Below are 43508 nucleotides of genomic sequence, written 5' to 3'. Positions count from 1 at the left end.
TACGTATCGGCACCCGGGGGCCGCGCACATTTCTCTGCGGGGAGCACTTCCTCCCCACCCCCTCCCGCTGATCCACCGTGCGGCGGGGGACATGGACACAGCCAACGTCCTCCCGCAGACGGGGGCCGGCCGGAAGGGGACGATCCGGGTGTGTCCCCGCAGAGCTTTGCAAGGCCCCGGGCACCCTGACGGAAAAAGCCGCCATGCAAAGCTCGAGGAGACACTCCCGGAGTGGCCCCTGACCCCACCCACGAACCTGCACCGCCAGGGGCGCGAGGTCCCCCAGCCTTCGGCCGGGAGGTGCCCCCAGCGCGAGGGACCACGGCGAACCGTGGGACGGCGACGCACCGCGAGGGGCGCGGGGGGAGCGCCGGGCAGGGCCGGAGGCCGGAGGTAGGGCCCGGTGGGCAGCGGGGAGTGCGGCCCGCCCGGGGGCACCCCGAACGTCGTGGTCGGTCACCCTTTGACCGGCGCGTTGCCCCCGTCGCGGATCACTTGGCGCGTGCGGGACAATGGGGGGCGTGACTCGGATCGTGATCATCGGTGGCGGACCCGGCGGCTACGAAGCGGCGCTCGTTGCGGCGCAGCTCGGCGCGGAGGTGACCGTCGTGGACCGCGACGGCCTGGGCGGGGCGTCGGTGCTGACCGACTGCGTGCCGTCCAAGACCCTCATCGCCACCGCGGAGGTGATGACGACCTTCGACTCGTCGTACGAGGAACTCGGCATCATCGTCGCCGACGACACCCCGGCCCTGGAGAAGTCCGCCCGGGTCGTCGGGGTGGACCTGGGCAAGGTGAACCGGCGGGTGAAGCGCCTGGCCCTCGCGCAGTCGCACGACATCACCGCGTCGGTGACCCGCGCCGGCGGCCGCGTGGTGCGCGGCCGCGGCCGGCTGGAGGGCTGCCAGACCGCGGAGGGCACCCGCACCGTGGTCGTCGAGTGCCCGGACGGCACCGAGGAGCGGATCGCCGCGGACGCGGTGCTGATCGCCACCGGCGGCCGCCCGCGCGAGCTGGAGGACGCGCTGCCCGACGGCGAGCGCATCCTGAACTGGACGCAGGTGTACGACCTGGAGGAGCTGCCCGAGGAGCTCATCGTCGTCGGCTCCGGCGTCACCGGCGCCGAGTTCGCCGGCGCCTACCAGGCGCTGGGCTCCACCGTCACGCTGGTCTCCTCGCGCGACCGGGTGCTGCCCGGCGAGGACCCCGACGCGGCGGCCGTGCTGGAGGACGTCTTCCGGCGCCGCGGCATGAACGTCATGGCCCGCTCCCGCGCCCAGTCCGTCAAGCGCGTCGGCGACCGGGTCGAGGTCACCCTCGCCGACGGCCGGGTGATCACCGGCTCGCACTGCCTGATGGCGGTCGGCGCGATCCCCAACACCGCGGGGATGGGTCTGGAGGGGGCGGGCGTCCGGCTCACCGAGTCCGGCCACATCAAGACCGACAAGGTGTCGCGCACCAGCGCCCCCGGCGTCTACGCGGCGGGCGACGTCACCGGCGTCTTCGCGCTGGCGTCGGTCGCGGCCATGCAGGGCCGCATCGCGATGTACCACTTCCTGGGCGACGCGGTGGCGCCGCTGAACCTCAAGACGGTCTCCTCGAACGTCTTCACCGACCCCGAGATCGCCACGGTCGGCTACACGCAGGCCGACGTCGACGCGAACCGGATGGCGGCGAACGTGGTGAAGCTGCCGCTGCTGCGGAACCCGCGGGCGAAGATGCAGGGCATCAGGGACGGCTTCGTCAAGTTGTTCTGCCGACCCGGCACCGGCATCGTGGTCGGCGGCGTCGTCGTCGCGCCCAAGGCGAGCGAGCTGATCCACCCGATCTCGATCGCGGTCGACAACAGCCTGACGGTGGAGCAGATCGCCAACGCGTTCACCGTGTACCCGTCGCTGTCCGGTTCGGTCGCCGAGGCCGCCCGCCAGCTGCACGCGCGCAAGTCCGGCGACGGCAGCTGACGTTCCCGCGACGGGAGTTGGTGACGCGGCGCCCCGCCGTGGGCCAGAGGTGCGAACGTACCTTCGGCCTATAGCACTTGGCGGGGTGTTTTGAGCGAAGGTTGCCATATCCGGTGCATAAGGCAGAACTTCCACGGCTGTTGGGGTTACTGTCGGTTTCGTGTTCGCTGCAGAACGTCGTCAATTGATCCTCGAAATGGTGCGCGCGAACGGGGCGGTGTCGCTCCGTGAGCTCGCCCGTGTCGTCCAGACCTCCGAAGTGACCGTCCGCCGGGACGTGCGCGCGCTGGAGGCCGAAGGACTGCTGGACCGCCGGCACGGCGGCGCCGTGCTGCCCGGCGGTTTCACCCGGGAATCCGGCTTCCCGCAGAAGTCGCACCTGGCGACCGCGGAGAAGACGGCCATCGCCGATCTCGCGGCCGGTCTGGTCGACGAGGGTGAGGCCGTCGTCGTCGGCGCGGGCACCACCACGCAGGAGCTGGCCAGGCGGCTGGCCCGGGTGCCGGGACTGACGGTCGTCACCAACTCCCTACTCGTCGCGCAGGCGCTCGCCCACGCCAACCGGGTCGAGGTCGTCATGACCGGTGGCACGCTGCGCGGCTCCAACTACGGCCTGGTGGGCAGCGGCGCGGAGCAGTCCCTGCAGGGGCTGCGGGTGTCGCGGGCGTTCCTGTCCGGTGCGGGCCTGACCGCGGAGCGCGGCCTGTCCACCTCGAACATGCTCTCCGCGAGCGTGGACCGGGCGCTGGTGCAGGCGGCCGCCGAGGTCGTGGTGCTCGCCGACCACACCAAGCTCGGCTCCGACACGATGTTCCAGACGGTGCCGACCGATCTGATCACCCATCTGGTGACCGACGAGCCCCCCGTGGGGGACGAGCGGGCCGCCACCGAACTCCAGGCCCTGGCCGACCACGGCGTGCAGGTCGCCGTCGCGCAGACGCCGGTCGGCGCGGAGGTGCTGGCCGCGGGCCGGCAGCGCCGCGACGTCCGCGAGGGGCGGGACGGCCGCGAGAGCCGCGACGCCCGCGATGCCCGCGACGGGCGGGACGGCAGGGACGCGCGCGAGTCGGCGCTGCCCGGCCCGCGCCGCCCGCAGCGGCTGGCCCAGGCCTCCGACCCGTCGGCGCCCCCGCCGCGCCTCGCGGACGTCCGCCGCCGCTGACCCGGCGGACACGTCCGGCAGCCGTCACCCCGGCCCCCCGGGGTTGGCCGCCGTCGGCGCGAGCCCGATGGCGCCCGCGCCGACGGCGGCCGGGGCCGGCCGCCCGAGGGCTCGGGTGCCGGCGGGGCGACCGGTGCGGGGCGGCTGATGGCGTGGGCGCAGGCTGCCCCGCTCGCACCGGTGGCCTCACGCGCTCCGCCGTGCCCTGCGCCGGAGCGGCCGCGTCCGCCGCGCCCGTGCCGGTGGCCCTTACGCCGCAGCGCGCCGCGGCGGTCCCGCGGTGCGGGGTCAGCGCGCGCCGGCGCTCTTCGCGGCGGCCTGCGCCGTGCCGTGCTCGGCCGAGGTCGCCGGACCGGGGCCGTGCGGCGTGCCGTCGGCGTCCGGGCGGGTGCGGATGCCGTCGATCACCAGCGCCATGAGGCGGCCGAACAGCCCGCGGTCCTCCTGGTTCTTCTCCGCGGCCACGACCAGCGCGGACGTCAGCTTGAGCAGGTCGGCGATCGCCAGGTCGGGCTTGACCTCGCCCGCCTGCTGGGCGCGCCACAGCAGGCTGCCGCCCGCGTCCCGCAGCCGCGTCTTGCACGCCGGCATCCGCTGGTCGGACGCCTCCATGATCGCCGCGGACAGCCCGCGGTACATCGCCGAGTGCAGGGCCACCGCGCGCAGCCACGACGCGAGCGCCTGGGTCGGGTCCTCGGCGTTCAGCAGCCGCAGGGCCTCCTCGGTGATCTGCTCGACCTCCTGCTCGAAGACCGCGTTCATCAGCGCGTAGCGGTCGGGGAAGTGCCGGTAGAGGGTGCCGACGCCGACTCCGGCATGGCGGGCGATGTCCTCCAGCGGCACCTCCGTGCCGTGGACGATGAAGGCCTGCTTGGCCTCCTCCAGCAGGCGGTCGTAGTTGCGCTGCGCGTCTGCCCGCATGTCGTCATGCCTCCCAAGTGGTCTTCCCGAAAGCGATTGTAGAACCGGAGGTTGTCTCCGTATAGTTAACGGAGGCAACCTCCGCTTCCCCTCTCCGCTGGAGGGTTCACTCAGCATGTCCTCGCCCACCGTGCGCGATCTGACCACCGCTTCTCCCACCGGCACCGGCCGGCCGTCCCCGGCCCGCCGGCACCCGTACCTCGCCCTCGGCGCGATCGTCGGCACCCAGCTGATGCTGCTGCTCGACGCGACCGTCGTGAACGTCGCACTGCCCGGCATCGGCACCCACCTCGGCTTCTCGCCGACGAGCATGTCCTGGGTGCTCAACGTCTACACCCTGGCCTTCGGCGGCCTGCTGCTGCTCGGCAGCCGGATCGGCGACCTGATCGGCCGTCGGACGGCCCTGGTGTGGGGCGTGGCCGCGTTCACCCTGGCGTCCGTCGCCGGCGGTGTCGCCAACGACGCCACCACCCTGCTCATCGCCCGCGGCGCCCAGGGCGCCGCCGCGGCCCTGGCCGCGCCCAGCACGCTCGCGCTGATCGCCACCTCCTTCGGCGAGGGCACCGAGCGCAACCGCGCGCTCAGTGTCTTCTCCGCGATCTCCGGCGCCGGTTCGGCCATCGGCCTCACCGTCGGCGGCATGCTCACCGACTGGGGCTCCTGGCGCTGGGTGTTCTTCGTCAACATCCCCGTCGGCATCGCCATCGTGCTGCTGGCCCCCCGCTTCATCAAGGAGACCGAACGCCACCGCGGCGGCCGGTTCGACATCGCCGGCGCCGTCACCGGCACCCTCGGCATGGCCGGTCTCGTCTACGCGTTCATCCGGGTCGGCGAGAGCAGCTGGAGCGACCGGCGGGCCCTGTCCTTCTTCGCGATCGCCGCCGCGCTGCTGGTGTCGTTCTTCCTCAACGAGGTCCGGGTCGAGCGCCCGCTGGTCGTGCTGCGGCTGTTCCGCGACCGCAACCGGGCCCTGGCCTACGGCGTGATGCTGCTCGTGCCGGCCGGCATGTTCGGCGTGTTCTTCTTCAGCACCCAGTACATGCAGACCTACCTGCACTTCAGCCCGCTCAGGACCGGGTTCGCGTTCCTGCCGCTGGCCGGGCCGCTGTTCGTCGCGGCCCGCCTCGCCCCCCGCGCGCTGGCCCGGTTCGGCGCCAAGCGGGTGGCCGCGGTCGGCGGCCTGCTGAACGTCGCCGGGACGTTGTGGATCAGCCGGCTCAGCGCGTCCGACGGCTACGCCCAGGGCATCCTCGCCTCACTGATCCTCATCGGCGTCGGCGTCGGCTTCACGATGATGCCGCTCAACACCTTCATCCTGGCCGGTGTGCAGCCCAAGGACGCCGGCTCCGCCTCGGGACTGCTGCAGACCATGCAGCAGGTCGGCGGCAGCCTCGGACTGTCCGTGCTGGTCACGGTGTTCGGCACCGCCTCGCGGCACGCCCACGGCCAGCCGTTCATCCACGGCGCGACCGCCGCGTTCGGCATGGCCGCCTGCTTCACCGCGGCGGCGACACTGCTCGTCCTCGCCCTCAGGCAGCCGGCCAGGGCGGCGCTGCGCTGAGCCGAGCAGGACCCCGCGCCGGGCGGCTTCGCCCGGACGCGCGAACGCCGGTGGCGCTGGTGCCCGCACCAGCGCCACCGGCGTTGTGGCCGGGCCGGGGTGTCCCGGCCCGGTTCAGTCCTTGATCTCGCAGATGACCGCGCCGGAGGAGACCGACGAGCCGACCTCCGCCTTCAGCCCGATGACGGTGCCGGAGCGGTGCGCGTTGATCGGCTGCTCCATCTTCATCGCCTCCAGGACCACGATCAGGTCGCCCTCGGTGACCTGCTGGTTCTCGTCGACCGCGACCTTGACGATGGTGCCCTGCATCGGCGACGCCAGCGCGTCCCCGGACGCCGCGGCCGCCGCCTTGGTGGCCTTGCGCCGCTTGGGCTTGGCGCCCGCGGCCAGGCCGGTGCGGGCCAGCGTCATGCCCAGCGACGCCGGCAGCGACACCTCCAGGCGCTTGCCGCCGACCTCGACCACGACGGTCTCACGGCCCAGCGACTCCTCCTCGTCCACCGCACCGCCCGTGAACGGCGGGACGGTGTTGACGAACTCGGTCTCGATCCACCGGGTGTGGATGGTGAACGGACCGGAGCCCTTCGGCGGGGCGAACGCCGGGTCCACCACGACCGCGCGGTGGAACGGGATGGCGGTCGCCATGCCCTCCACCTCGAACTCCGCCAGCGCGCGGGCCGCGCGCTGCAGCGCCTGCTCGCGGGTGGCGCCGGTGACGACCAGCTTGGCCAGCAGCGAGTCCCAGGCGGGGCCGATGACGCTGCCCGACTCGACGCCCGCGTCCAGCCGCACGCCCGGGCCGGACGGCGCGTCGAACCGCGTCACGGTGCCGGGGGCGGGCAGGAAGTTGCGGCCCGGGTCCTCGCCGTTGATCCGGAACTCGAACGAGTGGCCGCGCAGCGGCGGGTCGTCGTAGCCGAGCTCCTCGCCGTCGGCGATCCGGAACATCTCGCGGACCAGGTCGATGCCGGAGACCTCCTCGGTGACCGGGTGCTCGACCTGCAGGCGGGTGTTGACCTCGAGGAACGAGATCGTGCCGTCCTGGCCGACGAGGAACTCGCAGGTGCCGGCGCCCTCGTAACGGGCTTCCTTGAGGATGGCCTTGGACGCCGTGTACAGCTGCTTGTTCTGCTCCTCGCTCAGGTACGGCGCGGGAGCCTCCTCCACCAGCTTCTGGTGGCGGCGCTGCAGCGAGCAGTCACGGGTGGAGACGACCACCACGTTGCCGTGCTTGTCGGCCAGGCACTGGGTCTCCACGTGCCGCGGGCGGTCGAGGTAGCGCTCGACGAAGCACTCGCCGCGGCCGAAGGCGGCGACCGCCTCGCGGACCGCCGACTCGTACAGCTCGGGGACCTCCTCCAGGGTGCGGGCGACCTTCAGGCCGCGCCCGCCACCACCGAAGGCGGCCTTGATGGCGATCGGCAGGCCGTGCTCCTCGGCGAAGGCCACGACCTCCTCGGCCCCGGAGACCGGGTCGGGGGTGCCGGCGACGAGCGGGGCGCCCGCGCGCTGCGCGATGTGACGCGCCGCCACCTTGTCGCCCAGGTCGCGGATCGCCTGCGGCGGCGGGCCGATCCACGTCAGGCCGGCGTCCAGCACGGCCTGGGCGAACTCGGCGTTCTCCGACAGGAAGCCGTAGCCGGGGTGGACCGCGTCGGCCCCTGACTCGGCGGCCGCTGCCAGGACTTTGGCGATGTCCAGATAACTGGTGGCCGGTGTGTCACCGCCCAGCGCGTATGCCTCGTCGGCCGCGCGCACGTGCAGCGCGTCCCGATCGGGATCCGCGTAGACGGCTACGCTGGCGATCCCGGCATCCCGGCAGGCACGGGCGACGCGTACTGCGATTTCACCGCGGTTGGCGATGAGCACCTTGCGCACGATGGCTCCCTCCTTGAAACAAGCCGAGTTTAGGTACTGGCCACACTTCATGCCGAGGCACCCCGGCACGTGAGGTTGCCCACACGGAGGGTGATCCATGGGCCTAAAGAACCGGCGAATCCCTGCTCAATCCACGGTACGGCCAGGCTTGGACGGTTGTCTGCGACTCCGCGGTGTGGCCGGGATCTCGCCTCTCATCCGGGGTCTGACCTGACGCCCATTTGTGGGAACCCCACGAAGACACGGCGGAAACTTTGCGCCTGGGAGTTCCCGAACGAGTGGTTCCGCAGGACCTCTTGCCGCCCTGAGTACCGGTGAGTAGCCTGCCGAGACAGGAGTACCGAGGGTAACGGCCCAGACGGCCGCACCGGGATCGGCCGAAGGGGGCAGGCGTGAGCAGTGGGATATCCGTCCGCAGGGGGATGGCCGCCGCCACCGCGGTCGTGCTCGTCGTCGAGGGGCTCGCGATCGCCTTCCTCAACTGGCTTCTCGGGCTGATCGTCCAGAAGCAGGAGATGTCCATGGGCGGCATCTCGCACACCTCCATGGCGGTCGGCTCCTGGGTGGCCGGCGGGCTGTTCGGCCTGTTCCTCGTGGTGTGCGCCGCCCTCGCCCTGCGGATCGCGCTGCGCGACCGGATGGCCGGGCGCCTGGGCCGCATCGTGCTCATCGTCTGCGCGGTGGTGCACGGCGTCGTCGGCGCGGTCGTCATCGGCCTCGTCGGCTGGGCCGCCTTCGTCGGCATGATGGTCATCCTCGGACTGCTGGTCGGCACCCTGCTGATCTACGCGCCCGAGGACGCCGTTCCGGCCGCCGTCCCGAGCGGGGCGGTCATCCCCACAGTTCCGTGATCCGCACGCCCAGCTCCGCCAGCAGCGAGCGCAGCAGCGGCAGGGACAGGCCGATGACGTTGCCCGCGTCGCCGTCGATGCCGTCCACGAACGGCGCGGAGCGGCCGTCGAGGGTGAACGCGCCCGCCACGTGCAGCGGTTCACCGGTCGCCACGTAGGCGGCGATCTCCTCGTCGTCGGGCGACCCGAAGCGCACGGTGGTGGACGCGGTCGCGGACACCCGGCGCCCTGAGGCCGTGTCGATCACGCAGTGGCCGGTCTGCAGCACGCCGCTGCGGCCGCGCATCTGCCGCCAGCGGGCCGTCGCGTCGGTCGCGTCCACCGGCTTGCCCAGCGCCCGGCCGTCGAGTTCGAGCACCGAGTCGCAGCCGACCACCAGTTCGCCGCCGTCCAGCAGCCCGCCGCCGGCCACCGCCTGGGCTTTCGCCTCGGCGAGCACGCGGGCGAGTTCGGCCGGTGCCGGCGCGCTGATCGCGTGCTCGTCGACCCCGGAGACGATCACCCGGGGGTCGAACCCGGCCTGCTTGAGCAGCCCGAGGCGGGCGGGGGAGGCGGAGGCGAGGACGAGCGTGCGGCGCGGGGTGTCGGTCATGCGGCCATCGTAGGGATCGCACGGCACGGTCCGCGGCGGGCCCTCGCGACCACCACCGGGCCCGCACCGTGGCGCGACCGCGGGCGCGCCGTCCCGCGACGGCGCGCCCAAGGGTCCACGACCTCGCGTGCATCGCCCCAGGACGGCCCGTGCACCGCCGCGCGAGCGCGCGTGCATCGCCTCGCGGCGGCGCGCTCACGCCTCACGACCGCCAGGCGCTCACCGCCATCACCACGGCCGCCGCCAGCGCCACCAGCAGCATCGCGCGGCGCAGCATCGCCTGTGCCCGGCGCATCTCCTCGGGGGGCTCGTCGCGTTGATCGTCCGACCACAGCATGAACCCAGCGTCGCGCGCCCTGGAGGCCGGCGCCTGAGTACGCGTACTCAGAAGCCGAACCCCGTCCCTCCCGTCACAGCTGACCCGCGGCGGCACACCGGAGGGACCCCAACCCGGCTCATGTCCGCGGTCGTTGGTACCGGGGCGCGTGGGGCCGGTGTTCCAGGTGCCGGTGTGCGTGAGGTCCGCGCCCGTGAGGTCCGCGCCCGTGGGGGACGGCCGCGCGGGGGACGGCCTCGTGCGGGACGGTCTCGCAGGGGGCGGCGGTCAGGCCGGCCAGGCCGACGTCCGCCAGGCGCCCGCTCCGGGCGCCGGCACCGGCCGCGGCACGTTGCGCGCCGGATCGGCCCACACCCGCCTGCGCACCGGGCCGTCGGCGGGCGGCTGCGCCGCCGCGGCCCGGGCCTGGACGAGGGCCACGACGGCCGCGAGCTCCTCCGGGGTCGGCCTGCCCCGCTCCACCTTGATCATCACGGGAACGCTCCTCTCCGGCCGGGCGCGCCCGGTCGCCTGCCTGTCGTGTGCTGCCGGCGGCCGTGGCCCCGCCCGGCCGGGCGGGGCCACGGCCGCCGGCCCTACAGCGGGATGTTGCCGTGCTTCTTCGGCGGCAGGCTCTCCCGCTTGTTGCGCAGCGTCCGCAGCGCCTTCACCAGCTGCGCGCGGGTCTGCGACGGCGCGATGACCGCGTCCACGTACCCGCGTTCGGCCGCGACGTACGGGTTGAGCAGCGCGTCCTCGTAGTCGGTGATCAGCTGCTGGCGCAGCTCGTCGGCCTGCTCGGGGCCGTCCGCCGCGGCGATCGTGCGGCGGTGCAGGATGTTGACCGCGCCCTGCGCGCCCATCACCGCGATCTGGGCCGTCGGCCAGGCCAGGTTGAGGTCCGCGCCCAGGTGCTTGGACCCCATCACGTCGTACGCGCCGCCGTACGCCTTGCGGGTGATGATCGTGATCAGCGGGACGGTCGCCTCGGCGTAGGCGTAGATCAGCTTCGCGCCGCGCCGGATGATGCCGTCCCACTCCTGGCTCGTGCCGGGCAGGAACCCGGGCACGTCGACGAACGTGACCACCGGGATGTTGAAGCTGTCGCAGGTGCGCACGAAGCGCGCCGCCTTCTCCGAGGCGTTGATGTCCAGGCACCCCGCGAACTGCAGCGGCTGGTTGGCGACCACGCCCACCGGCCGGCCCTCGATCCGGCCGAAGCCGGTCAGGATGTTCGGCGCGAACAGCGACTGCGTCTCCAGGAACTCCCCGTCGTCCAGCACGTGTTCGACGACCCGGTGCATGTCGTACGGCTGGTTCGCCGAGTCCGGGATCAGCGTGTCGAGTTCGAGATCCTCGGGGGACACCGCCAGGTCCGCCTCGGCGGCGTACGACGGCGCCTCCTCCAGGTTGTTGCTCGGCAGGTAGGACAGCAGCGCCTTGACGAACTCGAACGCGTCCTTCTCGTCGCCCGACAGGTGATGGGCGTTGCCGGACGTGGTGTTGTGGGTCCGGGCGCCGCCCAGCTCCTCCATGCCGACGTCCTCGCCGGTCACCGTCTTGATGACGTCGGGACCGGTGATGAACATGTGCGAGGTGCGGTCGACCATCACCACGAAGTCGGTGATCGCCGGCGAGTACACCGCACCGCCCGCGCACGGGCCCATGATCAGGCTGATCTGCGGAATCACTCCCGAGGCATGGGTGTTGCGGCGGAAGATCTCGCCGTACATGCCCAGCGAGGTGACGCCCTCCTGGATACGGGCGCCGCCGGAGTCGTTGATGCCGATGACCGGGCAGCCGGTCTTCAGCGCGAAGTCCATCACCTTGACGATCTTCTCGCCGAACACCTCGCCCAGCGCCCCGCCGAAGACCGTGAAGTCCTGCGAGAACACGGCGACCGGCCGGCCGTCGACGGTGCCGTACCCGGTCACCACGCCGTCCCCGTAGGGGCGGTTGGCCTCCAGGCCGAAGTTCGTGGAACGGTGCCGGGCGAGTTCGTCCAGCTCGGTGAACGACCCTTCGTCCAGCAGCAGTTCGATGCGCTCACGCGCGGTCAGCTTGCCCTTGGCATGCTGCTTCTCCACCGCGCGGACCGAACCCGCGTGGGTCGCCTCGTCGATACGACGGCGCAGGTCGGCGAGCTTCCCCGCGGTCGTGTGGATGTCGTACTCAGGGTCGGCCATGGGGGACGGCTCTCCTGCTCTCGGCGCTGTATCCGGCTCGGTCGTCAGACTCGTCAATCGGACTCGTTAACTGGCGAGTAACGCTGTGTTCCGTAGCGTAGTGGCGACGCTGGGCAGCCGGCACTGCGTCGTACACCACACTCCGGCGCCCGCTCGTAGGGTGGGGCCATGACGTCAAGCCGCTGGTCCGACCTCGACCGCCCGCCGCTCAACGCCGCCGCGCTCCGCCGGGCGGTGGTCGAGCGGGACGGGGTGTGGACGGTGCTCGACGTGGTCCAGGACACCGGCTCCACCAACGCCGACCTGACCGCGAAAGCCCAGCAGGGGGCCCCCGAGGGCACCGTGCTGGTCGCCGAGGAGCAGACCGCGGGACGGGGCCGGCTGGACCGCGTCTGGACCGCCCCGGCCCGCTCCGGGCTGTTCTTCTCCGTGCTGCTCCGACCGGGTGAACCCCGCGGCGGGCAGGCCCCCGTGCCGGTCCACCGATGGGGCTGGCTGCCGCTGCTCGCCGGAGTCGCCACCGCGACCGCGCTCTCGCGCACCGCGGGCGTCGACACGGCACTCAAGTGGCCGAACGACCTGCTGGTCACCGTCGACGGCGAGGAGCGCAAGACCGGCGGCATCCTCGCCGAGCGCGCCGGGGACACCGCCGTCGTCGTCGGCATCGGCGTCAACGTCTCGCTGCGCGCCGACGAACTGCCCGTCCCCACCGCCTCCTCGCTGGCCCTGGCCGGCGCCCAGGGCACCGACCGCGACCCGCTGCTGCGCGCCGTGCTGCGCTCCCTGTCGGACTGGTACTCCGCCTGGCGCGCCGCCGACGGCGACGCGACCGCCTCCCGGCTCGACCAGACCTACGCCGCCGGCTGCGCGACCCTCGGCCGCCAGGTGCGGGCCGAACTGCCCGGCGGCCGGGAGCTCGCCGGCACCGCGGTCGGCGTCGACGCCGACGGGCGGCTGGTGATCGCCGGACCCGACGGCGAGCAGCCGGTCGGCGCGGGCGACGTGGTCCACCTCCGGCCGTCCCGGTGAGCCGCCGCGGCCGGACGAGAGTGAGCTAGGGCACACCTGCCGTATCGTTGAGGGGCTGCGTCGTCTCGATGATCGGAAGGGCTGTGCGCAGGGACTCTTCAGGGGCTGGACGGTAAACGTGGACCAGGCCCAGCCGGACGAGCCGTTCCTCCCGGATCCGGGCACCGCCCCGGAACCGCACGGCGACGATCCCGCGGACGACGATGCCGACGCGGGTGCGGAGTACGGCTCCGACGCGGCGGGTGAGGGCGGCGAGCACCCCCTCGCCCTGCGGCTCGAACAGCTCATCCTCGGCGCGCCCCGCCGCTACACGCCCTTCCAGGCCGCCCGCACGGCCGGCGTGTCGATGGACCTCGCGTCGCGCTTCTGGCGCGCCATGGGCTTCGCCGACATCGGCCAGGCCAAGGCGCTCACCGAGGCGGACGTGCTGGCGCTGCGGCGGCTCGCCGGACTCGTCGAGGCGGGCCTGCTGAGCGAGTCCATGGCGATCCAGGTGGCCCGCTCCACCGGGCAGACCACCGCCCGGCTGGCCGACTGGCAGACGGACTCCTTCCTGGAGGGCCTGACCGAGCCGCCCGAGCCCGGGATGACGCGCGCCGAGGTGGCCTACCCGCTGGTCGAGCTGCTGCTGCCGGAGCTGGAGGAGTTCCTCATCTACGTGTGGCGCCGCCAGGTCGCCGCCGCCACCAGCAGGGTCGTCCAGTCCGACGACGAAGAGGCCGTGGACCGGCGGCTCGCCGTCGGCTTCGCCGATCTGGTGGGCTTCACGCGGCTCACCCGCCGCCTGGAGGAGGAGGAACTCGGCGAGCTCGTCGAGGCGTTCGAGACCACGGCCGCGGACCAGGTCGCCGCGTACGGCGGGCGGCTGATCAAGACCCTCGGCGACGAGGTGCTGTTCGTCGCGGACGACCCCGGCACGGCCGCGGAGATCGGCATGCGGCTGATCGAGACGATGATCGGCGACGAGACGATGCCGGCGCTGCGCGTCGGGATGGCGTTCGGCACGGTCACCACCCGGATGGGCGACGTGTTCGGTACGACGGTGAACCTGGCGTCCCGCCTCACGTCCATAGCGCCACGCGACGCCGTCCTCGTCGACGGCGACTTCGCGGAGGCGCTCGGTGAGGCCGGCGAGGCGCCGATCTCCGAGGCGGAGGTGGACGCCGGGGCCGCGGAGAAGTACCGCTTCGCGCTGCAGCCGATGTGGCGGCGGCCGGTCCGCGGCCTCGGTGTCGTCGAACCCTGGCTCCTCTCCCGCCGCCCCACCTGAGGGCCCCGCCCCCGCGCGGGGCTGGTTCGCCCTGCCCGGCACGGGGGTTCGCCCCGTGCCGGCGGCGGTTCGCCTTGCTCCGGCGCGGGGTTCGCCGGGTTGTCCACAGGCCCGCCCCGGCGTGGTCGAGGGCCGTGCGAGGATGGCGGCACGCGATAACGCGCGTTAACCGAGGAGGCCCGCATGGCTGACGAAGAGCGGTTCGGCGAGTTCGTGGTGGTGCGCCGCCACGCCCCCCGCGTGGCCGAACTCGTCCTGGACCGGCCGAAGGCCATGAACGCCGTGTCCAGCGCGATGGCCGAGGCCCTCTCCCAGGCGTGCGCGGCCCTGGCGGACGACGCCACGGTCAGCGTGACCGTCCTGACCTCCACGCACGACCGTGCGTTCTGCGTCGGTGCCGACCTCAAGGAACGCAACTCGCTGACGGACGCCGAACTCGTGCGTCAGCGCCCGCACGCGCGGGCCGCCTACACCGGCGTCCTCGACCTGCCCATGCCCACCGTCGCCGCCGTGCACGGCTTCGCCCTCGGCGGCGGCTTCGAACTCGCCCTCGCCTGCGACCTGATCGTGGCCGACGAGACCGCCGTCGTCGGCCTGCCCGAGGTCTCCGTCGGCGTCATCCCGGGCGGCGGCGGCACGCAGCTGCTGCCGCGCCGCGTCGGCGCCGCCCGCGCCGCGGAGCTGATCTTCACCGCGCGCCGCCTGCCCGGCGAGGAGGCGGCCCGGCTCGGCCTGGTCGACCAGCTGGTGCCGGCCGGCGAGGCGCGCACCGAGGCCCTCGCGCTGGCCGGCCGCATCGCGGCCAACTCCCCGGTCGGCCTGCGCGCCGCCAAACGCGCGCTGCGGCTGGGGCACGGCCTCGACCTGCGGGCCGGCCTGGAGGTCGAGGACGCGGCCTGGCGCAGCGTCGCCTTCTCCGGCGACCGCGCGGAAGGCGTGGCCGCCTTCAACGAGAAGCGCTCGCCCGACTGGCCCGGGGAGTAGCCCGCGCCGGCTCCGGCCGGTCTTCGGACAGGTCCGTTCGGCCCAGCCACCGTGACGTCACCTGCCCATACCGGGGCGGACGTCCCTAGCCTGGACAGATGGTTGACGATTCAGCCGATCTGCGGCTCCGGGCCGTCGTCGAGTTCGCGCAGGTCCTGGCGACGGCGCAGAGTCCCCGTGCCGCGGTGCGCGCCGCCGCGCGCCGCGCCCGGCTGGCACTGGACGCCTCGTTCACCGCGATCTCCGCGTGGGAGCGGGAGACCGGGCGGCTGCGGGTGCTCGTCAACGACGGCGACCTGGCGCCCGGCGAGGAGCCGGAGCCGGCCGACGAGTCCTACTCCGTGCACGACTTCCCGGAGATCGCCGAGATCCTGCACGGCACGTGGGCCGCGGGCGGCGAACCGCACGCCTGGGTGGAGACCGCGGACGGCACCGGCACCGGCACCAGTACCGGCACCGCGCCGGGCAGCAGCTGGGGCCGCACCGCGGCGCTGCGCCGGCGCGGCCGCGGCAGCTGCGTGGTGGCGCCGATCGTGGTGCACGGCCGCGCGTGGGGCGAGCTGTACGTGGCCCGCGGCATCGGCGAGCCCGCGTTCGGCCGCAAGGACGCGGACTTCGCGACGGTGCTGGCCGCGCTCATCGCGTCCGGCATCGCACAGACCGAGCGGCTCGCCGAGGTGCAGCGGCTGGCGTTCACGGACCCGCTGACCGGGCTCGGCAACCGCCGCGCGGTCGACGCGCGGCTGGACGAGGCGCTGGAACGGCACCGGGCCGACGGCACGGTCGTCAGCCTCGTCGTGTGCGACCTCAACGGGCTCAAGACCGTCAACGACCGCCTGGGGCACGCCGTCGGGGACCGTCTGCTGGAACGATTCGGCTCGCTGCTGTCGCTGTGCGGGGCGATGCTGCCGGGAAGTCTGGCCGCGCGGCTCGGCGGCGACGAGTTCTGCATCGTCGCGGTGGGGGTGGACCCGGCGGACGTGGTCGCCGCGGCGGACGAGTTGTGCCTGCGGGCGGCGGAGCTGGAGGTCGGGGAGGGCGTCGCGTGCGGTGTCGCCTCGACCGGCGGGACGATCGGGGCGGTGCGGTCGGCCCGGCGGTTGTTCCGGCTGGCGGACGCGGCGCAGTACCGGGCGAAGGCCCTCCGCGCGGAGCATCCCGTGGTGGCGGGTCAGGAGGGGCCCGACGACCCGGTCGTGCGGCTGGCGGACTCGCCCCCCGCCCACCCCGCGTCCGAGCGCCGCAGCCTCCGCGGCCACCACCCCTGACGGTCCCCTCCGGGGAGGGGCCTCACCCGGCGTGGGCGGGGGGTTCGCCTTCCCGGCGGGTTCCGCCGCGCGCGGGCTGCGGTTCGGCCTTCCTGGCGAGGGGTTCGCCTGCCCGGTGGGGTTCCGCCGCGCGCAGGTTGCGGTTCGGCCTTCCCGGCGAGGGGTTCGGCTGCCCGGTGGGGTTCCGCCCCGCGCAGGCTGCGGTCCGGCCTTCCTGGCGAGGGGTTCGTCCCGCGTGGGACGGGGGTCGGCTTCCCGACGGGGGGTTCGCCTTCCCGGCGGGGTTCCGCCCCGCGCAGGCTGCGGTTCGGCCTTCCCGGCGAGGGGTTCGTCCGGCGTGGGCCCGGGTTCGCCTTCCCGGCGGGCCGCCCTGCCCGGACCGCGGTTTCGCCTTTCGGCGGGGGCCGGCCGGCTGCGGCCGCGGGGCCGCACCCGCGGGGCCGCACCTGCGGGGCTCGTTCCTGGTCCGGGATTCGCCCTGTGCGGGCGGAGCTGGGCCGGCAGGGGGCGAGCCCGCCGGGCTTCGGCCGTAAGCGTGCCCGGCGCGAGCACCCCGCCACCGACCGGTTGTGTCCGACGGACCGAACGGCCCCTCCGGGCGGCAGGCGCCCGAGGCGTCGCCGCACTTGCCGCGCAGGGTGCACCTCCCGGACGACGTCCGGAGACCCGCGCCCCCGGAAGCCGCCCCCCCCGCGCGCACGGGGCGACGGCCAGGAGCGCGGCGAGGAGGACGTCGGACAACCCGCACCCCCCCGCGCGCACGGGGCGACGCTTCGCCCGCGCAGGGCAGGCCAGGCCAGCTCGTCGGCGGGCGCTGCCGGGGGTGGGGTGACAGGGAGGGATTCAGTGCTTAGGGTGCGTGAATATGGATATGCAGAACGTGGTGGTCGGCGCCGATGGCGCCACCGCGGAGGACGTCCTCGCCGTGGCCCGGCACAACGCCCGAGTCGAGCTGGGCGAGTCCGCCCTCGCCGGCATCGCCGAGTCCCGCGCCGTCATCGACGCCCTCGCGGCCAAGCCCGAGCCGGTGTACGGCGTCTCCACCGGTTTCGGCGCGCTCGCCGTGCGCCACATCAGCCCGGAGCTGCGTGCCCAGCTCCAGCGCAGCCTGGTCCGCTCGCACGCCGCCGGCATGGGCCCGCGAGTGGAGCGGGAGGTCGTCCGCGGCCTGATGTTCCTGCGGATGAAGACCCTGGCCTCGGGGCGGACCGGTGTCCGCCCCGTCGTCGCGGAGACGATGGCCGCGCTGCTCAACGCCGGCATCACGCCCGTCGTCCACGAGTACGGCTCGCTGGGCTGCTCCGGCGACCTCGCGCCGCTCGCCCACTGCGCCCTGGTGCTGATGGGCGAGGGCGAGGCGGAGGGCCCGGACGGCACCGTCCGCCCGGTCGCCGAGCTCCTCGCCGAGCACGGCATCGCGCCCGTCGAGCTGCGGGAGAAGGAGGGCCTGGCCCTCATCAACGGCACCGACGGCATGCTCGGCATGCTGGTGATGGCCTGCGCGGACCTCGCCGCGCTGTTCACCTCCGCCGACATCACCGCCGCCCTGTCGCTGGAGGCGCTGCTCGGCACCGAGAAGGTGCTCGCGCCCGAGCTGCACGCGATCCGCCCGCACCCGGGCCAGGCCGCGAGCGCCGACAACATGCTCCGCGTGCTGGCCGGCTCCGGCCTGACGGGCCATCACCAGGACGACGCGCCGCGCGTGCAGGACGCCTACTCGGTGCGCTGCGCGCCGCAGGTGGCCGGTGCCGGGCGCGACACCCTCGCACACGCCCGCCTCGTCGCCGAGCGGGAGCTCGCCGCCGCGATCGACAACCCCGTCGTGCTGATCGACGGCGCCGGCGGCGGCCGGGTGGAGTCCAACGGCAACTTCCACGGCGCGCCCGTCGGCTACGTGCTGGACTTCCTGGCGATCGCCGCGGCGGACCTGGCGTCCATCGCCGAGCGCCGCACCGACCGCCTGCTCGACAAGAACCGCTCGCACGGCCTGCCGCCGTTCCTGGCCGACGACCCGGGCGTGGACTCCGGGCTGATGATCGCCCAGTACACACAGGCCGCCCTGGTCAGCGAGATGAAGCGGCTCGCGGTGCCGGCGTCCGTCGACTCGATCCCGTCGTCGGCGATGCAGGAGGACCACGTCTCGATGGGCTGGTCGGCCGCCCGCAAGCTGCGGGCCGCGGTGGACGCCCTCGCGCGCGTCATCGCCGTCGAGCTGTTCGCGGCCACCCGCGCGCTGGAGATCAGGACGACCGGCACCGAGCTGCGGCTCGCGCCCGCGTCCGCGGCCGTCGTGGCCGCCGTCCGGGAAGCGGGCGTGCACGGGCCCGGCCGCGACCGGTTCCTGTCGCCCGACCTGGAGGCGGCCTGCGCCTTCGTCCGTGACGGCGGGCTCGTGCGCGCCGCCGAGACGGTCACCGGCCCACTGGCCTAGGGCCACCGCCGCGCGCCCTGACGCCACGCTCTGACGCCACGTCCTGACGTGGCGTCAGGGCGTCGCGCCGGCGTGTGGCGTCAGAGCGCGGCGCGCGAGCGGCGTCCGGCGTTCAGGACCAGCCCGGCGCCGACGACCAGGAAGGCCGACCCGCCGATCAGGTACGGCTTGGTGTCGACCGCGCCGGTGTCGGCGAGATCGAGCCGGGGGGTCGCGTGCGAGGCGGGGGCGCCGGCGTGCGCGCTGGTGCCGACGGCCGTCGACGCCGCGGCATGGTGCGGCGTGGCCGACGCGGACGGCACGAAGTACAGCGCGGCGAGCACGGATGCGGCGGCCGCGGCGACATAAGGGCGAGGCGAGGTCAAAGGTTCTCCCTGGGGACACCTCCCGGGCGCCAACCCGGGGGGAGGGTGCGGTGACTTGACCGTGGGCCGATCGTAGTGACTGGGTGTGGCTCGTGGGAAGCCGCGCTCCGTCCGCTTACCCTCCGTGTCATGAGCGCTACTGAGATTCCCCGCGGCGAGAGCGGTCCCCGCTACGTACGCCTGCAGGCAGAACTCGTGCTGGAGGTGACGGCCGCCGAGGAACTGCGCGCGTCCGCGCTGTCCCGGATCGAGGCCGACACGTTCATGCCGCAGCAGGAACGCGACCACGCACGGTCGGCGGTCGGTCACGACGAGTCCGAGGCGCTGGCCTACCTCGTCGACCCCTCCGAGCTGGTCGCCGACCTCCCCGGTATCGAGCTGGTCCAGGCGTCGTGGTCGTGCGCGCACACCGAGTACGACCCGGACGAGGACGACGACTGGGGGATGGACGAGGACGACGAGCGTGCCGGGGACGACGAGGACGACGACGAGGCCGACGACGAAGGTGCCGAGGGTGCCGGGGGTGCCGGGGGCGCCTAGGGCGGGCTCGCCGGGGAGGAGGCCGCGGGCAGCGCCACGCGTCGGCGTCGGCGGGCCGCAGCACCCTCTCTGACCTGCGCGAACGTCGTGGGGGAGGGGGCGGTGAGGGCGGCCGGCACCGACGTGTTAAAGGCCACAATAACCGGCAGATCGGTACGTATCCGGACCGTTACCTGTTTCCATGCATAAGGACGAAGCAGTCGAAGCCGCCCTATGGGCCGGCCGAAAGCCCAGTCGAACCCCCTTGGAGACACGAGTGACGCACGACTCCGGAAACGCACCCGATCAGCGCCCCGCCCGTAAGTCCGCCGTCCGCCGCCGCGCTCTGGTGGCTGCCGCGGTGCTCGCCGGGGGTGGTATCGCGCTGACCGCGTGCGGCGGGCACGGGGGCTCGGCGAAGGCTGCCGCGACGCCCGCGCCCAGCTCCGCGTCCGCGACCGCGTCCCCCTCGGCGTCGGCCTCCGCCTCGGCGAACACCCAGATCCGCGAGGACGCGAACGCCGCGAAGAACGTCTCCGCCGCGAAGATCACCATCACGCCGAAGAACGGCAGCACCGGCAACAACCTGCACAGCGCCAAGGTGACCGTGACCGGTGGCACGCTGACGCACGTCACCATGACCGCCAAGGACACCGGCGCCACCGTGGCGGGCGCGATATCCGCCGACGGCCACACCTGGACGCCGTCCGGCTCGCTGTCGCGCGCCACGCAGTACCACATATCGGCGCAGGCCACGGACGCGCAGGGGCGTGCCGCCGCCGCGGACACGACCTTCGCGACCACCACCGCGACGAGCACCTTCGTCGGCTACTTCACGCCCGAGGACGGCTCGACCGTCGGCGTGGGCATGCCGGTCTCGATCAACTTCGACAAGCCCGTGGACAGCGCCTACCGGGCCTCGGTGGAGCGCGGCATATCCGTGCAGTCCACCAGCGGCCAGCAGGTCGTCGGCCACTGGTTCAACTCCAAGCGGCTGGACCTGCGCCCGCAGACCTACTGGCAGCCCGGGTCGCACGTCTCGCTGACCCTGAACCTGTCCGGCGTGAAGGCCGAGCCGGGCGTCTACGGCGTCCAGCACAAGACGGTCGGCTTCGACGTCGGCCGCTCGCAGGTCTCCACGGTCGACACCAAGACCCACATGATGACGGTCGTCCGCGACGGCCAGGTCGTCAACACCCTCCCCATCTCCGCGGGCGCCGACGGCCACACCACGTACGACGGCCAGATGGTCATCTCCGAGAAGGACCAGACGACCCGGATGAACGGCGCGACCGTCGGCTTCACCGACAGCGACGGCAAGGGCGAGTACGACATCCCCGACGTCCCCCACGCCATGCGGCTGAGCAACTCCGGCACGTTCATCCACGGCAACTACTGGGGCGACAAGTCCATCTTCGGCAAGGTCAACACCAGCCACGGCTGCATCGGCCTGAGCGACACCAAGGGCGGCAAGGACCCGAACACCGACGCCGCGTGGTTCTACAACAACTCGCTCGTCGGCGACGTCGTGATCGTCAAGAACTCCCCGGACAAGACGATCCAGCCGTCCAACGGCCTCAACGGCTGGAACATGAGCTGGGCGAAGTGGGTGGCGGGTTCCGCGGTGTACGGAGCCTGAGCGGCCTCTCCCGCCCCTGAGTGAGGGGTACCGCGCGGCGGACCGGGCCTCAGGCCCGGTCCGCCGCGCTCATGATCCAGGCGGCCGGGTCGTCCAGGACGGCCCGCACCGCGCTGTAGGCGGCGCCGCGCAGCACACCGTCGCGGCCGAGGCTGGACGTCACGACGTCCTGCGGGCGCCAGCGGCGGTCGGTGACGCGGTCCGCCAGCTCCCGGCGGACGCCCGGCAGCAGCCACGGCGCGAGGTCCGCGAGCGGCCCGCCGACCACCACGGCCTGCGGGTCCAGCAGGTTCACCGCGCCGCTGAGCGCGATGCCGAGCGCGGCGCCGGCCTCCTCCAGGGCGTGCAGCGCCGCGGGGTCGCCCGCGGCGGCCGCGGCCCGCAGCTCCGGGACACGGCCCGTCGACACCTTGGCCGCGCGCAGCAGCGCCTCCTCGCCCGCGTACGTCTCCAGGCAGCCGTGCGCCCCGCACGAGCACCGCGGCCCGTCCGGGCGCACCGGCACGTGGCCCAGCTCGCCGGCGAAGCCGCGGGCGCCGCGGAACAGCCGGCCCTCCACCACGACGGCGGCGCCGATGCCGATCTCGGCGGAGACGTGCACGAAGTCCGCGAGGCGGTCGTGGCCGCCGAGCCACAGCTCGGCCAGCGCGCCGAGATTCGCCTCGTTGTCCACGACGGTGCCGGGGCCGAGGGCCTCGGCGACCTCCGCCTGCTCCCAGCCGAGGTTCGGCGCGCGCAGCACCGTGCGGCGGTCGCGGCCCACCAGGCCGGGGACGGCCACGGTCGTGCCGGCGGGGCGCAGGCCCAGTGCGGCGGCCTGTCCGGTGACGTCCGCGGCGAGCGCCGCGAGCTCGCCGAGGACCTCGGGCGCGGGGCGGCCGCGGTTCGCGGCGGGGGCCTCGACGCGGCACCGGACGGTGCCGCGCAGGTCCACCACGCACGCGGCGAGATGGTCCACACCGATCTCGGCGCCGAGGCCGGCGGCGCCGGTGTCCGACAGGGCCAGCGCGGTGCCGGGGCGGCCGACGGTCCCCGGGCGCTGCGCGCCGCGCTCCTCCAGGAGGCCGGCCGCGAGCAGTTCGTCGACGAGCGTCGAGACGGTCGCCCTGGTCAGGCCGACGGCCGCGGCGACGGTGGCGCGGGTGGTCTGCTCGCCCGCGGCGAGGGCCTGCATGACGAGGGCCATGTTCCGGCGTCGCAGTCCGGCCTGCGGCCCGCTTCCCTTGCCGTTCCCCACGGCACCTCCTTCTCTCAGGCTTCCCTATCATTCCGCCCCCCCGGGCCGGAGGGTTCGCCCTGTGCGGGCGGTGCTCAGCCATCGAGGGGCGCGGGGTTCCCCAGCCACCGGCCGGGGGTGGCCCCGACGCGAGTCTCCGGACCACCGGCCGGTGGTCCGGAGCGGACCGGACTGCCCCTTCGGGACGGTGGCGACCCGCGGGCCCGCGGTGGCTGGTCGCGCTGGGGGCACCTCCCGGCCGAAGGCTCGGGGACCCCGCGCCCCTGGAGGGGCGCACCCTTCGTGCCGGGGTTCGCCCGGTGCAGGCGAGGTGCCGAAGGGTGCGGCTAGTGGGGCGGGCTGCCCGCGGGGCGGGTGGCGGCGGCGAGGGGGAGGGCCGTCGAGAGACGGGCGAGCGCAGCGTCGTCGCGGGGGAGGGGCGGGTGGACGGGGCCGTCCGCCGTGCCCCAGCGCGCCGCGATCGCCGCCGCGGACTCCCCGGTGAGCAGCACCGCGGCCTGCACGGCCGCACCCAGCGCCACGAGCTCCGCGGCCCGCGGCACCTGCACCGCCCGCCCCGACAGGCGCCGCACCGTCTCCAGCCAGGCCGCCCCGCGCGCCCCGCCGCCGATGAGCAGCAGCGCCTCCTCGGCCTCCTCGCCGTCGACGGCGAGCACCTGGTCGAGCGCGGCCAGCAGTGCGTACACCGCGCCGTCGTACGCGCCCTGCAGGACCTGGCCGGCCGTCGTCTCGTGGCGCAGGCCCGTCAGGAGGCCGGACGCGTAGGGGAGGTTCGGGGTGCGCTCGCCGTCGAGGAACGGCAGGAACGCCACCGAGCCGCCCGGCTCGACCTGCTCGCGGTCGCGGCCGAGCAGCGACGCCACCTTGTCCACGGCCAGCGTGCAGTTGAGCGTGCACGCCAGCGGCAGCCAGCCGCCGTCCGCCGCGGCGAACCCGGCGACGATGCCGGTCGGGTCCGCGGGCCGGCGCCGCGACACCGAGTAGACGGTGCCGGACGTGCCCAGGCTCAGCGCGGCCCGCCCGGGCGTCAGCCCGAGCCCGAGCGCGGCCGCCGCGTTGTCGCCGGTGCCCGCGCCGACCAGCGCGCCCGCCCGGACCGGCAGCCCGCCGCGGACCTCGCCGGCCTGCTGCCCGGGGCCGAGCACGGCCGGCAGCAGCGCCGGGTCGAGGCCCACCTCGGCGAGCAGCGCCGCGTCGTACTCCTCGCGGTCCGAGGCCCACCAGCCGGTGCCCGACACGTCGCCGCGATCGGTGACGGCCGCACCGGACAGGCGCTCGGTGAGGAAGTCGTGCGGGAGCCGCACCGCCGCGGCCCGGGCGGCGGCCGCCGGCTCGTTCTCCCGCAGCCACGCCCACTTGGCGACGGTGAAGCTCGCGCCGGGCACCGAGCCGAACCGCTCGGCCCACCAGGCGGCGCCGTGCTTCTCGACCAGCGCCGCGGCCTGCGGCGCGGACCTGGTGTCGTTCCACAGCAGGGCCGGCCGCACCGGCCGGCCCGCGTCGTCGAGCACGACGAGCCCGTGCTGCTGCCCGCCGACCGCGATCGCCTCGGCGCGCCCGGCGTACGCGCCGATCTGGTCGAGGGCGCTGAGCAGCGCCTGCCACCACACCTCGGGGTCGGTCTCGCGCGCCGTGCCGGTGCTCACGGTGTGCGAGGCCTGGCCGCGGGCCAGGACCTCGCCGGTGCCGGCGTCGACCGCCAGCACCTTCGTGGACTGCGTGGAGCTGTCCACGCCCAGGACGACCCGTCCGCCCGGGCCGCCGGAAGCCTGTACCGCCATGTGACCGATCCCTTCGCCACGCCCAGTCAGGGGAAGCGGGCGCCGTGCCCACTTCCCATCCTCGGCCTCGCATACTAATTTGTTCAACAGTCTGACGAATAGGAGCCGACCATCATGACTTCCACCACGCCCTCCGCGCCCGAGCACCTCACCCCGGGCCCCGAGCACAAGTTCACCTTCGGTCTGTGGACGGTCGGCTGGCAGGGCCGCGACCCGTTCGGCGACGCCACGCGCCCCGCGCTGGACCCGGTCGAGTCGGTCACCCGCCTCGCCGAGCTGGGCGCCTACGGCGTCACGTTCCACGACGACGACCTGATCCCGTTCGGCTCGTCCGACGCCGAGCGCGAGGGCCACATCAAGCGCTTCCGGCAGGCGCTGGACGCCACCGGGCTGACCGTCCCGATGGCCACCACCAACCTGTTCACGCACCCGGTCTTCAAGGACGGCGCGTTCACCGCCAACGACCGCGACGTGCGCCGCTACGCGCTGCGCAAGACCATCCGCAACATCGACCTGGCCGTCGAGCTGGGCGCCAAGACCTACGTCGCCTGGGGCGGCCGCGAGGGCGCCGAGTCCGGCGCCGCCAAGGACGTGCGGGCCGCGCTCGACCGGATGAAGGAGGCGTTCGACCTCCTCGGCGACTACGTCGTCTCCCAGGGCTACGACCTGCGGTTCGCCGTCGAGCCCAAGCCGAACGAGCCGCGCGGCGACATCCTGCTGCCGACCGTCGGCCACGCGCTGGCGTTCATCAACTCCCTCGAGCGCCCCGACATGGTCGGCGTGAACCCGGAGGTCGGCCACGAGCAGATGGCCGGGCTGAACTTCACGCACGGCATCGCCCAGGCGCTGTGGCACGGCAAGCTGTTCCACATCGACCTCAACGGCCAGACCGGCATCAAGTACGACCAGGACCTGCGCTTCGGCGCCGGTGACCTGCGCTCGGCGTTCTGGCTGGTGGACCTGCTGGAGTCGGCCGGCTACGAGGGCCCGCGGCACTTCGACTTCAAGCCGCCGCGCACCGAGGACATCGGCGGCGTGTGGGCGTCCGCGGCCGGCTGCATGCGCAACTACCTGCTGCTCAAGGAGCGTTCCGCGGCGTTCCGGTCCGACCCCGAGGTGCAGGAGGCGCTGCGCGCCTCGCGCCTGGACGAGCTGGCCCGGCCGACCCTCGGCGACGGCGAGACGCTGGAGCAGCTGCTGGCCGACCGCGGCGCGTACGAGGACTTCGACGTCGAGGCGGTCGCGGCCCGCGGCATGGCCTTCGAGCACCTGGACCAGCTGGCGATGGACCACCTGCTCGGCGCCCGCTGACCCCCAGCCGGCGCCCTCGTCCCGGGCCGGCCGACCGGCCCGGGACGGAGGCGTCCGCCATGGGCCCGCCCGTCCGCGGGCCCGTCCGCGGGGTGCCGCCGCTCGCGGCGGCACCCCGGCGCGCGCTCATGCCGAGCGCGGGCCGCGCCTGAGCGGCCAGGCCCAGTGCGTGGTGGGGGCCTGCGCGTGCGCGGGATCGGGGCCCGGGACGACCGCGAGTGCGACGGCCAGCAGCAGCGAGCCCACCACCCCGTCCAGCCAGTAGTGGTTGGCCGTGCCGACCACCACCATCAGCGTGGCCAGCGGGTGCAGCAGCCACAGCCAGCGGTGGCGGGAGCGGGTGGCGGCGATCAGGCCGACGGCGATCGCCAGCGCCCAGCCGACGTGCAGGGACGGCATCGCGGCGAACTGGTTGGCCGTCGAGTCGCCGTCGGGCCGCCCGTAGACGGCCGGGCCGTACACCGCGGCGGTGTCGACCATCCCGTCGCCCGGCAGCAGGCGCGGCGGCGCGAGCGGGAACAGGAGATGGCCCAGCAGGGCCAGCAGCGTCTGGACGACGATCGCCCGGCGGATCCACAGGTAGTGCGCCCGGTGCCGGGCGAACATGTAGGCCAGGAAGATCACCATGGCCGGGAAGTGCACGGTCGCGTAGAGGTAGTTGGCGACGTCGATCACCCACTCCCAGTGCAGCATCAGCTGTTGTAGCGAGCGTTCGCTGGGCAGGTGCACGCCGCGTTCGAAGGACCAGACGCCGTCGGCGTGGTGATAGGCCGCCGTCGTGTGCCCGTTGGCCACCTTGCGGCCGTACTTGTAGACCGCGTTCACGGCCGGCAGCAGGACGAGTTCCGGCAGCAGGCGCGGCAGGCGCGCGGGGAGAGGGAGCGTGGGGAGCCGGGCCAGTGGCCGCGGCCGTCCGCTGTCCGCGGGTGCGGTCCTGTCCTCGGGTGTGGGTGATCCGTTCGCGCGCACGATGCCTCTGCCCCTTCCCGGCCGTCGACCCGGTCGGTTGACCGCCTGTCCGGCGTCGCGTTCGGCACTCGTCCCCAACCGGCCATCCTGCCCCCTGCCGTCCCCGGCCGTCCGGTCGGTTTCCCGCCGCCGGCACGGCGACCCGCAGGCCGGGGACCTCCGCGCGCTCGGGGCTCGCGGGACGTCGCTCCTGCAATCGGCGGATCAGTCGACGCAAGAATCACACAAGTACGTGCAGCTCAACGCCAAAGGTCCGAAATCTTCGTGCAGGAACCTTGTCGGGGGCTCCGGGCGGGCCCTACTGTCGCCTCACCTCGATGGGATCCGACAGAAACGAGCTTGCGATGTCACGGAGCATCACCGGTGCCGCGCTTGGTCGGGGCGGCCAGACCGGCCCGGCCGGCCAGGACGGCCGGCCGCGGCGAAGAACCGCGGCGGGCGCGGCGCGGCTCAGGGCGGCCGGCGCGGTCACGGCCTTCACGCTCGGGCTCGGCGTCCTGAGCGGCGGGAGCGCGCTGGCCGGCCCGGGCGCCGCCACGGCGGCGGGCCCGGTCGTGACGCGGGCCGGACTCGACCCGGCACTGGTCGCCGGGCGCGGCGCCGACGTCGGCTTCGCCGAGCAGGAGGCCGAGAACGCGGTCACCGACGGCACGGTCATCGGCCCCGGCCGGGACGCCTACACCCTCCCCGCGGAGGCGTCCGGCCGCAGCGCGGTCACCCTGCGGCCCGGCCAGTACGTCGAGTTCACCCTGCCCAGCGCGGCCAACGCGATCAACGTCCGCTACAGCATCCCGGACGCGCCGGCCGGCGGCGGCATCACCTCGCCGCTGGCCGTCACGGTCGACGGCGGGCGCCGCACCACCATGACGCTCACCTCGCAGTACGCCTGGCTCTACAACCTCTATCCGTTCTCCAACGACCCCACCGCCGACATCTCGCACCCCGACTGGTGGGTCACCGAGTGCGGCTGCGTGCCGCAGGACACCACGCCCACCCCGGTGTTCGCCAAGCCGTTCCGCCCCAACCACTTCTACGACGAGCAGCGGCTGCTGCTCGGCCGTACCTACCGGGCCGGCCAGAAAGTGCGGCTGACCGTGCCGGCCGGCGCCGCGACCACCACCGTCGACCTGCTGGACTCCCAGCTCGTCGCGCCGCCCAAGGTCGACCTGGTGGCCGCGAACGTGCTGGCGTTCGGCGCCGACCCGACCGGCCGCCGCGACTCCGCGGACGCCATCGACCGGGCCATCGCCTTCGCCCACCGCACGCACCTGAAGGTGTACATCCCGCCGGGCACGTACCAGGTGAACCGGCACATCGTCGTCGACGACGTGACCATCGAGGGCGCCGGCAACTGGTACACGATCATCAAGGGCCACCAGGTGGACCTGGCCACCCCGGCACCCGACGGCAGCGTCCACACCGGAGTCGGCTTCTACGGCAAGGACGCCTCGGCGGGCGGCAGTTCGCACGTCCACCTGTCCGGCTTCGCCATCGAGGGCGACGTCCGCGAGCGGATCGACACCGACCAGGTCAACGGCATCGGCGGCGCGCTGTCGGACTCCACCGTCGAGGGCCTGTACATCCAGCACACCAAGGTCGGCATGTGGTTCGACGGCCCCATGTCGAACCTGCGGATCAGCGGCAACACGATCGTCGACCAGATCGCCGACGGCATCAACTTCCACACCGGCGTGACCGATTCGACGGTCTCCGGCAACTTCCTGCGCAACACCGGGGACGACGCGCTGGCGATGTGGTCGGAGAAGGCCGAGGACGCCCGCGACACCTTCGACCACAACACCGTGCAGACACCGGTCCTCGCCAACGGCATCGCGATCTACGGCGGCACCGACAACACGGTGTCGGGCAACCTGGTCGCCGACCCGATCCGCGAGGGCAGCGGCCTGCAGGTCGGCTCCCGTTTCGGCTCGCAGGCGTTCACCGGCCACCTGTGGATCACCGGCAACACCACGGTCAGGGCCGGGACCTACGAGCTCAACTGGAAGATCGGGCTCGGCGCGATCTGGTTCTACGCGCTGGAGCGGAACATCGACGCGGACATCCAGGTGACCGGCGACGACTTCCTCGACAACACCTACAACGCGATCATGCTGGTCTCCGACTTCCCGGTGAAGGACCTGTACTCCATCACCAACGTGCACTTCAAGGACATCCGGGTGGACGGCACCGGCACCTCGGTGCTCAGCGCCCGCAGCGCCGGCGGCGCGACGTTCGAGAACGTCGACGCCCGCAACGTCGGCGCGGTCGGGGTCAACAACTGCGGCTCGTTCCACTTCACGCCCGCGGGCTCGGAGTTCGCGGTGACCGATCTCGGCGGCAACGACGGCGGCGGCACCACCGGCCCCTGGCTGGCGCCCTGGGAACTGCCCAACACCATCACCTGCGACGACCGTCCCGCGGTCGTCCCGCCGCCCGCGCCCTCGGCGTGGTGACACGCGGCACCTGGTGCCGCATCTGAGGGGGGAACGGGGGACCGGCCGCCCGGGACGACCGTCCCGGGCGGCCGGTGCCATGTCGTGCCCGCGGCCGCGCCGCGCCTGCTGCTACGTTCGCCGCATACAGCGGCAGAACGGGAGCAACCATGACAAACGGTTGCCCGGCGCGCCCATGAACGGCGCCGGCGGTGGTGACGGTCGCGGGGTCGCCGGGCGCGGCTCCGGTGCCGGGGCCGGTCGCGGACGTGACCGTGTCCTCGGCCTCGGCCCCGGTCTCGGCCGCGAACTCGTGCGCGGCCCCCAGCGGGGACGGCGACCCGGCGGTCAACGGGACGCGGGCGAGGAGCGGCAGGGGCCCGGCGTCGACGCGCCCGGCGCCTGGCTGCGCGCCCGTGCCTCGCTGCCCGCCCAGGGCGCGGCCCTGCTGCTCCTGGTGCTGACCGTGACGGAGATCGCGAGTTCGGCGGCCAACGGCCTCGACAACCGCGTGCTGGTCACGGCGGGCCGCGCCTTGCTCGACGGGCGTTCGCCGTACGCCGACAAGCGCCTGCTGTACCTGCCGAGCAGCGTCCCGCTGGCCGTCCCCGAGGCCGAACTCGGCGCCCGGGTCCTCCAGGTGCTGGTCCCCGTCGTCACCGCGCTGGCGATCCTGGCCGGCTGGCGGGCGGCGCTGCGGATCTTCGACGTGGGCCTGCGCAGCAGGCTCGGCGTCGCGGTCGCCGGCGGGCTCGCCTACTTCGCGCCGTTCCGCAGCGAAGTGGGGCTCGGCAACTGGACGGTGGCGTCGGTGCTGGCGCTGCCCGTCGCCCTCGGCCTGGCCGCCCGCAACCGGTGGACGGCGGCCGCCGCCGTGATCGGCGCGGCGATCGCCTGCAAGCCGATGCTGCTGCCGGTGGCACTGCTGTTCGTGTTCGCCCGCAGATGGCGGGCGCTCGCGGTGCTCGCCGGCATCCCCCTGGCGGCGTCCGCGCTCGCCGCGCTGCTCATCCCGCGGCCCGGCCTGCTCGTCACCAAGACCCTGCCGTTCCTGCTGCACGGCCAGGACGCGTTCGCCCGCCCCTACGACGCGTCGCTCGGCACCGTCCTGCCGCGGGCCGGGGTGCCGCACCTGCCCGCGGTCCTGATCGCCGCCGCGCTGGCCGCGGCGGGTGTGGCGGCGGCCTGGATCCGCTGGCGGCGCGGCGGCGACGGCCGGCTGCGCCTGGTGGAGACGGCGAGCATGCTCATGCTGGCCACCTTCGTACTGTCCCGGCCCGCGTTCCTCCACTACGTCCTGGTGGTCCTGCCGGTCCTGCTGGCCTCGCTGCCGCTGCGCGGCGCGGTGCCGCGGTCGCCCTGGTTCTGGATCGTCCTGCTCCCCCAGAACGGCGCGCTCCTCGTCCCCGCCCTGGAGTCCCTCCAGCGCCGCGCCTTCCGCGACGCCGTGATGCTCACCGGCCTCTGCCTCGTCCTGACCGCGCACTGCCTGCGGCGTCCCGCCCCCGCGCCGCCCGACGCCGCCGGCTGCCCGGCCGCCCGCGCCGCACACCCCCTGCCGACGGGCCCGCCCGGCGCGGCCGGTCCGGCCGGCCCGGGCGCCCCGGCCGGCCGTTCGCACTGACCCCGGCACCGCCAGGCGACGCCCCGGGCCGGGCGCCGGGCCCCTGACCAGGTCAGGGCCCGCGGTGCCGTGGCGAGCGGTGCGGGACAGGGTCAACGCGCCGACGGCGGGCGGGTGGCGGGCCGTCGAAGGGGGGCCGGAGACGGATACGCTCGCGCCATGAGCGAAGAGCACTTCGAGACGCTGGCGATCCACGCCGGACAGCCGGCCGACGCCACGACAGGCGCCGTCGTGACGCCGATCTACCAGGTGTCCACGTACAAGCAGGACGGCGTCGGCGGCCTGCGCGGCGGCTACGAGTACAGCCGCTCCGCCAACCCGACCAGGACCGCGCTGGAGGAGAACCTCGCCGCGCTGGAGGGCGGCCGCCGCGGCCTGGCCTTCGCCAGCGGCCTGGCCGCCGAGGACTGCCTGCTGCGCACGCTGCTGGCGCCGGGCGACCACGTGGTCATCCCCAACGACGCCTACGGCGGCACCTTCCGGCTGTTCGCGAAGGTCGTGGAGCGGTGGGGCGTGGAGTGGTCGGTGGCCGACACCTCCGACGTGCAGGCGGTCAGGGACGCGCTGCGCCCGCAGACCAAGCTGATCTGGGTGGAGACGCCGTCCAACCCGCTGCTCGGCATCACCGACATCGCGGCGCTGGCCGGCGTGGCCCGGCAGGCCGGTGTGCGCCTGGTGGTCGACAACACCTTCGCCAGCCCCTACCTCCAGCAGCCGCTCGCGCTCGGCGCGGACGTCGTCGTGCACTCGCTGACGAAGTACATGGGCGGGCACTCGGACGTCGTCGGCGGCGCGCTGGTCAGCGCCGACGCCGAGCTGGGCGAGCAACTGGCCTACCACCAGAACGCGATGGGCGCGGTGGCCGGGCCGTTCGACGCATGGCTGGTGATGCGCGGCGTGAAGACCCTCGCGGTCCGCATGGACCGGCACTGCGAGAACGCCGGGCGGATCGCCGAGATGCTCACCCGCCACGCCGCCGTGACGCAGGTGTACTACCCCGGCCTGGACACCCACCCCGGGCACGAGGTCGCCGCCAAGCAGATGAAGGCGTTCGGCGGCATGGTCTCGTTCCGGGTGGCCGGCGGCGAGGAGGCGGCGGTGCGGGTCTGCGACCGGGCGCGGCTGTTCACCCTCGGTGAGTCGCTCGGCGGCGTCGAGTCGCTGATCGAGCACCCGGGCCGCATGACGCACGCCTCCGTCGCCGGTTCCGCGCTGGAGGTCCCCGCCGACCTGGTCCGCCTGTCGGTCGGCATCGAGGCGGTCGACGACCTTCTCGCCGACCTCACCCAGGCCCTCGGCTGAGCCCACCGATCCCCGGCTGACCACCCGGTCAGCCGGACCGAGGCGGGCCCGGGAACCCGGGCCCGTGGGGCGTCAGTCGGGGCCGTTGGGCGACCACCAGGTGCCGTCGTTCGGCACCGGCGGCGTGGAGTGCGGCCAGTTCAGCACCGTGAGCACGATCCCGGCGATCACCGCGGCGGCGAGCAGCGCCCAGAGCACGCTGTGCTCGATCCTGCGGCGGTGCACGATGCGCCGGCCGCGCAGCATCGCCCGCGCGGCGAGGTCCACGGGCACGGCCGGGTGCGGGGTGTCGAGCAGGCGCCGCACCTCCTCGTCGCGCCGGTTCGGCAGCCGGCTCACGGCGTGCCCTCGTAACGGTGCGACCCGCCCGGTGCGGCGACCGCCGGGTCCCGGTCCGCGCCGGGCGGCGGCGCATCCGCGGCCCCCGTGCCGGACGGCGGCGCGGCCGCCGGCGCCGAGGCGCCCGGCCCGGCGCCGGTCCGCTCCCCGCGGCCCGCGGCCGCGGCCCGCGCCTCGGTCACCGAGCGCGCGGCGGGCCGGGCCGGCCGGCTGCGCAGCGTCGCCGTGGCCCGCGAGCAGATCGCCCGCACCCGATCCGCCGGCAGGCCGAGCTGCGCGGCCGTCTGCTCCTCCGCGACGCCCTCGAAGTACCGCAGCGTGACCACGAGGCGTTCCTGGCCGCTGAGGCTGTCCAGCTCCCCGCCGCGCGGCCGCTTCCACCAGGGGCGGTGGTGGAAGCGGCGCACCAGCTCGCTCCTGGCCTGCTCGTACGGGTCGTCCGCGCGCATGCGGAACCAGTCGGCGTAGACCCGGGCGAGCACGGTGGTCAGCAGACGTTCGGCGGCGGCGGGGTCGCCGGTCAGCAAGGTGGCGGTATGCAGCAGTCGGCCCCCCGCGCCGGCGGTGAACGCCGCGAACTCGGCGTCCCGTCGGCTGTCCGCTACCGTCCGGCGTCTGCCCACGCCGCCATGGGACGGCAACCTCGCGTTCAGGTCAACCCCCTTGGGTGTCTCCCGCGGCGCCCGCCACCGCACCGGTGCCGGCCGGTTCGCGGACGCCCTCGCCCAGGGACGCGCCGTCGGCCGCACCAGGCACGCCGTCCGTCTCGTCACGCTGCCCGAGTCCCGCGTGCCACTCGGCGAGCGCGGTGTTGAAGCGGGCCAGCAGGCCGGTGAAGACCTCCCGCTCCTGCGTCGTCCAGTCCTCCGTCACCTGCGCCATCAGGCGGCGGCGCGAGTCGCGCACCTCCTCCAGCCGGCTGCGGCCGCGCGGCGACAGCGCCAGCACCACCGCCCGGCCGTCCTCCGGGTGCGAGGTCCGCTTGACCAGGCCGGTGTCGACCAGCGGCGCCACCTGCCGGGTCACCGTGGAGGAGTCGATGCCCATGGCCTCCGCGAGCGCCTTGACGCCCATCGGGCCCTCCCGGTCGAGCCGGTTGAGGAGCAGATAGGCGGCGCGGTCCATCGAGTTGCGGGCCTTGCCGACGCCGCCCAGCCGGGTCTGTTCCGCGCGGCGGGCGAAGAGGGCGACCTGGTGCTGGAGGCGCTCGAAAAGGTCGGTCGAGGACTCCGGAGGGTTGGACATGGCCTTGAAGCTCGCGATCTGTCGGCCCTGCTGTAGGGGCGGGATGGCGGAAAAGATGCGAGAAGAGTACGCGGCCCGCATGACGTCGGGACCCTTCCCGCGCAAACCCGGAGAGGGTCCCGGCGGGACCCGGCGCGGTGGTCGGTGGCGCTCCCTCCATGGTCCCGCCGCGGCCGTCCGGCCGCCTGTTCGGGCGGTACCCGAAGACGCCCTGGTGAGCGCCCCGGGCGTGGCGCGCCGTGGGAGCTGACAGACTTGCCCCATGGACGGAACGGCGCCCCTGTCGGTCACCCTCGACGACGTGCGAGGCGCGCACAAAATGCTCTCCGGCGTAGCCCGGGTCACCACCATGGAGGGCTCCCGGCACCTGTCGTCGCTGGTCGGGGCACCCGTGCACCTCAAGTGCGAGAACCTCCAGCGGACCGGATCGTTCAAGATCCGCGGCGCGTACGTGAGGATCTCCGGCCTGCGCCCCGAGGAGCGCGCGGCCGGCGTGGTCGCGGCCAGCGCCGGCAACCACGCGCAGGGCGTGGCGCTCGCGGCCTCCCTGCTCGGCGTCCACTCCACGGTCTTCATGCCGGTGGGCGCCCCGCTGCCGAAGGTCGCCGCGACCCGCGACTACGGCGCCGAGGTCCGCATGACCGGCACCGTCGTCGACGAGACGCTGCACGCGGCGCGGGAGTACGCGGAGGAGACCGGGGCGGTGTTCATCCACCCCTTCGACCACCCGGACGTCATCGCCGGGCAGGGCACCGTGGGTCTGGAGATCCTGGAGCAGTGCCCGGAGGTGCGCACCGTCGTCGTGGGCATCGGCGGCGGCGGGCTCGCGGCCGGGGTGGCGGTCGCGGTGAAGGCGCTGCGGCCCGAGGTGCGGATCGTCGGCGTGCAGGCGGCCGGCGCGGCCGCGTACCCGCCGTCGCTGACGGCCGGGCGCCCGGTGGCGCTGGACGCGGTGGCCACGATGGCCGACGGCATCATGGTCGGCCGGCCCGGCGACGTGCCGTTCGCCCTGATCAGGGAACTGGTCGACGACGTCGTGACGGTCACCGAGGACCAGCTGTCCTCGGCGCTGCTGCTGTGCCTGGAACGCGCCAAGCTGGTCGTGGAGCCGGCCGGCGCCAGCTCGGTGGCGGCGCTGCTGGCGCGGCCGGACGCCTTCGAGGGCCCCATCGTGGCGGTGCTGTCCGGCGGCAACGTCGACCCGCTGCTGATGCAGCGGATCCTGCGGCACGGCATGTCCGCGGCGGGCCGCTACCTGTCGCTGCGGCTGCTGCTCACCGACCGGCCGGGCGCGCTGGCCACGCTTCTGGGGGTGCTGTCAGTGGTGGACGCTAACGTGACGGACATCAGCCATGTGCGGACCGATCCCCGGCTGGGGCTCACCGAGGCCGAGGTCGAGCTGCACCTGGAGACCAAGGGTCCCGACCACTGCGCGGCGGTCGCCACCGCCCTGCGGGACGCCGGTTACACGGTGCTCGCCTGACGCACCCGCGCAAACCGGTTGACGCGATATATCGCGTCTGGCATTCTCGCGTTCCATCGTGAGAGTGCCGTTCCGCGGATTCCCGTGGGCGGTTCCGCGCGGGACGGCACGGCCGATGAGTTTCGCGGCGGCGGCCGGTCACACAAGCGGCAGAAAGCAAGCACACAGCAGCATCCGACACAGCACCCACCGACAGGAGCGAAGAACATGCCGGGCGCCATCTACGCCGAGGGTCTCGTGAAGACCTTCGGCGACGTCAGGGCACTGGGGGGAGTGGATCTCGACGTGCCGGAGGGCACCGTCCTCGGCCTGCTCGGCCCCAACGGCGCTGGGAAGACCACCGCCGTGCGCGTCCTGACCACCCTTCTGCAACCCGACAGCGGCACGGCCGTCGTCGCGGGCATCGACGTGCTCAAGCATCCCAACGAGGTCAGGCGGCACATCGGCCTGTCCGGCCAGTTCGCCGCGGTCGACGAGTACCTGACCGGCCGCGAGAACCTGCAGATGGTCGGCCAGCTCTACCAGTTGGGGGCCAAGGACGCCCGCCGCCGGGCGGACGAACTGCTGGAGCGCTTCCACCTCGCCGACGCCGCCGACCGCACCGCCAAGACGTACTCCGGCGGCATGCGGCGCCGGCTCGACCTGGCCGCCGCACTCGTCGTCAGCCCGCCCGTGATGTTCATGGACGAGCCGACCACCGGCCTCGACCCGAGGAACCGGCAGGCGCTGTGGGAGGTCATCCAGGAACTGGTCGCCGGCGGCACCACCCTGCTGCTGACCACGCAGTACCTGGAGGAGGCCGACCACCTCGCGCACGACATCTGCGTGATCGACCACGGGCTGGTCATCGCCCGCGGCACCTCCGACGAGCTCAAGGCGCAGACCGGCGGCGAGCGCGTCGAGGTCGTCGTGCACGACCGCGAGCGCATCGAGGAGTCCGCCCGCGTGCTGGCCCGCTACGGCCAGGACGAGGCCAAGATCGAGCAGCACACCCGCAAGATCACCGTCCCCGTCACCGGCGGCGCCAAGCTGCTCGCGGAGGTCATCCGCGACCTGGACGCGCAGGGCATCGAGATCGACGACATCGGTCTGCGCCGCCCGACCCTGGACGACGTGTTCATCTCCCTCACCGGCCACGCGGCCGAGGTCGCCGAGGGCACCGAGGACGACGGGAGCGCGGCCGGCGTCCCGGCCGACGCGAAGAAGAACGCGAAGAAGAAGCAGAAGGAGGCCGTCAAGTGAGTGCCGCCACCGACTCCCCGTCGGTCACCCTGGCGCCCGTCGCCCGCGGCGGTGTGATGCAGTCCGCGCACGACTCCCTGGTCGTGGCCAAGCGGAACCTGCTGCGGATGATGCGGATTCCCGAGGTCGTCATTTTCGGGCTCATCCAGCCGATCATGTTCGTGGTGCTGTTCAGCTACGTCTTCGGCGGATCCGTGGCGGTCGGAGGATCCCTCAGCACGAGCGACTACCGCAACTTCCTGATGGCCGGCATCTTCGCGCAGACCGTCACCTTCGCCACCGCCGGAGCCGGCGCGGGCATCGCGGACGACATGCACAAGGGCCTCATCGACCGCTTCCGGTCGCTGCCGATGTCCCGCGGCGCGGTGCTCACCGGCCGCACCCTGGCCGACCTCGTGCAGACCGCGCTGACCGTCGTCGTGCTGGCCGTCGTCGGCGTGCTCGTCGGCTGGCGCGTGCACAACGGCATCCCGAAGATGTTCGCGGCGTTCGCGCTGCTGCTGCTCCTGGGCTACGCGTTCTCCTGGATCGGCGCGCTCATCGGCCTGTCCGTGCGCACCCCCGAGGCGGCCACCTCCGGCGGCCTGATCTGGCTCTTCCCGGTCACGTTCGTCTCCAACGCGTTCGTCAGCCCGGAGAACATGACGCCGTGGCTGCGGCACGTGGCCGAGTGGAACCCCTTCAGCGCCACCGTCCAGGCCTGCCGGGTGCTCTTCGGCAACCCCGGCGTCGTCCAGTCCAACGCCTGGCCCATGGAGCACCCCGTCTGGGCCTCCCTGGCCTGGTCCGTCGTCATCGTCGCCGTCTTCCGCACCTGGGCGGTCCGCAAGTACCGCTCGGCGACTGCCTGATCCGCCGCCCTCTCGCCTCCGGGCGCTCCGACCCGCTGTCGACGGTCGATCGTGCTCGGCCCCTCGTTCCTCGGGGCCTCCGCGCGTTCTTCCTTTCGACAGCGGCGCGCCCTTTGGCTCGAGGGCTACATCGGTGGAGGGCGGACGAGACGACGAACGCGACAGCCCCTGCGCGCCGATGAGGCGGGCAGGGGCTGCTGTGCGTGCTCTGCGGCCCGGCCCGGAGAGGCGAGCGGGCGGGCCCGAAGATCAGCCGGTGTAGGGCTTGACCTCGAGGATCTTCACCGTGGCCGACTTGCCGTTGGGCAGCTCGTACGTGGCGTCCTCGCCGATGCGGCGGCCGTTCACGCCGCTGCCGAGGGGCGACTGCGGGGAGTACGTCTCCATGTCGGCGCCCACGCCCTCGCGGGAGCCCAGCAGGAACGTCATCGTGTCGTCCGGGTCGCCGTCGAAGGCGATGGTGACGACCATGCCCGGGGACACCGTGCCGTCGTCCGCCGGGGCCTCGCCCACCTTGGCGGTCTCCAGGATCTGGTTGAGCTGGCGGATACGCAGCTCGAGCTTGCCCTGGTCCTCGCGCGCCGCGTGGTAACCGGCGTTCTCCTTGAGATCGCCTTCCTGGCGGGCTTCCTCGATCTTGGCGACGATCTCGGCGCGTGCGGGACCAGACAGGTGCTCCAGCTCTGCCCTGAGCTGGTCGTACGCCGCCTGGGTGAGCCAGGTGACGTTGTCGCTGGTCTGGGTCACAGGTGCTCCTCGTCGGTACTGTCGTGCGGTGTGAATGTCCGGCGGACCCTCCGCGGACTTTTCGCCGCCGCGTGAACGAATGCGGCCGGCGGATCGTCCCCGCCAGCCGACGTACGAGTACGTGCCCGGTGAACAATTGCATTGCCACCGGCTGACGGGACGAAACCACGAGCCTAACAATTCCCGGCCCGGGACGGGAGTGAAGGAGGCGCTGCGCGGCGACCGGCCCCTCACTCGGGGTAACGGCCGGCCGGTCGCGCCGGTCAGCGCGACGCGGTGCTGCAGCCCACCAGCTCGCCGGTGGTCCCGCGGGCGGTGGTGCGCACCGTCACCACGGTGTCGACCTGCCCGGCGTGCTGGGTGAGCCGCACGTCCTTGCGGCCGACCTCGTTGTGGTCGGCGTCCTCCGAGCGCAGCGTGCACACCACGGCGGAGCCGGCGTCCTTGTGGACCTCCAGGTGGATCTCGACCGCCTGGTCGGACACCGCCTTGAACGCCACGACCTGGGCGCTGACGGGACTGTCCGCGATGCTGCGCCAGCCGTACCAGCCGATGCCGACGGCGACGAGCACGCCGAGCACCAGGGCGACGCGGCGCAGCGTCCGGTCGGCGCGGGCGTCCGCGTCGCGGTCGAAGCGGCGGTCGCCGCTGCCGTAGCGCCCCTCAGGAGGGGAGGCGGGCGGCTCGGACTGCACGGCCGTCATGATCGTTCCTCCCGATCGGGGGCCACGGAATTATTCGCCCCCGCACTCGGTCACTATAGAAGGCGCCCTTCCCGCCGACGGAGGGGGATCGACAACGGGAGACTTGAGGTTTCTGCCTTGACTGAGCAGCTGCGACTGATGGCCGTCCACGCCCACCCCGACGACGAGTCGAGCAAGGGCGCGGCCACCATGGCCAAGTACGTGTCCGAGGGGGTGGACGTACTGGTGGCGACCTGCACCGGAGGCGAGCGTGGCTCGGTGCTCAACCCCAAGCTCCAGGGTGACCCCTACATCGAGGAGCACATCCACGAGGTGCGGGCCCGCGAGATGGACGAGGCCCGTCAGATCCTCGGCGTCCGCCAGGCCTGGCTCGGCTTCGTCGACTCCGGCCTGCCCGAGGGCGACCCGCTGCCTCCGCTGCCCGAGGGGTGCTTCGCCCTGCAGGACGTGGACCACGCGGCCGGCGCGCTGGTGCGGCTCATCCGCGAGTTCCGGCCGCACGTGATCACCACGTACGACGAGAACGGCGGGTACCCCCACCCCGACCACATCATGACCCACAAGATCTCCATGGTGGCCTTCGAGGCCGCCGGCGACCCGACGCGGTTCCCCGAGGCCGGCGCGCCCTGGACGCCGCTGAAGCTCTACTACAACCAGGGCTTCAACAAGCAGCGCACGATCGCGCTGCACGAGGCGCTGCTGGCCCGCGGCCTGGAGTCGCCGTACGGGGAGTGGCTCAAGCGCTGGGAGGAGTTCGCCCGCCCGGATCGCAGCATCACCACCCACGTGCCGTGCGCGGAGTTCTTCGAGATCCGCGACAAGGCGCTGCTCGCGCACGCCACGCAGATCGACCCGGACGGCGGCTGGTTCCGCGTCCCGATGGACCTCCAGCGCGAGGTGTGGCCGACGGAGGACTACGAGCTGGCGCAGACCCGCGTCGACGTGTCGCTGCCGGAGGACGACCTCTTTGCGGGCATCCGCGGGGCCTAGGGGACAATGGGGGGCGTGACTCAGACCCACGCCCTCCACCAGCTCGTTCCGCTCGCCGCCGAGCTGGACGACAACAAGGTGACGCCCGGGCTCCTCGGCTTCGTGATCTTCGCCGTCATGGCCGTCGGGCTGTACATGCTCATGAAGAACATGGGCAAGCAGATGAAGAAGATCGACTTCGAGGAGCAGAAGGCGCCGCAGGCGGCCGCCCCGCGCGAGCCGTCGGACGCCAAGCCGCCGCAGGCGTGACGGGCGGGGGCCGGCGGCTCGCACCGAGCGGCCGTGACCCCGCCTGTCGCGTACCGCCGGTCCGGCCGGCGTGCTGACGGCACGACCTGACGGCACGACCTCCGGACGGGGCTAGCCGTCCGCGTCCGGCAGTGCCAGGATCATCCGCGCCGAGCGGCCCGGCGTCATGCCCAGCCGCCAGGCGTCCCACGGCCCTCCCGGCACCACGCTGCCCTGGTCCAGCAGCAGCCCGTACGCCGTCGCGTACTCCTGGAGGTCCGGGTCCCGGCTCGGGTGCGACTCCGCGGCCAGCGCCCGCATCGTCTCGCGGGCCTCACCGACCACCTCCTGCGGATACGACGTCCCCGTCGACCCCGCGCTCCCCAGGTCCGCGGCCAGCAGCGGCAGCAGCGTCGCCCGCAGGAACTCCGACCAGTCCCGGCCGCGCACGTCGCCGAGCGCGGTGAACAGCTCCGACGCCTCCTGGAGCAGCCCCAGGGCCTCCAGCAGCCGCCCGTTGCCGGCGTCGATGACCGCCAGCTCCACGCACGACCACGCCTCGCCGTCCGCCACGCCGATCCGCCGGAAGTCCTGCCGCGCGTCCTGCAGCAACTGGCGCGCGAAGCCGGAGTTGCGCAGGTTCCCGGTGCGCGCCGCCCGCAGGTCGCGGGTCACCCGCGCCGAGTGGTGCCGGGCGCACGCCAGCCCGTAGACGTCCCGCATGCGGGAGAACATGGTGCGCGCGCGCTCCAGGGTGCGCAGCGCGGTGTCGATGTCGCCGCTCTCCTCCAGCGCCTGGCCCAGGTAGTACAGCGTCCACGCCTCGCCGCGGGCGTCGTCGTTGCCGCGGTGCCGCTGCACCGCCTCGTCCAGGTCGCGGGCCGCCTCGTGCGTCTCGCCGCGCAGCAGCCGGGCCCGTGCCAGCTGCGTGAGCGTCCACGCCGAACCGCGCGGGTCGCGCGCCAGCGCGTACGACTGGCCGGCCGCCCGCAGTTCCGCCTCGCCCTCCTCGACGCGGCCCAGCCGCAGGTACGACTGGCCGAGCTGCAGATGCGCCCACGCCTCGCCCTGCACGCTCTCGTTGGCCCGGTGCAGCCGCAGCGAGGCGTGCAGCAGTTCCAGCGCCTCGCCGAGCCGGCCCAGATCGCGCAGCACCGCACCCAGCGCGTGCAGCGTCCAGGCCCGGTCTTCGTCCAGCTCCGCCGAGGTGCCCTGGATCGCCAGCGCCTCGCGCAGCTTCGCCTCGGCCTCCCGCAGGTTGCCCTGGTGGTGGAGGGTGATGCCCAGGCTGTTGAGCGCCCGCGCGGCGCCCGCCGGGTGCTGCGCCTCGAAGTACAGGTCCACCACCGACGTCAGCGTGGAGCGGGCCTTGTCCAGCTCGCCGAGCTGCCGGGCCGCGATGCCGGTGCGCCACTGCACCGAGCGGACCAGCACCGAGCGGTCCTCGCCCGGCCGCCCCGGCCCCCGGTCCTTCGCCTGCCGGGCCTGCGCCATCTCGCTGATCTCGCCCAGCCGGTACAGGTCGCCGCGCAGCAGGCAGTAGTCGCACAGCGCGCCCAGCAGTGCCTGCACGGCCGCCCCGTCCACGCCCTCCGCGTCGCGCAGCGCGCCGGTGATGAAGCTGGACTCCTCGTCCAGCCAGCGCAGCGCCAGCTCCAGCGACGCGAAGCCGTGCTGCCCGAACCGGCCGGCGCGGGTCGACGTCCTGCCCTCCACCAGCCGGATCACGGTGTTCGCCAGGTCCGCGTAGGAGCGGATCAGCCGCTCGTGCGCGGCCGCCCGCTCCACCGGGTCCTCCTCGTCCAGCAGCCGCTCGCCGGCGAACCGCCGGACCAGCTCGTGGGGGCGGTAGCGGCTGCCGCGGACGTTCTCGATCAGCCCGGCCGCGGCCAGTTCGGCCAGCCGCCGGTCCGCCTCCTGCTCGTCGGTGGCCAGCAGCGCGGCCGCCGCGGCCGCGCCGAAGCTGGCGCGGCCGGCCAGGGCCAGGCGGCGCAGCAGCCGCCGGTCGGGCTCCGCCAGGTCGTGGTAGCGCAGCGCCAGCACCCGGTCGACGGGGGCCTGCGGTCCGAACACCTCGATGTCGGCGGCCAGCCGGGTCGCGCTGCCGTGGTCGCGCAGCGCCGCACCGGCGATCCGCAGCGCGATCGGCAGGCCCGCGCACAGTTCCCGCAGCCGCTCGGTCTCGGCCGGGCGCGGGCCCTGCACCCCCGCGTCGTCGGCGAGCGCGTCGAGCAGCGCGAAGGTGTCGTCCGCGCCGAGCGCGCCGACCTCGAGGGTGTGCGTCCACTCGGCGGGCAGCCCCAGGTCGAAGGGCTCGCGCGCGATGACGAGCACCAGCGACTCCGAGCGCTCCGGCACCGCCGCCCGCACCTGCTCGGCGCTCGTCGCCTCGTCCAGCACGATCACCACCGGGACGTCGGTGAGGTGCTGCTGGTACTGCTCGGCCAGCCGGCGCAGGTGCTGGCCGCCGTCCTGCCGGTCCTGCCGCTCCCGGAACAGCAGCTGGTCGCGCGGCGCGCCGAGCCGGTTCAGCAGGTGCAGCAGCGCGTCCCGGGCCGGCAGCGGTGCGTCCGCACCCCTCAGGTCCACCACGCAGGCGCCGCGGAACTGGTCCTTCAACTGCTGCGTGGCGCGCACCGCCAGGGTCGTGCGGCCGCTGCCTGCCGGGCCGTGCAGCAGCACCACCGTGGGCCGCACGCCGGTGGACGCGCGAGCCTGGTGCACCCACTGGGCGATCTGCGCGAGGTGCGCGCGGCGGCCGGTGAACGGCCCCCGCAGCTCGGGGAGATGGCCGAAGGACTGGTCGAGCACGGCGCGGGTGCGGGCCGCGGCGCTGCGGTCGCCCGAGCGCCGGGGCGCGGGAATCGCGCCGGCCCCCGGGACGGTGCCCGAGGCCGCGGCCTTGCGCGGCGCCGGGGGCCGGGCGGCGGCTCCGTCCGTGCGTGCCGGGGCCGCGTGACCCTCCTCCGGCCGCGGCGCTTCCGGCGGGGCGGTGTCCGCCCCTGCCGTGCCGGCCGAGGGGGAACCGTCCGCGGACCGCCGTGACCCCGCCGCCGCGGACGGGTCCGTCGCCTGCGCGGGGGCGCCGGACGCCGCCGCGTGCTCGGTCTCCAGGAACGGCCGGATGCCGCGCCGCTCCACCGCGGCCAGCCACAGCAGCCGCGCCTGTGCGGGGCCGCCGGGCGCGTTCGCCGCCTCCCTGGCGGCCTTGCCGGAGGCGCCGCGGCCCGACGTCACGCTCTGCATCGCGGCGCCGGCCACGCCCACGGCCGCTCCGGTCACCAGCGCGGCGCCCGGCGACAGCCCGAAGCCCAGGTCCGTGCCGAAGGCCACGGCCGCCGAGACGCCCGCCGCGAGCCCGATCGCGCCCGCCGAACGCGAGGGAGTGCCGGGGCGCCCGGCCGCCGAGGCCAGCGCGCGGCGGTACGCCGCGTACTCGTCGGCCGCGGCCCCGGCGATCTCCGCCAGCCGCTCCCGGCCGAGCGCGAGCAGCGCGGCGTCCGCGTCGGCGGCCGTGGTCTCCGTGGCCGTGCCGGGTCCGTCCGGCGTCCGCCGTCCGGCCACGGCCCGCTCCAGCAGCCGCTCCACCTCCCCGCGGTCCGCCGCCCGCAGCGCGATCCGTGACTCCGGCACATGCCCTCCCGCTGGACGGTCGACAACCCTGGGGTGTGTTGGTGCCCGCCTCGACCTGACGTCAAGCACCCGAACGAGTGTGGATCCGGTGGATCCCCGGCGCCCGGCGTTTCCACCAATTCCTCGCGGGGCGCGGGGGGTTCGTGCGGGGTGCCCCCGGGGCGTGTCGGCCGTCCACCGGCCGGTGGGTGTTCTCGGCCGACGGGGTGCCCCCGGGGCTTGTCGGCCGTCCACCGGCCGGTGGGTGTTCTCGGCCGACGGGGTGCCCCCGGGGCTTGTCGGCCGTCCACCGGCCGGTGGGTGGGTTCGGCTTCCGGGGTGCCCCCGGGGCTTGTTCGGCCGTGTGCCGCGCCGTCGTGGCTTGTCGCGCAGTTCCCCGCGCCCCTGATATGCGTGCCCTTTGTCCGTGGGGTCGGGGGCGCTCCGGAAGCGTCTCCTCGGAAATGTGCATACGGGT

At 74.0% G+C, this 43508-nt stretch carries 36 protein-coding genes; 20 read left to right on the top strand and 16 right to left on the bottom strand.

Annotated elements, in window-relative coordinates; translation table 11 throughout:
- Positions 1–512 precede the first annotated feature (512 nt).
- Positions 513–1961: an NAD(P)H-quinone dehydrogenase gene (locus tag BMW99_RS34495; RefSeq protein ID WP_069465516.1), complete on the top strand. Its 1449-nt coding sequence runs from the start codon at positions 513–515 to the stop codon at positions 1959–1961.
- 196 nt (positions 1962–2157) lie between these two features.
- On the top strand, positions 2158–3123 hold the full coding sequence (locus tag BMW99_RS34490) for a DeoR/GlpR family DNA-binding transcription regulator (RefSeq protein ID WP_245791749.1): 966 nt from the start codon (positions 2158–2160) through the stop codon (positions 3121–3123).
- Between the two features lie 288 nt (positions 3124–3411).
- Here BMW99_RS34490 and BMW99_RS34485 read toward each other — a convergent pair whose 3' ends face one another.
- Positions 3412–4044, bottom strand: coding sequence for a TetR/AcrR family transcriptional regulator (locus tag BMW99_RS34485; protein WP_075018179.1), 633 nt, complete (start codon positions 4042–4044; stop codon positions 3412–3414).
- Between the two features lie 115 nt (positions 4045–4159).
- On the opposite strand from BMW99_RS34485, the gene BMW99_RS34480 reads away from it, so the two are divergent.
- Complete coding sequence (locus BMW99_RS34480) at positions 4160–5605, top strand: MFS transporter (RefSeq protein WP_069463162.1); 1446 nt, start codon at positions 4160–4162, stop codon at positions 5603–5605.
- Between the two features lie 114 nt (positions 5606–5719).
- Here the strand turns inward: BMW99_RS34480 and BMW99_RS34475 are convergent, their stop codons facing one another.
- Entirely contained in the window at positions 5720–7483 is a 1764-nt protein-coding gene (locus BMW99_RS34475; protein WP_069463161.1) for an acetyl/propionyl/methylcrotonyl-CoA carboxylase subunit alpha, read from the bottom strand.
- Positions 7484–7875: 392 nt separating this feature from the next.
- Between BMW99_RS34475 and BMW99_RS34470 the strand changes: the two genes are divergently transcribed.
- Complete coding sequence (locus BMW99_RS34470; RefSeq protein ID WP_245791748.1) at positions 7876–8334, top strand: hypothetical protein; 459 nt, start codon at positions 7876–7878, stop codon at positions 8332–8334.
- On the opposite strand, the gene BMW99_RS34465 is transcribed toward BMW99_RS34470, so the two are convergent.
- From BMW99_RS34465 to BMW99_RS34450, 4 genes are all read right to left on the bottom strand, one after another.
- Positions 8315–8926, bottom strand: coding sequence for a nucleoside triphosphate pyrophosphatase (locus BMW99_RS34465; protein WP_075018177.1), 612 nt, complete (start codon positions 8924–8926; stop codon positions 8315–8317). The two genes, BMW99_RS34470 and BMW99_RS34465, sit on opposite strands and share 20 nt — an antisense overlap.
- A 202-nt stretch (positions 8927–9128) precedes the next feature.
- Positions 9129–9263, bottom strand: a complete 135-nt coding sequence (gene mmpB, locus BMW99_RS42790; protein ID WP_265737215.1) for a morphogenic membrane protein MmpB — start codon at positions 9261–9263, stop codon at positions 9129–9131.
- A gap of 267 nt (positions 9264–9530) precedes the next feature.
- A complete protein-coding gene (locus tag BMW99_RS34455; RefSeq protein WP_075018175.1) occupies positions 9531–9734 on the bottom strand; it encodes an acyl-CoA carboxylase epsilon subunit in 204 nt (67 codons plus the stop codon).
- A gap of 104 nt (positions 9735–9838) precedes the next feature.
- A complete protein-coding gene (locus BMW99_RS34450; RefSeq protein WP_069465802.1) occupies positions 9839–11428 on the bottom strand; it encodes an acyl-CoA carboxylase subunit beta in 1590 nt (529 codons plus the stop codon).
- Between the two features lie 168 nt (positions 11429–11596).
- Here BMW99_RS34450 and BMW99_RS34445 point away from each other — a divergent pair, with 168 nt between their 5' ends.
- The 5 genes from BMW99_RS34445 to hutH all read left to right on the top strand — a co-directional run bounded on the left by BMW99_RS34445 (position 11597) and on the right by hutH (position 18410).
- The gene (locus tag BMW99_RS34445; protein ID WP_069465801.1) at positions 11597–12457 is read left to right on the top strand and encodes a biotin--[acetyl-CoA-carboxylase] ligase; all 861 of its coding nucleotides are present in this window, start codon (positions 11597–11599) and stop codon (positions 12455–12457) included.
- A gap of 118 nt (positions 12458–12575) precedes the next feature.
- On the top strand, positions 12576–13727 hold the full coding sequence (locus BMW99_RS34440) for an adenylate/guanylate cyclase domain-containing protein (protein WP_245791747.1): 1152 nt from the start codon (positions 12576–12578) through the stop codon (positions 13725–13727).
- 183 nt (positions 13728–13910) lie between these two features.
- A complete protein-coding gene (locus tag BMW99_RS34435) occupies positions 13911–14711 on the top strand; it encodes an enoyl-CoA hydratase/isomerase family protein (protein ID WP_075018174.1) in 801 nt (266 codons plus the stop codon).
- Between the two features lie 98 nt (positions 14712–14809).
- Complete coding sequence (locus BMW99_RS34430; RefSeq protein WP_069467723.1) at positions 14810–15979, top strand: GGDEF domain-containing protein; 1170 nt, start codon at positions 14810–14812, stop codon at positions 15977–15979.
- A gap of 871 nt (positions 15980–16850) precedes the next feature.
- Positions 16851–18410, top strand: coding sequence for a histidine ammonia-lyase (gene hutH / locus BMW99_RS34425; RefSeq protein WP_177226137.1), 1560 nt, complete (start codon positions 16851–16853; stop codon positions 18408–18410).
- Positions 18411–18490: 80 nt separating this feature from the next.
- Here hutH and BMW99_RS34420 read toward each other — a convergent pair whose 3' ends face one another.
- Complete coding sequence (locus BMW99_RS34420) at positions 18491–18775, bottom strand: hypothetical protein (RefSeq protein WP_075018172.1); 285 nt, start codon at positions 18773–18775, stop codon at positions 18491–18493.
- 129 nt (positions 18776–18904) lie between these two features.
- Here BMW99_RS34420 and BMW99_RS34415 point away from each other — a divergent pair, with 129 nt between their 5' ends.
- Both BMW99_RS34415 and BMW99_RS34410 read left to right on the top strand, forming a co-directional pair.
- Positions 18905–19315, top strand: a complete 411-nt coding sequence (locus tag BMW99_RS34415) for a hypothetical protein (protein WP_075018171.1) — start codon at positions 18905–18907, stop codon at positions 19313–19315.
- A 256-nt stretch (positions 19316–19571) separates the two neighbouring features.
- Positions 19572–20933 (top strand): L,D-transpeptidase, encoded by a 1362-nt coding sequence (locus tag BMW99_RS34410; RefSeq protein WP_069467326.1) that lies wholly within the window; start codon positions 19572–19574, stop codon positions 20931–20933.
- Between the two features lie 49 nt (positions 20934–20982).
- Here the strand turns inward: BMW99_RS34410 and BMW99_RS34405 are convergent, their stop codons facing one another.
- Complete coding sequence (locus BMW99_RS34405; RefSeq protein WP_075018182.1) at positions 20983–22107, bottom strand: ROK family transcriptional regulator; 1125 nt, start codon at positions 22105–22107, stop codon at positions 20983–20985.
- A gap of 389 nt (positions 22108–22496) precedes the next feature.
- Positions 22497–23951 carry a xylulokinase gene (xylB, locus tag BMW99_RS34400; protein ID WP_075018170.1) on the bottom strand — a complete coding sequence of 485 codons (1455 nt, stop codon included), beginning with the start codon at positions 23949–23951 and terminating at the stop codon, positions 22497–22499.
- A 114-nt stretch (positions 23952–24065) separates the two neighbouring features.
- Here xylB and xylA point away from each other — a divergent pair, with 114 nt between their 5' ends.
- Positions 24066–25262: a xylose isomerase gene (gene xylA, locus BMW99_RS34395; RefSeq protein ID WP_069467279.1), complete on the top strand. Its 1197-nt coding sequence runs from the start codon at positions 24066–24068 to the stop codon at positions 25260–25262.
- A gap of 126 nt (positions 25263–25388) precedes the next feature.
- Here xylA and BMW99_RS34390 read toward each other — a convergent pair whose 3' ends face one another.
- Entirely contained in the window at positions 25389–26231 is an 843-nt protein-coding gene (locus BMW99_RS34390) for a phosphatase PAP2 family protein (RefSeq protein WP_069467278.1), read from the bottom strand.
- Between the two features lie 344 nt (positions 26232–26575).
- Between BMW99_RS34390 and BMW99_RS34385 the strand changes: the two genes are divergently transcribed.
- From BMW99_RS34385 to BMW99_RS34375, 3 genes are all read left to right on the top strand, one after another.
- On the top strand, positions 26576–28684 hold the full coding sequence (locus BMW99_RS34385; protein ID WP_079176283.1) for a glycosyl hydrolase family 28-related protein: 2109 nt from the start codon (positions 26576–26578) through the stop codon (positions 28682–28684).
- Between the two features lie 160 nt (positions 28685–28844).
- Positions 28845–30287 (top strand): glycosyltransferase family 87 protein, encoded by a 1443-nt coding sequence (locus BMW99_RS34380; RefSeq protein ID WP_245791746.1) that lies wholly within the window; start codon positions 28845–28847, stop codon positions 30285–30287.
- A gap of 159 nt (positions 30288–30446) precedes the next feature.
- A complete protein-coding gene (locus tag BMW99_RS34375; RefSeq protein ID WP_075018168.1) occupies positions 30447–31589 on the top strand; it encodes a cystathionine gamma-synthase in 1143 nt (380 codons plus the stop codon).
- A gap of 72 nt (positions 31590–31661) precedes the next feature.
- Here BMW99_RS34375 and BMW99_RS34370 read toward each other — a convergent pair whose 3' ends face one another.
- The 3 genes from BMW99_RS34370 to BMW99_RS34360 are packed head-to-tail and all read right to left on the bottom strand — an operon-like array spanning position 31662 to position 33173.
- Positions 31662–31928: a hypothetical protein gene (locus tag BMW99_RS34370; protein ID WP_075018167.1), complete on the bottom strand. Its 267-nt coding sequence runs from the start codon at positions 31926–31928 to the stop codon at positions 31662–31664.
- Complete coding sequence (locus tag BMW99_RS34365; RefSeq protein ID WP_075018166.1) at positions 31925–32551, bottom strand: sigma factor-like helix-turn-helix DNA-binding protein; 627 nt, start codon at positions 32549–32551, stop codon at positions 31925–31927. Before BMW99_RS34365 ends, BMW99_RS34370 begins: the two co-directional genes overlap by 4 nt.
- A gap of 31 nt (positions 32552–32582) precedes the next feature.
- On the bottom strand, positions 32583–33173 hold the full coding sequence (locus tag BMW99_RS34360; RefSeq protein ID WP_079138907.1) for a MarR family winged helix-turn-helix transcriptional regulator: 591 nt from the start codon (positions 33171–33173) through the stop codon (positions 32583–32585).
- A 262-nt stretch (positions 33174–33435) separates the two neighbouring features.
- Here BMW99_RS34360 and ilvA point away from each other — a divergent pair, with 262 nt between their 5' ends.
- The 3 genes from ilvA to BMW99_RS34345 all read left to right on the top strand — a co-directional run bounded on the left by ilvA (position 33436) and on the right by BMW99_RS34345 (position 36749).
- A complete protein-coding gene (ilvA, locus tag BMW99_RS34355) occupies positions 33436–34656 on the top strand; it encodes a threonine ammonia-lyase (protein WP_069466501.1) in 1221 nt (406 codons plus the stop codon).
- 207 nt (positions 34657–34863) lie between these two features.
- Complete coding sequence (locus tag BMW99_RS34350; protein WP_069466500.1) at positions 34864–35898, top strand: ATP-binding cassette domain-containing protein; 1035 nt, start codon at positions 34864–34866, stop codon at positions 35896–35898.
- A gap of 56 nt (positions 35899–35954) precedes the next feature.
- Positions 35955–36749: an ABC transporter permease gene (locus BMW99_RS34345; protein WP_069466502.1), complete on the top strand. Its 795-nt coding sequence runs from the start codon at positions 35955–35957 to the stop codon at positions 36747–36749.
- A 249-nt stretch (positions 36750–36998) separates the two neighbouring features.
- Here the strand turns inward: BMW99_RS34345 and greA are convergent, their stop codons facing one another.
- Entirely contained in the window at positions 36999–37496 is a 498-nt protein-coding gene (greA, locus tag BMW99_RS34340; RefSeq protein ID WP_069466499.1) for a transcription elongation factor GreA, read from the bottom strand.
- A 263-nt stretch (positions 37497–37759) separates the two neighbouring features.
- Positions 37760–38200 carry a DUF4307 domain-containing protein gene (locus tag BMW99_RS34335; protein ID WP_069466498.1) on the bottom strand — a complete coding sequence of 147 codons (441 nt, stop codon included), beginning with the start codon at positions 38198–38200 and terminating at the stop codon, positions 37760–37762.
- Between the two features lie 117 nt (positions 38201–38317).
- On the opposite strand from BMW99_RS34335, the gene mca reads away from it, so the two are divergent.
- Together mca and BMW99_RS34325 are read left to right on the top strand one after the other, a co-directional pair.
- Positions 38318–39190 (top strand): mycothiol conjugate amidase Mca, encoded by an 873-nt coding sequence (gene mca / locus BMW99_RS34330; RefSeq protein ID WP_075018165.1) that lies wholly within the window; start codon positions 38318–38320, stop codon positions 39188–39190.
- Between the two features lie 6 nt (positions 39191–39196).
- Positions 39197–39439: a hypothetical protein gene (locus tag BMW99_RS34325; protein ID WP_069466496.1), complete on the top strand. Its 243-nt coding sequence runs from the start codon at positions 39197–39199 to the stop codon at positions 39437–39439.
- A gap of 111 nt (positions 39440–39550) precedes the next feature.
- On the opposite strand, the gene BMW99_RS34320 is transcribed toward BMW99_RS34325, so the two are convergent.
- Positions 39551–43051, bottom strand: coding sequence for a tetratricopeptide repeat protein (locus BMW99_RS34320; protein WP_075018164.1), 3501 nt, complete (start codon positions 43049–43051; stop codon positions 39551–39553).
- Positions 43052–43508: the final 457 nt, after the last annotated feature.

The organism is Actinacidiphila rubida (assembly GCF_900110255.1).
Classification (GTDB): Bacteria; Actinomycetota; Actinomycetes; order Streptomycetales; family Streptomycetaceae; genus Actinacidiphila; species Actinacidiphila rubida.
This window is presented reverse-complemented; position numbering and strand designations above follow the sequence as displayed.

What these genes read in the sequence shown, in the direction of transcription:
- BMW99_RS34495 (WP_069465516.1), top strand. Translation starts at nt 513, where the DNA reads ATGGGGGGCGTGACTCGGATCGTGATCATCGGTGGCGGACCCGGCGGC.
- BMW99_RS34490 (WP_245791749.1), top strand. Translation starts at nt 2,158, where the DNA reads ATGGTGCGCGCGAACGGGGCGGTGTCGCTCCGTGAGCTCGCCCGTGTC.
- BMW99_RS34485 (WP_075018179.1), bottom strand. Translation starts at nt 4,044, where the DNA reads ATGCGGGCAGACGCGCAGCGCAACTACGACCGCCTGCTGGAGGAGGCC.
- BMW99_RS34480 (WP_069463162.1), top strand. Translation starts at nt 4,160, where the DNA reads ATGTCCTCGCCCACCGTGCGCGATCTGACCACCGCTTCTCCCACCGGC.
- BMW99_RS34465 (WP_075018177.1), bottom strand. Translation starts at nt 8,926, where the DNA reads ATGACCGACACCCCGCGCCGCACGCTCGTCCTCGCCTCCGCCTCCCCC.
- mmpB (WP_265737215.1), bottom strand. Translation starts at nt 9,263, where the DNA reads ATGCTGTGGTCGGACGATCAACGCGACGAGCCCCCCGAGGAGATGCGC.
- BMW99_RS34455 (WP_075018175.1), bottom strand. Translation starts at nt 9,734, where the DNA reads ATGATCAAGGTGGAGCGGGGCAGGCCGACCCCGGAGGAGCTCGCGGCC.
- BMW99_RS34450 (WP_069465802.1), bottom strand. Translation starts at nt 11,428, where the DNA reads ATGGCCGACCCTGAGTACGACATCCACACGACCGCGGGGAAGCTCGCC.
- BMW99_RS34445 (WP_069465801.1), top strand. Translation starts at nt 11,597, where the DNA reads ATGACGTCAAGCCGCTGGTCCGACCTCGACCGCCCGCCGCTCAACGCC.
- BMW99_RS34435 (WP_075018174.1), top strand. Translation starts at nt 13,911, where the DNA reads ATGGCTGACGAAGAGCGGTTCGGCGAGTTCGTGGTGGTGCGCCGCCAC.
- BMW99_RS34430 (WP_069467723.1), top strand. Translation starts at nt 14,810, where the DNA reads ATGGTTGACGATTCAGCCGATCTGCGGCTCCGGGCCGTCGTCGAGTTC.
- hutH (WP_177226137.1), top strand. Translation starts at nt 16,851, where the DNA reads ATGCAGAACGTGGTGGTCGGCGCCGATGGCGCCACCGCGGAGGACGTC.
- BMW99_RS34415 (WP_075018171.1), top strand. Translation starts at nt 18,905, where the DNA reads ATGAGCGCTACTGAGATTCCCCGCGGCGAGAGCGGTCCCCGCTACGTA.
- BMW99_RS34405 (WP_075018182.1), bottom strand. Translation starts at nt 22,107, where the DNA reads ATGCAGGCCCTCGCCGCGGGCGAGCAGACCACCCGCGCCACCGTCGCC.
- xylB (WP_075018170.1), bottom strand. Translation starts at nt 23,951, where the DNA reads ATGGCGGTACAGGCTTCCGGCGGCCCGGGCGGACGGGTCGTCCTGGGC.
- xylA (WP_069467279.1), top strand. Translation starts at nt 24,066, where the DNA reads ATGACTTCCACCACGCCCTCCGCGCCCGAGCACCTCACCCCGGGCCCC.
- BMW99_RS34385 (WP_079176283.1), top strand. Translation starts at nt 26,576, where the DNA reads ATGTCACGGAGCATCACCGGTGCCGCGCTTGGTCGGGGCGGCCAGACC.
- BMW99_RS34375 (WP_075018168.1), top strand. Translation starts at nt 30,447, where the DNA reads ATGAGCGAAGAGCACTTCGAGACGCTGGCGATCCACGCCGGACAGCCG.
- BMW99_RS34360 (WP_079138907.1), bottom strand. Translation starts at nt 33,173, where the DNA reads ATGTCCAACCCTCCGGAGTCCTCGACCGACCTTTTCGAGCGCCTCCAG.
- ilvA (WP_069466501.1), top strand. Translation starts at nt 33,436, where the DNA reads ATGGACGGAACGGCGCCCCTGTCGGTCACCCTCGACGACGTGCGAGGC.
- BMW99_RS34350 (WP_069466500.1), top strand. Translation starts at nt 34,864, where the DNA reads ATGCCGGGCGCCATCTACGCCGAGGGTCTCGTGAAGACCTTCGGCGAC.
- BMW99_RS34345 (WP_069466502.1), top strand. Translation starts at nt 35,955, where the DNA reads ATGCAGTCCGCGCACGACTCCCTGGTCGTGGCCAAGCGGAACCTGCTG.
- BMW99_RS34335 (WP_069466498.1), bottom strand. Translation starts at nt 38,200, where the DNA reads ATGACGGCCGTGCAGTCCGAGCCGCCCGCCTCCCCTCCTGAGGGGCGC.
- BMW99_RS34325 (WP_069466496.1), top strand. Translation starts at nt 39,197, where the DNA reads ATGGGGGGCGTGACTCAGACCCACGCCCTCCACCAGCTCGTTCCGCTC.